We start from the raw sequence: 54,956 nt of genomic DNA, 5'->3' as shown, positions 1-54,956 counted from the left end.
TGATCGCACAGGCGGTCTGCTACTGGCTCGTGGTGCGCAAACCCCGGCTGACCCCGCTCGGCGTCCGTGCCCGCGACGCCGCGACCGCACGCAACAGGCATCTGCGGCCGGGGAATTCACCGTCCTATGCGACTTACGGCGCGGAGAGTGCCGCGCTCGCCGCGGCCGTCTTCGGCATCGGCGCGCTCACCGTGCTGGACCCGGGACTCGCCCAGGCGGTTGTGCCGCCGAGCACGTCGGGCGGTGGCGGTGACAGCGGCGGCGACGGCGGGGGTGGCGGTGGCGGATGCGGCGGGGGCTGTGGCGGTTGCGGTGGATGAGCGGTCGGGGCCGCTCCCGCCGCGTGCGCTGGGCATTGGATGGCGACCCGAAATCTGCGGAGTAATCGCGGAATTGGATGGTCTCGGGTTCTGCGAGGTTATTGCCGAGTCGTTGACCCCGGATTCCCGCCGCGCGGGGCAGGTCACCGTCCCCGAGGAACTCGCGGCGTTGCGCGCGCAGGGGATCGCCGTCGTGCCGCACGGCATTTCGCTGTCCCTCGGCGGCGCGGAACCAGTCGCGAGCCACCGCGTCGAGCACCTGGCGGCATGTGCCGCGACCCTCGCGGCGCCACTGGTGAGTGAACACGTCGCATTCGTCCGAGCGGGCGGTCTGGAGGCCGGTCATCTGCTGCCGGTACCGCGGACCCGGGAAGCGCTGGACGTGCTCACCACCAATATCGCCCGAACCCAGGCAGCTCTCGACGTTCCGCTGGCGGTGGAGAACATCGCCACTCTGTTCGACTGGCCCGACGACGAGTACACCGAAGCTGAGTTCCTTTGCGAACTCATCGAACGCACCGGTGTTCTGCTACTGCTCGATCTCGCCAATGTCTACGCGAACGCCCGCAACCGCGGATACGACCCATGGGCCGAACTGTCGCGCCTGCCCGCCGAACATGTGGCGTACTGCCATGTGGCAGGCGGTCACGAATCCGGCGGCCGCTACCACGACACCCATACCGATCCCCTCCCCGGCGAAGTGCTCGCGCTGATAGCGGAGTTCGCCGCGACGCATCCCACACCGATGATGCTGGAGCGCGACGGCAACTATCCGCCCGCGTCCGAGCTGCTCGACGAACTGGACGCCATCGCCGCCGCCGCAGCGCGGCCGGCTATCACCACCCGCGCCAGGGCGGTGCTGACGTGAGTACGCTGTCCGGACCGACGCAGCCGCCGGGCGCCGGGACTCTGGCCGAGCGGCAGGCAGCACTGGTGCGGGCACTGGTCGTGGGGGCAGCAGCGCCCGCGGGATTCGATGCCGACGCCGTCGGCGCGGCGGCGGACGCAGTGTTGTCCAAGCGGGCGGGCGAGGTCGCGCGTCGTTTTCCATCGCTCGCGCACGCCTGCGACGGCGACTTCACCGCGGCCTTCACGACCTGGGCGCGAGAGCATCCGAAGACGACGACCCCCGCCGACGCAGCCGCCTTCGCTGCGGCCAAAGGTATCGACTGGAGCACCGCACCTCGCCGAGGCAGGTGGCGACAGCGCCGCGCAGCAGCGCTCCTGGACTTCTACCAGCGGCGATTCCATCGCGGGCTATGACGCGGTCTCGATGTCTCAACGCCGACCAGCCCGCACCTACATGGTGAATTCCTGTTGCGGCCCGGACAACTCCACAACTGATATCATCCCCACGTGCCCCCGGTTGTGTCCGTGGCACCGCCGCGTCACCGCAACCTCCGTGGTCAACTATTCGGCGCCGGTCGGTGCTGCCCGCGCAACGGAACCCCGGAGTAACGCAGTATAGCCGCCGAAATATCGGCGTATTGCTCCCGCAGGGGTTCGAAACCAGGGAATACGAATGCCCGGAGTTCGACGTCCCACAAGCGTGCCTGCGGATTTTCCGGTGGCGGCGGTCCGAAGGATGATCGCACCACCATCGACAAGGACTTCGCTACGGGCGTGAACTCGATGTCGTCGATGTACTTCCACTCGATCGATATCCAATGGCTCTGTGCCACAGCGACGGTCAGGCCGGTCGCATCGATGACGAGTCGCGGGTAGCCGCGAGCGTACTTGATGAGTCTGCGCACCCCATCGTTCGGCGCCGTACATAGAAAGATGAGGATCGGAGTGAAAGGCAAGAGTCCCTTGAGTTCATTGATCGAGGGCCACCGTTTGGCGACGAAAGATATTCCGGCCAGGAAAATCAGTAACAACGCACCCACGGTGATCAACCCGACGCCGGAAGACAGTTCGATGCGGTGCGGGGAGCGGAATGCCGTCGGACCTACCGGACGCCAAGCGGCGCCGAACGCCGTCGCCGCGGCGCCTAGCCCGATCGCTGCTGTGCAGATCAACACCCAGACGAGTGCCGTGAGCATACTTTGTGAGCCGGGCTCCGGTGGTGGCGGCGACAGGACGGAGGAGGCCGTAAGGGCCTTCCAGAATTGGACGGCCTCGACGGTCCCGAGGACAGCGCCCGTGACCGCGGTGGTGATTCCGCCGATGATCCAGTTCTCTCGCTTGTCGGCGGCCGCGGCATTGGCCGGTGGCTGTTCGGCCAACCCGATGACTATGGCGCGGTCTTCCGCAGGCGCGGACGACGCGGTGGCCGGCTGGGGTGCGTCTTCGAAAAGTTCGTCCGGCCGTATTCGCCTGGTGGCAGCGGCATTTCGGCACAGAGCCAGCCGATCCGCGGTATCGGTGACTTGCCGGCCGGGCACGGGTAATCCGCTCGCCTCCAGGGTGTAGCGCAACCGGCGATAGATGGTGCTCAGGGTGAGCAGTTCCGGGCCGTCCGGAATCCCCGTGCGCAGGAGCGTGAGAAGTTCACCGGTGAACGCGGTATAGCGCGCTCCGACCGGCGCTATCGCGGCCGCATTGGCCGGGGCCGAGGTGAGCGTATAGGTACCAGCGATTTCGACCTGCCCGTAGAACATATCGTCGACACCGCTCATCAAACCTTTCGCGGCTCGTCCGCTGAAGCAGCAATCCAGGATGAGCACCCGGTTGACGGCAGGGCAGTACGCGAAGATCTCCCGGAGCAGGTCGATCGACAATGCGCTGACGCGCAGCTCATCCCGATCGGTATCAGTCAAACTCAGATACAACCCGTTGCCTGTCAGGGCGGGCACACCGTGACCCGCGAAGTAGACCAACAGCGTGTCCTGTGCCTTCTTCGCGTACTGGCGAAGGACGCGATAGACGGTTCGCACATCGGTCGGATCATGCAGCGCTACACAGTGATCGGCTGGCAGGCCGCTCAGTTCCGGATCGGTGAGGACTTCGATCAGACCGTCGAGATTGTTGCGTACCGCGGGCAGATCGAGGAACTGCCGGTCCCGATAGGTACCGGTACCGATGAGCACCGCATACGAATGTTGTGGATCCGGCAGTCGCACCGCTACCGATACCCATCATTGTGCGTGGGTTTTCTGTCCACGAATGACTCCTGCCGTGACCGAAGTGCTACGGGCGCAGAACGAATCGCAGCACCATTATCCTCTCAGGCCACCTTGTGGATCGTCTGATCACTGATATACAGATCATGGGCGATCTTCGCGATCGCGCGAGACCGCCAGCGACGAGGCTAAGGTGTGCATCAAAGTCTCCGGACATGGTGCGGGCAGCCGCACCCTTATCCGTCCAACGCCTTGTGCAGCAGCTGCGTCACCTCGCCCTCGGGCAGACCACGCGCCACGATCTTGACCGACTGGCCCTCGTCGCGGGTGATCTCGATATCCACCCGTGGTTTGCGGTGGACGATCCACACGCCCAGCGACGTCGCCAGCACCGTGCCGGCGCCTCCCGCGCCGAGCGCGACGATCAGCACATCCGATACCGCACCCATCTCACCGGGCCGTATCGGCTGCTGCTCGATCGATACCCGGCCGCGGAAGTCGTCCTCGCGCCCCAACCAGGACATCAGCTCGGTCAACTCCGTCCAAATGTCGTCGCCGACCAGCCGAATCCGGACCGTCATCGCCTCTCCCCTTTACCCTCGGGGCGCACCCCAGGGATGCGAAATGTGCTGGCCGACATCATCACACATAAACCCGCACTGCACGCTCGAATCAGAGTCCTCGAGTCCGGCGCGGATGGCGATGGCGTCGGTCGTCGATGGACGTCCGGCAGAGGTAGCGGGTGGTGTGGATGAACTCACTGCGCGGTGAGCAGATGGCCGTCACGCTCACCTGGGGTGAGCGTACGGAAGACGCGGGTCCGTCGCGATTCGCCGGAACAACCAGCCAGCGGCCGCGCCTGCGCCACAACGGTCCGGATTAGTGGCTGCGCAGTTGCTGCCCCCAAGACAGGATGATGTCGTACTCGCCGGCGGCGTACCGGGCGCGCAGAGTCTTCTTGTCGAATTTGCCGACGCTGGTCTTGGGCACCTCGGGCAGGAAGGTCCAGCGTTCGGGCACTTGCCATTTCGCGACTCGGTCGGCGAGGAAGGAACGCAGGTCCTCGGCGTCGGTGGTGGCGCCGGCGCGCAGTGCGGCCGCGACGACCGGGCGCTCGTCCCATTTCTCGTCGGGCACACCGAAAACCGCTGCCTCGGCGATGTCCGGGTGGGCCATGAGTGTGTTCTCGAGGTCCACCGACGATATCCATTCGCCGCCGGATTTGATGATGTCCTTGGCGCGGTCGACGAGGGTGAGGTAGCCGTCGGGCGTGATGATGCCGACGTCGCCGGTGCGTAGCCAGCCGTCGTCGAACGAATCCACGCCGACCGCAGTCGTATCCGGCGAATAGTAGGAGCCGGTGATCCATGGCCCCCGCACCTCGAGTTCCCCGATCGCCTTGCCGTCATGCGGCAGGGCGGCGCCGTCGTCACCGACCAGCCGAGCCTGGACGGAGGCAGGGAAGCGGCCCTGGCTGATCCGATAGGCGAAAGCCGCCTCGCCGTCGGTCCCGGATGGTGGCCAGGCGACGCAGCCCAGCGGTGACGTTTCGGTCATGCCCCAGGCCTGGATGATGCGGACATTGTGCCGATCTTCGAAGGCCCGCATCAGTTGCGCCGGCACGGCCGACCCGCCGACCACGACCGATCGAAGGTAGCCGAAGTCCCGGGTGGAACCCTCGAGTGCGGCGAGCACGCCGTTCCACACCGTCGGAACGGCGGCGGCGAATGTGGGGCGTTCGGCTTCCAGCAGTTCCAGCAGTGGTGCCGGCTGCAGGAATCGGTCCGGCATGATCAGCGACGCGCCCGCCATCAGAGCCGCGTACGGCAGCCCCCAGGCATTGGCATGGAACATGGGCACGATCGCCAGGAGCCGGTCGGCGGAGCTGATGCCCATCCCGTCGGCCGTGCAGGCGTGCATCGAATGCAGCCAGTTGGAGCGATGGGAGTAGACGACGCCTTTCGGCTGCCCGGTGGTGCCGGACGTGTAACACATTGCCGCGGCAGAGCGTTCGTCGAGCACCGGATAGTCGAAGTTGCCCGGACAATCGGCAGTAAGCGCGTCGAGGTCGTGCACCTCGACACTGTCGGGCGCGATGAACTCGGCGGCGCTGCCGTTGGCGACGATCACGTGCCGGACCGTGCTCAGTTTCGGCAGGACCTCCGCGAAGGCCGCGGCCAGCGTGCCGTCGACGATGACGACCGTGTCCTCGGCGTGATCGGCCACGTAGGCGATCTGGTCGGGGAACAGCCGGATGTTGATCGTGTGCAGCACCGCGCCCATAGCCGGGACGGCGCAGTAGGCGACCAGGTGTTCGTTGTTGTTCCACATGAAGGTGCCGACGCGGTCGCCGGGCCGCACACCGAGCGCGGTCAGGGCGTGTGCCAGGCGGGCCGCCTGGTTACCGAGCTCACGGTAGGTCATCACCCGGCAGTCGGTGCCGGTCCAGGTGCGTACGGTCGCGTCCGCGTGCACTGTGGTGGCGTATCGCAGCAGGGTGGCCAGGGACAGTGGTTCGTCCTGCATGGTGCTCGGCATCGGCAGGTCGTAGTGATCGAAACTCATCGTCGTCTTTCTCGGGGCTTGCTCGGCACGTAGCCGTGGTGGTGCGCCGGGCCGGGGTGCGCGCCCCGACCCGGCTCATCGCCGCGCGGTCAGCCGCGCAGCGCGGAAGCGAAAATTCCCGGCAAGGCGGCGGCACCGGGCTTCTTCGCGAAGGTGGTCAGCCGCCGCATCGTGGTGGCGGCGGTGCGGTTTGTGACAAACCACGGCGGCTTCGGCGAAAGGCTCAACTCACCGCGCAGCAGCGATCGCGGTGCGGGCCGGAACGGTCCGCGCAGGACCGTGCGCTCGGGTTCGTCGATCAACAGTGCGTTGTGCACTACGCCGATGCCGCTCTGAATGTCGGACAGCGTGTGACCGGGGAAGGCGCCCCAGGTGGCCCGGGCAGTCAGGTAGCCCACCGCGGTCCAGGCATTGACGGCGATGGTGCCGTAACGCAATTGTTCGATCGCCGATTCGAATTCGGCGCCGAGACTCCGGATCGTGCCCGGGTGGGCGATGATATTGATGCCCAGGGTTCCTTCGAACTCGTTGTTGGACACCTCCACCGCACGCGCGAGGAATTCGCTTGCGTCACCGGCCAGTTCCAGCACGCCGTATACCGGCGCGAAATACTCGGTGTGCAGCGCGTCTTCGGAATTCTCCGGCTGGATACCGGTGATCAGGGTGCGTTCGCCCCCAGAGCCGAGCGGCTCGGCATTGCGGTAGTGATGGCGGGCCGCCGCCACGCGATCCGCGGAACCCGGGTAATAGTCGGCGCGCGCCGGAGCCCGGTCGAACGCCGCCCGCAACTCGGCAAGGAACTGTTGCTTCTGCGGCCAGTCCGCGCTGATGACCGCGACCTGAGAGGCGATGCAGTTGTAGCCGTTGTTGTGCAGCCGCTGGGTGACCAGGTGCTCGGCCTGGAACCGCAGGTCCGCGTCCGACCACCGGCCAGGGATGACGATCGTGGGCGAGACGCCGCCGAGTTCACTGGTTATCGGCTTGCGCAGCAGCGGGTCGTTCGCGGCCTTACGCTTCGCGCCGTCGGGACCGGGACCGAACACGATGGCATCGTGGGTCACCGAGCTACCGGTCATGTGGACGGCGTCGACGTCGGGATGGTGCACCAGCGCACCGCCCATCTCGGCGCCGCCGGTCAGGATTCGCACGAATCCGCGGTCGATCGCCGGGGCAAAGATCTGCTCCAGCACCGGCTGCAGCCGATCGGTGATCGGGTTGAGCTTCAGGGCCACGACGCGGTTGTCGGCGAACAGCTGGTACAGCACGTCCAACGGTGCGATCGAGAAGATGTTCCCGGCACCGAGCACGACCCCGATGCCGCCGGTCTCGTGGGGCGTGCGCTGGCCGAGTCCGGCGCGGGCCCGCACGGTGGCCGCATCCACCCCCGGTTTCGTCCACACCTCTGCGCGAAAACCGTTGAGCAGCAGAGTCTCGAATATCCCGCCGGGAAAGACTTCGACGGCGGTTCGCCCGCCGGGCGCGGGATGGATGTCGAAGCCGTCGACCGGGCTGCGGCCTTGCTCGAGCGCCGACACCGATTCGATGAGCGCGGCGACTCCGGTGAGCAGCGAATAGGGTCCACTGGACCATTCCTCACCCAGCAGCGGAGAGTCCGCGGGCAATTGCTTGATGCTCGCCGCGACCTCGACCCATTGCTCGGCGTGCGCGGCGGTGTTCGCGTGGATCTGTTCGAGCAATTCTCGCCGTTGCGCCAATGAGGTTCTGCCCCAGGCGATCTCTCCTTCCCGTAGCGCGGCAAGCGCGCTGTCGACAGCGGTTGTGATGGTCGTGTTCACTGCCGGGGCCTTCCTTCCGAGTCGGCGGCTTCGATGATCATCGCGGCGGCCTTCTCGCCGAGCATGATCGTGGGTGCGTTGTGTTGCCGCGGACGACAAACCCGGGCCACTATGGCCCCGGTCACTCTCTCGGTGTCGATACTGAGGCGCGCGGCGCACGTCCACCATGTGCCCCGGTTTGCCGATCGTCGCCGCGGCATTGTGCTCCAGCACAGTGGGCGATGACTGCCGGCGCTACCATCGCACTCATGACAGCGCTGATCGAGCCGCCGGTGAACGGCTCAGCGGCGGTAGCCCGCACCCTGCTCGTCGACGTCGACGAGCTGTCCGACGAGCTCGTCGGACGCATCCGCACCGGCGACCACGCCTACGCGGAGTCGACGGCACTGACCGAACTGCAGTTGCGCACCGTCGTGCGCGACAATCTCGTCGCGGTACTCGGTCAACTGGCGGGCAGCTCCCGACGGCGACTCCACCCGGCCGCCGCGGTCGGGCGGCTCAAGGCCGAGGTCGGTGTCCCCCTCGCCGCTGTGCTGCACGCTTATCGTTTGGCCGGTCGGCTCCTGTGGGAACGTTCCCTGACGGCGGCCGCCACCATGAGCAGCGATGCCCTGCCACAGCTGGGCTCCGAAATGTGGCGAGTCATAGACGACTTCTCCAGCACCGCGGCCGACGCCTACGGCGACTATCTCGCCGAACGCGCCCGCCGCGACGACCTGGAACGCGAGAGCATGCTGCGCAGCCTCTTCGACGGCGGAGCCGACGATCGGACGCTCCGCGAAATCGCGCGAGCTCTGCAGCTGCCGCCGCTCGGCGCCTTCATTGTCGTCCATGCGGAGGCCGGACCGGAGGCGGCCGAACCCTTGCCGGGAATCGAGAGCCGACTACGCGCCGACTTCGTCCACTCGGTCTGGCTCACCGAACCCGCTGCCCGGGTCGGGCTGCTGAACCTGGCCACCGCACGGGCCCATGAGCGGGTACTGAGTCAGCTGCGCCAATCAGCCACCGGACGGGTGGGAGTCAGCCGCATCTTTCCGACTCCCGGCGCCGCCGGCAGCGCACTGCGGGAAGCCGAGCTCGCCGGACGTTGCTCCCGGCCGGGCACACCGGCCGTCACCACCTATGGCAGCACGCCGATCCCCCTCGTACTCGCCAACGCGCCCGGCGCCTCCCGTGAACTCGCCGACGACATCCTCGGCCCGGTCCTCCAGCTTCCGCCCGAGGACCGCGACACCCTGCTCGACACCCTCGAGCTGTGGTTCGAGTGTGGCGGCTCGAATACCGAAGTGGCCCAACGGTTGCACTACCACCGCAACACCGTCCACTATCGGCTGCGCCGAATCGAGACGCTCACCGGCCGCCGTTGCGCGGACCCGAAATCAGCAGCCGAGCTCTACCTCGCCCTCCGCGCGACCCGGCTGATCGGTCCGGATCCGGCCTGAATCGAGAAGGCGGTGGCGGTGTCATCAGTCGAGGAAGCGCTGTAGTTCCGCGGTGACGAACTGGGGATTCTCCTCGACGAGCCAGTGGCCCGCGCGCGGCACGTCCACAGCCTGCACGATGTTGGTCATGCGTGGGGACACGGTGGCACGGACGGCATCGAGTTGCCCTTGGGCGGTCATGAGCAAGGCGGGGACATGTGTCGGTGCTGCCGCCATGCTGTCTCGGACGTCTTTGTCGAGGGCGCGGTAGAGCTCGAAGCCGCCCGCCAGGGCCTCGGGCTTGCGGTAAGTGCGTGCGAACTCATCGATCTCGGCGTCGGTGAAGGGGGCACGGTCGGACGTGCCGCCGAATGCTGTTCCCTCGAAGGAGACTTGTGGGTAGAACAGGGACAGGTACTCGCGGACGTCGTCGCCGACCACCGTTTCGGGAACCCGCCGCTGGGTGTGGAAGGCGATGTGCCAGCTCAGTGAGCGGTATGTGGGCGCATCGATCGCGGGCCCGGGCAGCGGCAGGTCGAAGTAGCCGAGGCGTGCGGTATCGGCGGGGAACTGAGCGGCGTACTGGAATGCGACCGCGGCGCCGAAGTCATGGCCGATGACCCGGGCGTCGCGCACTCCGAGCTGGTCGGCGAGGAGGGTATGTACATACCGCGCCAGGGTGGCCTTGTCGTAGCCGGTCGGTGAGCCGGTGCTGTCGCCAAGTCCAGGGAGGTCGACGGCGTACACGGTGTGGTGTTCGGCGAGGGCGGGCATGATCGGCCACCAGCCGTACCAGGTCTGTGGCCAGCCGTGGATCAGGACGACCGGCGTGCCGCTACCGCCGGTCACATAGTGCATGCCGACACCGTCGACATCGGCGAACTCGTGCCGGAAAGTGTCCTCGAACGCGGGGTCGCCCTTGGTGGCGGCGGCGTAGGGGGCGGGGTCGGGCGTGGTCGTGGAGCAGCCTGCGCCGCACATCGTGATCAGGAGAGTGAGCGCGACGGTCGCCATCGCGCGAGCGGATCGGAGGAGGCCGCGCGTCGGCGGCCGGGTCGCGGTGAGCATGTGTTCCTGTTCCTGGAGAAGAAGTCAGCGGCCGGTCGTGCCGTCGATCAATTCGCGGAGGATGTCCGCATGACCCGCGTGGCGCCCGGTCTCCTCGATCATGTGGGTGAGTGCCCAGCGAACCGTGGGTGCGGGGCGGCCCGGCTGCGACCGCGGGACGGGTGCGCCGAGATCGGTGCACTTGTCGAGAACCTTGTTCGCACGCTCGACCGTGTCTCGGTAGCGGGCGACGAGATCGGCCACGCTGTCGGTCGGTGCCGCCTGGAACGTCGCCTGCCAGTCGGTGACCTTGTCACCGAGGAACATCGAGCGCTCGACGACGGTCAGATGGTTGAGCAGGCCGAGCAGATTCGTGCCCGACGGCACGGCGGATGTTCGCACCTGCGGTTCGGGAGCGCTGTCGACCTTCGCGGCGATCGAGGTTCGAAGGTAGTCGAGGAATCCACGCAGGATCTCGGTCTCGCTGCTTCCGGTCCGGGGCGGCGGGGTGTCATGGCGGTAGCGGCGGCGCGTGGTGGTGGGCACGGTGGCCTCCTCCGTCGGGTGCGGGTCAGGCGGTACGGCGGATGAGCAGGACGTGGTCGGTGACCTCGGCGGTGCGCCCGTCCGGGCCGGTCGCGTTTCGGCGGGGTGCGTCGGCGCGCTCGACCCTCCATGTCGCCCGGTCCAGCCCGATTCCCGCGGCAACCTCGTGCGGGGTGGGGTACCAGAGGTCGGGATCCTGGTTCCATGACCACGGCGCGGTCGACCCGTGGTCGACGACCAGCAGCCGCCCACCCGGACGCAGCGCGTGCGCGCCCACGCGCAGGACGGTTGCCCGATCCAAGTCGAACGGGGTGTGCAGGTAGTGGGCGCAGATCAAGTCGAACCCGCCCTGCGGGAAGGACTCGTGCAGGTCATGCCGCTCGGCGACGATGCGGTCGTCCAAGCCGTGCGAGTTGGCAAGGCTGGTGAGCCGCTCGATCGCGACGGCCGAGATGTCGACGGCGGTGACGTGCCATCCGCGCCGGGCGAGCCACAGCGCGTCGCCGCCGTCGCCGCATCCGAGATCCAGCGCGTCGCCGGGTGACAGACTCGAAACCATCTCTGGGAGAAGAGTGTTCGGCCGCGGGTCGGCGGCTGCCGGACGGTCGGCGTATACGCCGTTCCAGAACGTGACCGCATCGGTGGTGCTCATCGAAACTCCTTCTGTCGGAAGGCGTTCAGTCTCGCTCGACGCCGCACCACCTGGCACGCAATCTTGCGGTTCCGGCAAGATGAGCGCATGGACCGCGAACTGAACGACGTGCTCGACGCGGTGGGGCCGCGGCTGCGTGCGTTGCGGCGCGACCGCGGCATCACCCTCGCCGACGTCGCGACGACGACCGGCGTATCGGAGAGCACCCTGTCCCGGCTGGAGAGCGGGCAGCGGCGGCCGACCCTCGAGTTACTGCTGCCGCTGGCTCGGGCCTACGACGTTCCGCTGGACGACCTCGTCGGCGCCCCGCGCACCGGCGATCCCCGGATACACCTCAAACCGATCAGGCGGTTCGGGATGATCTTCGTGCCGCTGTCCCGGCGGCCGGGCGGGGTGCACGCGTTCAAAATGATCATCCCTGCGCCGCCGGAACCGCTGGAACCGACACCGCAGACGCACGAAGGCTTCGAATGGCTGTACGTGCTCAACGGTCACTTGCGGCTTGTGCTCGGCCAGCGCGACCTGACGTTGCCACCCGGTGAGGCGGCCGAATTCGACACCTCCGTGCCGCACTGGCTGGGCAGCGCCGACGGCGGCGCGGTCGAGCTTCTCATCCTGTTCGGTCTGCAGGGGGTGCGATCGCACGTACGCGACGACCCGCACCGGTAGCCGTCAGTGTGCCACCAAGGTATTGAGCTCCTCGGCGAACAGTAGGGCGGGGTCGAAGCCCATTCCGGTGAATTGGCCGGCGAGTTCGAGCGAGAGAACGCCGTGCAAGCGGGTCCAGAAGGACAGGGCGTGGTGGAGGGTGGTGGCCGGTACCGAGTGGCCGTCGGCCCACCGGCGATGGCTCTCGAGGTGCGCGTCGAACGGTGTCGTCGACTGGCTCACCGGCAGTGCGGAGATGGCCTCGATCAGCGTCGTCATTATTTCGTTCGAGATCTCGGTCGTGTCGTCGGGTGCGTGATAGCCGGGAACGGGTGTGCCGTAGATGAGGAAGTACCGCTGCGGGTCGGCCAAAGCCCATTCCCGTAGGGCGTAGGCCAGTCCGGCCAGGTCTGCGCCGGAGTGTCGAGCCGCACGGAGGGTATCGGCGAGGCTGCGGTAGGCGTCGCGGATGAGTGCGGTGATCAACTCGTCGCGGCTGGCGAAGTACCGGTACAGGGCGGGGCCGCTCATGCCCACCTGCTTGGCGATCGCGTTGAGCGACAGGGCGGAGGCACCCGCCGTGGCGATCTGCTGCCAGGCGCACTGCTTGATCTCCGCCTGCATTTGCGCGCGATAGCGCTCCCGCGGGCTCTTCGCGGCTGCGTGCGTCATGGACCACTCCGTTCCGGGCCATCTGGTTAGAGGTTATTACTTTACCTCTTGCTTATTACCGGGAGTGGTTATATCTTCTAACTTACGTAATAGGTACTAACCACTCCTTGGGGTGGCACGTCAACGAGGAGCAGAACCATGACCGACACTCGCCCGTCCGGCACGCCCAAGGCTCGAGCCACCTCCGGCATCACTCCCCGCTCCGTGCGGGCCGCCCTGGTCGGGATCGCGCTGACCGCCGGAATCCTGGGCGCCACCGCCACACCGTCCCTCGCTGACGGCCCCACAGCGGACCCGGCGCCGCTGACCTGCGGCGGGAAGGGCATCGATCCCGCCGCCCCGATCCATTACCGGACCGAGGCCCTGATCAAGGCGCCGCTGGACACCATCTGGAACCTGCAGACCGACGTGGAACGCTGGCCGTCCTGGCAGCAGTCCGTCACCAGCACGAAGCGCCTGGACTCGGGGCCACTGCAGCCGGGCTCGCGGTTCCGATGGACCACGCCCGCCCCCGCCACCGCCACCACCCCCGCGACCACCCTGACCATCACCTCATCCGTCCAGCAGATGCAGCCCGGCCGGTGCATCCGCTGGACCGGTCCAGCGATCGGCGACGGGATGAGCATCGACGGCGGCATTCACGTCTGGACCTTCACCCCCGTCGACGGCGGCGTCCTCGTACGCACCGAGGAGAACTGGAACGGAGCCCAGGTCGAAGCAGACGTACCGACCTCCACCTACTTCCTCGGCGCCGGACTCGAAGCCTGGCTCGCCGACCTGCGCGCAGCCGCCGAACGCTAGAAACCTCACAGGGCCGTGCAGGCTTCTCGGCGTGGCTGAGCGCGTCTACTTCAGCTGGGGAAGCGTGCACCATTCCACCAACTGGCCGGAGGACACGGCGTACACGATCCGCCCGAGGCCGACCCATCCGTGGCTCGCCGCGCACATCGGGCAGTGCTCGCCGGAGGCATAGACGGTGGCCGCGGCACGCTCGTCCGGCGACAGATGGGTCGCTGACCACCGAGAGATCTCGAACTCGGGGTGGCGCGTCGGGTCACCGGCCTTGATCCGGTTACGGTCCTCGAAGAGCACCTCTCCGTCGGCCGAGACCAGGATCGAGCCGAAAGGCTCCTCCTGCGATCCTGCTGGCAGGAAGCGAATGGGCCTTGCCGGAATCGGCAAGGCCCACCGGCCGACGCAGTCGATCAACTATTGCATCGGCGCCGATATGCATTCCTTGCCCATCAAGTCAGGGAGGTGAGCCCATCCGGATGAGCAGCTCATGACCTCGCCGCCGTTCACGATGAACGGCTGCGTGATCTCTCCGCTCTCCGGCGCACCGTTCGACGCCGTGCACTCCATAGCGGTCACCCTGCCTTCCCACACCGGCGAATGGGACGAGCAGTTGTAGCTCCACATCTCCTGCGCGGAGACAGTCGGCGGACAGAACAACAGCGCCGCCGCGGCGGCGAAGAACGGGGGAAGACCCAGACGAACGAGGCGTGTGGCTTTCATGACGATCTCCTTGTCCTGGTTCCGTGCGGTCTGAATCGGTAACCGTCCCGGACGGGCTGTCCGAGCGGTAGCGAGCAGAAACTGCGTGGTTGCTCAGGAGAGAACGTGCACACTACGGGAGGAACACTACGTGGGGTGTGGCGAGGCCGGGTGCGGAATGCCGCTTGCTGTGATCATCCAGATATGGCGGAGGCAGCGACCGCAGCGTGGCGAACCGCGACCGCAAGTAGGCAATTCGCGCGGTCCCCGAACAACGTCCAGGTGTGGCCTCGGATCGAAGCGATGGTGCGGTAGGTTGTGGCGGCCATGAGGAGCCGCGATGAGGTCACGCACCGAATCGATCAGGTGTTCGCGGGCTCGCTGCCGCTCACCGAGAACGATCTTGCACCGCCGAGCATCGACGCGCCGTACGTCATCGCGCATTTTCACGGCCGCTCACGGGCGGACATCGACCGCTCGAGCTTCCTGCCCGGCCTGCACATGGAAGACTTCACATACATGACCGCGCAGGCCGTCGAGTACTACCTCCCGGCGGTGCTGAAGCTGATGCTGATCCAACCGTACGACTTCGAACTCTGGATCCATCTCAGCAGCTTTCTCGGCAGTGCGCGACGCGACGACGAGACGACACTGCGCGGCCTCCGCCCCGCCCAGCACGCGGCGATCGCGGACTGGCTCGAGCTCCTGTCCCATGAGATCGACGAGGGAATCGGATTCGACCGCAAAGACGCCGGGAAACTGGCGCGGCTCTATCGGCAGCTCGCGAACGCCGCGACGTAGCCAGGCGTAGCGCCGTCACCACCTGCACCGCGCGCATGCGGACCCGCGGACTCCCCCGCTAGTGGCGTCCAGCATCTGCAACGCCCTGTCCGGATCCCGGTTCGCACTGCGGTGAGCTGCGGGATCGGCGTCGGCCCCGGCGCGATCACCCGATGTCACTCCGCTCGCCCGCAGCGGGACCGCCAAGTGTTGCGATCACCCCACTCTTGTCAGGCACATACTGGACAACGTTGTGGCATAACAGAACTCTGCCGCGGGTCGATCTCTGTGGCTGACGCATGACGACTCGGAGTCACTGGCGGACTGTCGTACTGCATGAACCGCGCTACCACGTTTGGGCCGATGAGGCCAGATCGTTGGAGTCGGCGCAGCCAAGATCCGCGGCCTCGGGCGGGTATTCCGCTCGAGTCTTTTCGGCTGCCGTGCGTTTCACCAGCGCAGGAGCGCCGCAGTGGCATCGATTCCGGACCGGTACTTGACGTAGATCACAATTTGAGGTTGAGTTCAGATTCAATTCGGCCGGCGAACAGCCGCACAACATGGTCGGAGCTCGAATCCGAACCAGGACATCACGATTGAGGGAACCCTCATGGCCCCACTCCTGATTGTGGACGATCTCTCGCTCCGGCTTCCGGCTGCGGGAAGGCTTCTTCGCGAGATCGGTTTCGAACTCGACGCAGGCGAGGTTGTCGGCCTGGTCGGCGAAAGCGGAAGCGGGAAGACCCTTACCGGTCTGGGTATCCTCGGCCTCTACCCGCCCGGAGCCGAGGTCGCAGGACGTATCGTCTTCGATGGCGACGACCTTCTGCGCGCATCTCCGGACAGGCTGCGGGCTGTGCGGGGCCGTGATCTCAGCATGATCTTTCAAGAACCCAGGTCCTCGCTGAATCCCGTGCTGACCATCGGCCGGCAGATCTCCCACGTGCTTCGGGCGCATCAGCGGATCACCCGGCGTCAGGCTTCAGCCCGGGCAGTCGAACTGCTCGGCAGAGTCGGCCTACCCGGACCCGATCGGTTGCTCCATGCCTTTCCGCACGAGCTGTCCGGTGGCATGTGCCAAAGGGTGATGATCGCCATGGCGCTGGCCTGTGGCCCGAAGCTTCTGATCGCCGATGAACCGACCACCGCGCTCGATGTCACCATTCAAGCGCAGATCATCGAACTGCTTCGTACGCTCGCCGATGAAGAGGGGCTGTCGATCCTGCTCATCAGCCACGACCTCGGTGTGGTCGCCGACCTGTGTGACCGCGTCGTCACCATGTTCGCGGGCGAAGTGGTCAACATCGCATCGCGAGACGACCTCCTGCACAGCCCGGCTCACCCCTACTCGCAGAATCTATTGCAGGCAACCGCGCTCGAAATGCGGATCGACAAGTCCGCGCCGGTACGCGAGCCGGCTCTCAACCGCGAGGGATGCGCCTATCAACCGCGCTGCGCCTACGCGGTCGATCGTTGTCGCACTACACATCCCGACCTGGTCTTTGCCGGCCGATCGGCGACGCGCTGCCTGCGCAGTTCCGAACTGGAGCTCGATGGGTTGGTGGCTTGATGGTCGAGAGTCTCCTCGAAGTCCGCAACTTGGTCGTGGAGTATCGCCGCGGTGCCGATCGGCTGCTCGCCGTCGACGATGTCAGCTTCTCTCTCGACAAAGGCGAGACGCTCGCCATTATCGGAGAGTCCGGATCCGGGAAGTCGTCGTTGGCTCATGCGCTGGCCGGACTCGTAAAGCCTGCTGCCGGAACGATTCGTCGTGCGTCATCGGGGCATCGGCGCGCCGGCGGATCGTCGCACGTGATCTTTCAAGATCCGCGCTCCGCCCTCAATACGCGTCTGTCGGTCTGGCAGTGCGTCGCCGAAGTCATGGCGCCCGAGCGGCTGCGCATTCCGCGATCACTGCGACCTGCGGCCGTCGAGCTCCTACGACGCGTTGGGCTCGGCGACGATCTCGCGGATCGAAGACCGGCTCAGCTCTCTGGAGGACAGCGGCAGCGCGTCACCATCGCCCGCGCCATCGCATCCCGCGCGGACCTGATCCTGTGCGACGAGCCGGTCGCGTCGTTGGACATGTCGCTGCAATCCGATGTTCTCCGGCTTCTCGCCGAATTGCGTGACGAGCATGGATTGACCTACCTGTTCATCTCCCACGACCTGAGTTCGGTAGCCAAGATCGCGGGTCGGGTCGGCGTCATGTACATGGGACAGCTGGTGGAGATCGGTTCCACGGAAACGATTCTGGAGTCTCCCGCGCATCCTTACACGCAAGCGTTGCTCGCAGCCGTACCCAGACTGACGCTCGCACGTCGTGATCGACGCCGGGTTCTCCTTCAGGGGGAGATTTCCGAGCGTGGCAAACCGCCGTCCGGTTGTCGATTTCGCACCCGATGCCCGTTGGCGTCCGAGCGCTGCTCGAGCGTCGCGCCCGTTCTGATGAGCGATGCGGATGACCACTCGACTGCATGCCACTTCCGGGACCGAGCCGCCGATGCATGGCAGGCCGGCTCGTTGTGACACCGATTAGGAAGTAGAACCAGCATGATCCGAAAATTGACCGCCAGCGCGTTCATGGCCGCCACACTCGTACTGAGCGGGTGTAGTGGTGGCTCGTCACCCGCGCCCGCAGACCCCGATGCGGCGGTTGATGTCGCCACTCCGCAAACGCCGAGCTCGCTCGATCCGTGTGCCGGAAACTCCGGCTATGACCTGACCTATCTGAAACTGATCTATGCCCCACTCATCGATATCGATCCGAAGACTCTGAAACCTAAGCCGGGGCTGGCCTCCTCGTGGGATTTCGTCGGTCCGGACAAACTGACCTTTACGGTGAAACTCCGCTCGGGCTCGACCTTTCACGACGGCACTCCCGTTGACGCGCAAGCCGTCAAGGTGAGTATGGAGCACTGCCTCGCCACCGGGCTCGTATCGGTTCCCTCCATCAAGAGCATCGATGTCGAGGCTCCGGACACCCTGTCCATCAAGCTGAGCAGCCCGACGTCCGGAATGCCCGGCTATCTGAGCAGCCGCTTGGGTTTCGTATCCTCCCCGACCGCATTACGTCAGTACGGTAACGACTTCGCGAACCATCCGGTCGGCGCCGGGCCATATCAATTCGCTCGCGCGGTACCCAACAGCGAGTACTTCTTCACCAGGTTCGCCGGTTACCGGCCGGTGAGCGGACCGGGCCCCATAGCTGCGGGTATCAACATAAAGATCATCAGCAGCGACACGGCGATGACGAACGCGCTCACATCCGGCGCCGCCGACTTCGCGTACGGGGTAAGCGAATCCGCGACTGCGGGACTCGAGCGTCTCCCCAACATCACGGTGGAACGTACTCCGCAGCTCGGCTTTACAGCGATCATGATCAACACCAAGAACAACCCCGTCAACAATCCCAAACTGCGGTTGGCGATGGAATACGCTTTGGATCGCAAGGCCATTGCTAAGGCTGTCCTCAACAGCGACACTGGAATACCCGCATGGTCGGTGTACCCGCCGGGCGCTACATTTCACGACGACGCGGCGGACAACGCCTGGCCGTACGACCCGGACAAGGCCCGGCAATTGCTCGCCGAAGCGGGGTTTCCCAACGGTGTGCCGATCCGCGGCATATCCGTGGCCGCGCCGCCCTTCTCCACCGTAGCAGTGCTGGTCGCCGAGCAATGGAAAAAGGTCGGAATCGAGGTCAATTTTACCAATATCCCTGGTCCCCAGGCAATATCGCAGTTCGTCGCGCACAACGGCGCCGAGGTATTCAGCGTCGGATGGCCCTCGCAATGGTCGGCGCCGCTGAACTACAACTCATTGCTCGGATCGACGTCGTACTTCCGGCAGAATGCGGAGCCCAACCCCGAGATCGCCAGGTTGATCGCGCAGCTGAACGACACCTACTCCGAGGCCGAGCAACTGGCGGTCGTCAAGCAGATCAACCAGATCCTTATCCAGCGAGCCGAGTTCATTCCGATCTTCCACGCGCCGGCCGTGAGCGCCTATACCGACCGGGTCCATGGCTTCGTCCCCCCACTCAACGGTACGCCGGAACTGGCACATCTGGCCGTGTCATGAAGCGATTGACGGACAGCGACCTCGTGCGACTGGTGCTCAGGAGGCTCGGTCAGATGTGCCCAACCGCGTTCCTGACAACGGTGCTGACTCTGCTGCTGATTCACCTGGTCCCCGGCGGGCCCGCGGAGGCCCTGATCGGAGTGAGTACCACCGATGTGGACCCAGCCGTCATCAACCGGCGGCTCGGCCTGGACAAGCCCCTCTACGAGCAGTACTGGCACTGGCTCAGCGGAGTGCTCCGCGGAGACCTGGGCACATCGCTGGTCAACGGCGCGCCGGTAGCCGACCAGGTGCTGCACCGGCTTCCGGTCAGCGCGCAGCTGGTCGGACTGGCATTGGTGATGTCGGCTGCGGTTGCGATACCGGTAGGGGTCTGGACCGCGTACCGGTCCGGTCACCGATCCGATGGCGTGGTCCGCGCGGTATCCGGAATAGGGCTCGCGGTGCCGGATTTCTTTCTCGCCATCGTGCTGATCGATGTGTTCGCGGTCGGTTTGGCGATGTTTCCAGCCCTTGGGTACATACCGTTCGGACAGGACCCCGTTGGGAATCTGCAGCACTTGGTGCTGCCCGCAACAGCGCTTGCGGCAGGTGCGGCCGCTGTTGTGGTACGGCAAGTCCGGGCCGCGATGATCGATGCGCTGTCGAGTGAATACGTCCGGACTGCTCGGGCCATGGGGCTGCGCGAGCGAACCGTTGTGTGGCGCTACGCGTTCCGCAATGTGCTGTCGACCCTGCTGACCGTGTACGGATTGCTCGCCATCGGCATACTGGGTGCGACGGTAGTGCTGGAGCAGATTTTCGTGCTGCCCGGAATGAGCGGAGCCCTGCTCACGGCTATCCAGACCCGCGACTACCCGATGTTGCAGGGCATCGTATTGATCTATGTCGCCATCGTTCTAGGGCTGAATCTGCTCGTGGATGTGCTGAACGGCGTGCTGACGCCGCGGTTGCGAGCGGAGGCACACTGATGACCGCGCTGCTTCTCGATGAGACGCGATCGAGCGATCGGGGTGGGCGTTGGTCACGCGTCGGGCTGTGGGTCGCCGTCGGCATCCTCGGTGTGCTGGTTCTGATGTCGATCCTGGCGCCGGTGGTGGCACCGTACAGTCCGACCGATCAGGACCTGACCAGCCGATTCGCCGGCCCCAGCACCGTTCACCTGCTCGGAACCGACAATTTCGGCCGGGATGTGCTGAGCAGACTGATCTGGGGCGGCAGGTCGTCGTTCGCGGGCGTTCTGATCGCGGTCGGTGCCGGTTTGGCGCTCGGCATCCCTTGGGGGCTCGGCGCGGGCTACGGACCACGCTGGTTCCGGACGGTATTGATGCGAATGGCCGACGCTTTTCTCGCCTTTCCCGCGCTGGTGCTGGCCATTGCCATCACCGGTGTTCTCGGCCCCGACCTCGTGACTGCGATGTGTTCGGTGGGCGTGGTGTTCGCACCTGTCATCGCGCGTCTGACCGCAGGCGGAGTGGCCGAGGTACGGCGCCGCGAGTACGTGCTCAGCGCACGGATGTCCGGATGCCCTGCTCACGTAATCCTGATCCGGCATGTCCTCCCGCACGCGATCGGTCCGGTGATAATCCAAGCTGCGGTCTTCGCCGGATTGGCTTTCATCATCGAGGCCGCGCTGTCCTTCATCGGCTTGGGCATCCAGCCTCCCGCGCCGAGTTGGGGTGGCGACTTGAACAACGCCTACCAGCACATTCTGAGCGCACCGGGCCAAGTCTTGGCGCCCGGTGTACTCATTGCCGTCGCTGTGCTGGCGACCTACCGAATCGGCGATGAGTGCCGTGATCTTCTCTCCACCCCTCCGGTATGAGTTACCTCCAGGACCGTAGGTTCCGAAGCCTGTCAGGGCTGGATCGCGTGTGGGGCGTCACTCGCTAGGCGGCTCAGCGCCTGCATGGCCTCGCGCTCGATGCGTGCAAGATCGCAGAGGATGGTGCCTGCCTGTAGGAGATACTGCGCATTGCCTGATTCACCGGCTTGCGTGATCAGTGCCGCGACTTCTGTCCATAGGGTGGCTGCCTCGCTGTACAAACCGTGGCCGGTGCGCAGGTGGCGGCTGTCGAGCGCTTGGGTGCATTCGGCGAGGAAATCGCGGTAGAAGTTACGGAACAGGGCGCCGCCGGTGCCGGCCTTCTCCATCAAGAGGGCAGCCTGTGCTAGATCGCGCTGCGGGTTGTCGGTCCGCTGGAGCCATGTGCGCACCAGCTTGCCGGCCTTCTCGATGCCCCGGTGGCCGAGGTTGGCGATGGGCGGGTTGAGGAAGGCGTCGGCGCAGGCCCTGATGGCGGGAATGATCTGACTCCGTGGGGAGGGCAGATTTCTCGGAGCGGTGAGTGTGAAGGACCGGTGCTTGGCGGTCATCGGGCCGCGCGCCGCCCTGGCCTGGGCGAGACTGGTCAAGCTGGTGGATACCGTTCCGCCTTGCTGGTCGGTGTCCACCAGGTAGGCGTCGTGGTCGTCGTAGCCGTACATAGCGACGACATGACCGCCGAAGTGCACCTTCGACCTGAAGTAGTCCAGATAGTAGCTGTCGAGCTGCAGCCCGACGGGGTGCCCGGCGTCGATGGACACAACCACGTTCTCCAAAGCCCTACGTGCGGAGGTGGTCTCCTGGACCAGGAGCTCCAGTTCGAGTCTCGTCGCCAGGTTTCTGGTGAGGTCGAAAGGCTTGACCCGGCCCCCGAGGAAGGGGAAGCCCATGGCCTTACTGTCCCAGTAGACGAAGGACAGACCGGAGCCGAGGCCGAAGAGCATCGGCTCGGACAGATCGATTCCCTGATGCCGCAGCAGCACTCCCAGAGCTGTCGTCTCACAGTGCTGTGTACTGCGGGCATCAATGTCTATCACCGTGGTCATGCATGCCTTTCTGGCGCAGATCATCAGCCGGTCATCAGCTCTTCTCGCGATGCCTCTGCCCGCCGACACAGGACTCACGTACGGGCGATCGCGGGCAGCCCGCGCTCGTGGATGGCGACGAGAACAGCATTGCGATCATGGTGGAGTCTCCCGCGGTGGGAGAGTCCAATCGAACTTCCCACCACCCGATAATCAGTGCGACCGGTCGAAACCGGGTGATGCGACAGACAGGCGCAAGGTGTCATCGCGGTGGGTCAGGGTGAGTTCGTACCAGTCGGCGGTTCGGGCATGCGCGACGATGCCCTCGGCGTCGGTGGACAGCGTCACTGTCCAGCCATACTGCTCCCAGATCCGGATGATCACTGGCGGATAGATGTCCGCGCGGTCCGGGGCCGGTGGGTCGAGGAAGTATCGGGCCTCGAGCCGGTCGACCTGGTAGATGTTGCCCGCGTCGTCGTCGAACGGCAGTATGGTCTCGCCATCGAGGCCCTCCTGCGGGTGAAGGCGCATCTGACCACCCAGTGCGTCGAGTAGCTCGGCGACGAGGTCGCGGATTCGGCCGCGTGCGGTGTCCTCGGTGAGTTCGCGGTTCCATACGACCGCCCGTGCTGCCCGCGGCACAGACATGCTCGCCTGCCGCAGTTCTTGCGGTGTCGGCGACGTCGCGGGTACGGCGGTCTCGGGCGGGCGATCACGCTCGAGCTGGAAGCCATAGCTCATCAGTTCGTCGAAGGTCTGGGCGAAGTCCAGTGGCCGCTCCATATGGCCCTCTGCTTCCCAGCCGATGGTGCCCCTGGGCAGGTCAGGTGAGACGAAGTAGCGCGTGTCGCCCAAGCCCTTGGCGATGAGCATCGCCCGGTCTCCCGGAATGTCCTCGGCGGCTTCCCAATTCCGCACGGCGTCGTTCAAGTTCAGCGTGTGATATGTCTGCATGCCGCGAGGCCGGGTGGGGCCGAAAGAAATCCCATCGAGATCGGTGAACCCCGCGTGCACCGTGCCGAGGAACACCCGTAGCGCCTCAGGCAGCGCATCCCAATACTGTGGCTGGTCGGCGCCGAAGGTCTCGGGGTCCCAACCGATACGGAACTCGTGCGGCTGAAACGGCTTTCGCAGCGCATACAGCAGGACCCAGTCGCCACGCAGCAGGCAGACCCGTACATCGTCGAGGCATTCGTCCAGCACAGCCCCGAAACGCGGCAGCAGGTCGACGAACATGTCGAGGTTCCACAGCGCGACAGCGGCGGTGCGCCGGGCATGGGAATTGCGGCCGCCGGCGATCCCGGCCCACCGCTGGGGCACATGCGCTGCGGCCGACGAGCCTGGTTCGACCAGCAGCGCGGAGCCCGGACCGAATTCCGCCACCACGCGCGCGAAGTCGGCAGTATCCACGGCACCTATCGAACAGCATCCCCACCGTTGAGACTGCGACAAACGACTGAAACGAAAAACGGGTCACAGCATCGCGGAACGGGCCATGTCGACACCCAGCGATGCGAGCATCGCGATCACCTTCTGCGCGTCGTCGGCGTCGAAACCGCCGCGCTGGAAGTCCGCCGAGTTCAGTTTCACCGCGACAGTGTCTAGTGCCGCGCCCTATAGTCGCCGACCGGGTAGGTGCTGCCGTGCGCGCGGTCCTCCCAGCATCGGGCGCACTCCCGTCGCCGGGCAGCGCGTGAATGTGGCCGGCGAGGCGAACTCAGGTGATGCACGTCACGCCGTGTCGTGTCACGTTTCGGCGTTCCGCGGTGTCTTGGGGGCATGAGCGAAGATCGCGCGGGTTAGAGCAGTTCATGACGGCGGCGGCCACCGGCGACAAAGCGGGGCTGCTCTAGCTCCTCGCTCCGGACGCCATCTGGACCGCCGACAGTGGCGGCAAGGCCGTCGCGGCGCACCGGCCGGTCCGCACTGAATGACCCGACCCGAGGAGAAGCCACATGTCGACAGCCCGAGCAACAAGCAACAAAGCGACGTTCAGCCGCCTCCACGACGCCGTCAACAGCGGCGATGCGGAGCTCATCGCGAAGACGATCGACGAGATCGTCGAACCGGACGTGCTGTTCCACGCGCCGGTGCCGATGGATGCAACGGGAGCGCAGGCACTGAAGCAAGTGTGGGCGGTGCTCCTTCGCGCGTTCCCCGACATTCACGTCGCGGTCGAGGATGCGATCGCCGAGGAGGACAAGGTCGTCTTCAGGAATACGGTTACCGGGACCCATCAGGGCGAGTTCCGGGGCTTGCCACCAACCGGCAAACGCGTCACGTACAACGAGATCTTCATCGTCCGCTTCGCCGGCGGTCGAATCGCCGAGATATGGGGAGTCGTCGATGTCTTCTCGCAGATGCAACAACTCGGCGCCATTCCGACCTAGTCTCGTCCGGGTTGATCGTTGCGGGGGTGTCGTGTCGGTGCCCGTAGAGACCTACGGTGGAGATATGACCGCCTTGGAGTATCGGCACGTGCTGGTCGCGCGGGACGGCGACACGGTACGCATCACCATGAACCGGCCGGAGCAGCGCAATGCGCTGTCGGGCGAGCATCTCGCCGAACTGCTCGCCTCGTTCCGGGCCGCTGGCGAGACCGACGCCACCGGGATAGTGCTCGCGGCGCACGGTCCGGTGTTCTCCGCGGGACATGATTTCGCCGACGTCGCCGCGCGCGACCTGCTCGGCGTGCGGGAACTGCTCACACTGTGCATCGAGGTCATGTCGACCATCGAGTCGGTGCCGCAGGTGGTGATCGCCCGGGTGCAAGGTCTGGCCACGGCCGCCGGCTGCCAGCTGGTGGCCTCATGCGATCTGGCCGTCGCCGCCGAATCGGCCGGTTTCGCGCTCCCCGGCGGCAAGGGAGGCTGGTTCTGCCACACTCCCGCGGTGCCGGTGGCTCGGACCGTCGGCCGTAAACGCCTGATGGAACTGGCCCTCACTGGCGACCCGATCGATGCGCGCACCGCCGAACAGTGGGGCCTGGTCAACCGAGCGGTGCCGGACGCCGAGCTGGACACCGCCGTGGGTGAGTTGCTGGCCCGCGCTACTCGAGGCAGCCGGGCCAACAAGGCACTGGGCAAACGCACTCTCTACGGCCAGCTCGACCGCCCCGAGGCAGATGCCTACGCCCTTGCCCTGGAAGTCATGGCCGCCGCCGCTCAACTTCCCGGCGCCCGCGAAGGTATGGCGGCCTTCCTAGCGAAGCGCCCACCCGTCTGGCGTGATTAGCGCCGCCAGGGACTGTTTTCACTGCGGCGCGCCACTCATAGGGCGCTCACGACAGGCCGGAACGAGTGGGGCCGTGCAGGCGTCAGGACGCGTCCATGATCGTCTACTTCATCGGCGGCAGCTCGGGTGCCGCTTTCGGTGCCGCCGCCGTCGGTTGGTTCGGCTGGCCCGCCACCGCCGCTCTGACAGCCGCGGCCATCGCTATCGCCATGGCGGTCATCCTGACCACTTCGCGCACTCGGCCCGACCTCCGGGCGGCTCGGGCTCCCCTGCTTCCTCCGGTGTCGGACGGACCGGTTCGGCGGCAGCACCGCGACCCCTGCCGCACCGACGGCGGTTCCGGCATCCGCCGCCGCCCGAAGAGTTGACTCTCGAACAGTTCGTGCCGTCGCGGTGTGAGCACCTTGCGGCCGACCCGCAAACGGCTGTAATTCGCGCGAATTCGGCGACAGCTCAGCCTATTTCGCGAAGACACAGCCGTGTGGCGTACCCGTGCAATGCCGAGATCCCGGATGGCCGAGCGGATATCGTGGATGGATGAACAGTCGGTGGGGTGATCTTCTCCGCGATCCGGTGCTCATCGGGGAACCGCGATCTCGGTCTTTCTGGGTGTCTTGTTCTACGTTCGCTCGGACACCAAGACAGCTCTGGGGGTGTTCGCCGGTCTGATCGGTGTCGTCATTACACTTCAGATGTCGCAGTATCGCAAGGGTCTCCTCGGGCGTGGATTCGGGAACGAATGCCGTCGCACTGATGCCACGTTCCCGGCAGGCGAGCAGCAACGCCACACCGTAATTACCGCAGGTACCGACGACCACCTCACGATATCGGGACGGCAGCGCACTGATCAGCCTGCGTGCCATCCAATACTTGTGATTGAGTGCACGATTCGCACTTTCATCCCAGATAATCGGCTGCATTACACCAATACGTGGACATCGCACGCCCGGCGGTCAATATCGGGCATAGGCATTGACAGGTAAGTGGCGCACCCGGCCCTGGCGACCTCGCGCCACTGTGGCTATGCCCGGACGTCGCAGGCGCGCATCAGCCCAGTACGGCGGCGAGTGCCGCTATCTCGATGTGGTCGTGTGGCGCCGACTGTAGAGGCCGCCGCCGAGACGAGGCCCGCGAAGGTGTCGACGGTGGCCCGCAATCAGCAGGTCACGTCCACATCGGCAGCCTTGTGGAACGACACATGCACATGGTCGTAGTGATTGGCGGTCGGGCTCCCGCGGTCTTCGAGGTATGACCAACCGCTGCCGTCGTTGTACCGCTGCCGCCAGATCACGTAGGTCACACCGAAGCGCTTCTTATTGGCCAGCACGAATTCGGCGATTGCGTCGCCCCGCGCGAAATCGGATGTCATGAGATCGAGCGCCAGCCCGGCACCGTGGTCGCCGTCGCCACGGCCGACGGCACCGCCGATGTCGGTGATGCCGAACGTCTTCTTGAGCAGGTTGCCCACCTTTGCCACATGCGGCCGTGTGCCGGCGAGTTCCGTCGAACACGGGACGGACGGAGGCGGTGGCGGCAGGTGCTGTGCCGCTTCCTTGGCCGACGGTGGTGGTAGCTCGGCTGCGGCCGCTCCCGCCACCGGCGCCGGTGGCGGCTGAGTTGTTGCGGGCACGGTGGTCGGGGCCGGGTCGTTTTCGACGGCGGACGATGGCGGCGAATCGACCGCCGCGGCCTGCTGAGCAGCTGGGCTCAGTCGGATCGCCACCCACAGCACGACGGCGATAGTGGCCGCGATGCCACCCACAGTCAGGGGCGTGAGCTTCCGGGCTGCGGTCTGTTTGCGGTGTTGACCAGGCATGATGTCGATTACCGGTTACTGTCGAGAATAGGTCACCGATACATTACGAAATGGTCGCGAAAATGTCACGCCGAGATGCGGGTTGCGCCCTTGGACAAGGTGTTATTCCTCGCGCGGCAGCATGGGCGGACCGTCGAACTGGACGTTCGAGTTCACCGTAGTTCGCCGGGAACCGACGTGGATGCGCCGACGCTCGACAGTCGGCGGCAGGCCCTGCGCGTGCTCGCATGGGTGCCGGACCGTCATTTCGGGCCGACGGTGGTGGTCAGCGACGACGTAGACGAGACATGGAGCGAGCCGACGTCGAACCGTCGGCGCTGCTCCGCTCCATCGCCGGCGGGGCGAACGTTCGATCTGGTCAGGAGCCCTGTGCCGGACGGTAGAGCTGCAGTCCTATCGGTAGCCCCGTTTGAGCAGGTACTTGGCTCCTGCCTCGAAGCCGGCGGGGCTGAGCAGCTCGAAGCCGAATGCGTCGGCGAGCCGGCCGGTCGTATTGAACGCCGCGCAGACCGCCAGCGCGTCCTCGACCTGCCGGGGCGTGACACCTGCGGACAGCACTTCCCGCATGTCCTCGACGCCGACCGTTCCTTCCCGGGTCAGCTTGCCGAGCATCCGCAGCGTTGCCCGCAACCCCTGCTCGATGGGCGCCGATTCCACGTCGGACAGCACCGCTCGCACCTTCGCGCTGTCGAGGTACGCCTGCTCCGCGGTCGCGGTGTGCGCGCCGATGCAGAACGCGCATTCGTTGACCTTCGACACGAAGGCCGCCATCAGCTCTCGGTCGGCTACCGACCAGGCGGAGGGTCCCCGCATTGCCTCGTGAGTGAACTTCTTCGCCCGCGCACCGTAGAAGTCGGGCCGGTAGAAGACCAGCTTGGCGGCGTCCGGTACCGGCTGGCCGGAGAACACTCGGACGAGCGTGAACAGCAACTTGGTCCCGGGACGGTAACCGCGGTCGAGGATGTCGAGGCGCACTATCCGGCCTCCTCGCTGCCGGTCGCTTCGGCCAAGGCCGCCAGTCCCGCGTCGTACAGCCGGGCGGACCGGCCGACCGCAGCGGATATCACGAGTTCGAAAAGCTGGTCCTCGCTGAAGCCCGATGCCGTGGCTGCGGCGAGGTCCGCGTCGGTGACCTGCGTCGGCCTGGTGGCGACCTTGTCGATCAGTGCGTGCAAAGGCGGGGGAACATCCGCGTTGCGGAAGGCGCGGGCGCGCTGGTCCGCAGATGCGGTGCCCTGTCCGTACAGGACGCGGTCCACCAGAGCCCGATGCGCTGCTCGCTTCTTGTCCTCGTATGGCACAGCGGCCTCCGCCTCTCCTCCCTGGTTCTCAGCTATTTGCCCGCACGTGCACAACGATAGGCGCGCCGCGCCACGGCGCGGTACGTTCGGCAAACGTGCGCTGTGGGCCGGGGGCGCTACCGATCCGCAGTTGCGCACCGATCCACCAGCGCCCGTCAGATGACGACCGACGATGCCAGAACTTGTACGAACGCGTGTATGCCCGCCAGTGTGTGCGCGGGCATCATGATGTCGCAGAACGGCAGCGCCGCCGCCATCGCACCGGTGGCCGGCTGGAATCGGGAGTCGCCCGCACGGGGATTGAGCCAGATGACGCGCCAGGCCCGGCGTCGGATCCGCGCCATCGCACGGGCGAGGAGATCGGGGGTGTCGCTGTCCCAGCCGTCCGACGCGATGACGACGACGGCGCCGCGCACCGCGTTACCGGACGGGGTCGCGAGCAGCGCGCCGAGGCATCGGCCGATGTGTGTGCCGCCGTATCGGTCGAGCACCTTGTCGTTCGCCCGGGCCACCGCGACATCCGGGGAGCGGTGTGCGAGCACCGAGGTAAGTCTGGTCAGCGAGGTGGAGAAGGCGAACACCTCGGGTCGATCGGGCGAACGGCGCTGCATCGCAGCCCGCATCAGGTGCAGGTAGACCGTCGAATACGGCTGCATCGAGCGGCTGACGTCGCAGATCATGACGATTCGGCGCGGGCGGCGCCGGGGACGAGTGCGGACCAGCACCGCCGGCTCCCAGCCGGTGCGACGGGAGTTGTTCATCGTCGCCCGGAAGTCGATCCGCTTGCCCTGCGCATGGTTCTCGTAGCGCCTGCTGCTGCGCTGCGGCCAGAACGCCGAGGCCTGCTCCAGCCAGGCGCCGACTGTCCGCAAATCGTCCGGATCGAAGCGGGCGAACGGTTCCTGTTCTCGTGCCGAGAACCGGCTGGGCAGCACGTCCGGCAGCGTCACACTCCGGTCGATCGACCGGTCGGCGCCGGTAGCTGGTTGCAGTGTCGCCCAAGGGACTTCACCGCCTTGTCGAGCCTGCGCCCGACCACTCACGCCGGGTGCGGTCATGCGTTCGGCCGGCTGTTCGTGCGCCCGGCTCGGCGGATCCACACCCAGCACCGCGCCGGCGAACACCGCCGCGAAGACCGCGTCGAAGGCGGCGAGATCCTGCATGCGATCGACGAGTGTGAGTCGCATAGCCCAGTAGAGCTCGGTACGTGACCGTGGCGCCATACGACGCAAGGCTTGCACGAACAGCGCGGGCCCGCTCGGCGCCACCGCGACGCCGCCACGCCGCAGCCGCGCGACCACCGCGACGGCGAATGCGGCCAGGTCGATGCCGCGCAGCAGAACCGCTCGTGTCATCGCGTCCGGCGCATCTGCCTGCGTACCAGGATGATTCCGAGCACGGCCGCGAGCACGAGCGCAATGGCGGGCGCATACTTCTTGATCATCGCGGGCCCGACCAGATCGACGAGATCCAGCGGTGCCGGCTCGGATTCCGCGATAGGTTGCGGCTGCGCCTCTCCCCTATGCGGCCCGGTTACCGGTTCCGCGGCGACCTTATCGCCCGCCGAGAGTTTCGCTTCCAAGGATGTCACGAATTGACCGAGCATTTTCTCGGACACCTGCTGCAGCATCCCGCTGCCGAATTGGGCGAGCTTGCCGACGATCTTGAGGTCGGTGTCCACGATGACCCGGGTGTCGTCGCCGTCCTGGCGCAGTTGTGTGGTGATGGTCGCCGCTGCGTTTCCGGATCCGCGGGTATCCCGGCCGCGGCCGTCGATGACCGCGCGATGGTCGTGTTCGTCGCGCTCGACGAATTTCGCCTTCCCGGTGAATTCGCTGGTCACCGGGCCGACTTTGACCTTCAGCCGGCCGAGGAAGTCGTCTCCCTCCCAACCGGCCATCTGTGCGCCGGGCATCAGCCCGACCACCTGCTCGAGGTCGGTCAGCACCTCCCATGCCTGCTCGACGGGTGCGTGGACGGTGAACTCATTGACGATCTTCATCGCGGTATCCCTCTCATCCGGTGGGCAGGCCCTGGGTGTATTCGACGAATGCCACATGCAAGGTGGCGCGGTCGTCGGGTGTCTTGGCCAATGCGCTCAGCGCGGCGACCGCGCCCGGCGCGGTGAGATCGGCGACGTCGAGGGTCGCCAACGCGGCGATCCAGTCGATGGTCTCGGCGACGCCGGGCGGTTTGTCGAGATCGAGACCGCGCGCGTGGGCGACGAATCGGGTGGCATGCTCGATCAGCGCGTCGGTGGCCCCCGGCACGGTGCGTCGCACGATCGCGACGGCGCGGACTGGTTCCGGGTAGTCGATCCAGTGGTAGAGGCAGCGCCGCCGGAGCGCGTCGTGCAGGTCGCGACTGCGGTTCGAGGTCAGTACCACCAGCGGTGGCTGCTCGGCCGCAAAGGTCCCGAGTTCGGGGACGGTCACCGTGTTCTCACCGAGGAATTCGAGCAGCAGCGCCTCGAATTCGTCGTCGGCACGGTCGATTTCGTCGACCAGCAGTACCGGCGGCGTCGGACCGCGATAGCGCACACAGCGCAGGATCGGGCGGTCGACCAGGAACGCCTCGGTGAACAGGTCGGCTTCGGTGAGGTCGGCGCCGCGCGCCTCGGCGAGCCGGATGCTGAGCAGCTGACGCTGATAATTCCAGTCGTACAGCGCTTCGTTCACGGTGAGGCCCTCGTAACACTGCAGGCGGATCAGCGGTGCGCCGAGCACGGTGGCAAGGGTCTTGGCCGCCGTCGTCTTGCCCACGCCCGGTTCGCCTTCCAGCAGCAGCGGCCGCCCCAGCGTGGTGGCGAGATAGAACGCCGCGGCGGTCCCGGTGTCGAGCAGATAGTCGTCGGCGTCGAATCGCCGCACCACGTCCTCGACATCGTCGAACGGCGACATCATGGCGGCGTCGCGGCGCGTAAGCGCTCGTAGTCGTCCCAGGTGTCCACGTCCAAGGGCACCGGCGCGTCGACGTCGAGCCGGGACACCGCGACGCGCCCCGACTCGATGATCTTCCAGACGGCCTTGTCGCCGTGCAATCGGGCCAGCTCGCCGAATAGGCTGCGGCTCAGCCAGAAGGGATGCCCGACACCGTCCCGGTACCGGCAGACCGTGATCGCGGCGGTCGTTCCCTCGGCGATCAGTCGCTCGACGGTCGACGCCGACAGACCAGGTTGATCACCGAGCATCAGCACGATTCCGGTGGCCCGGGGATGCACCGAACTCAGGGCCGAACGCAACGACGACGAACAGCCCGATCCGAAGTCGTCGGCCATGACCACCTCCACCCCGGTGAGATCGACCTGCTGCCGCACCTCTGCCGCCGCGCCGCCGAGGGTGACGATGATCTGATCGAAAGCGCAGGATCGCACCACGTCGAGGGTGGCGCCGAGGATTGTCGTATTCCGATACGGCAGAGTCTGTTTCGCAGTGCCGAGACGCCGTGAGCTTCCCGCGGCGAGGACGACTCCGGTGACGAAACCGCTCATGAGCCTTGATGCGCCTCGACGAAGGAGGTGCGGCAGCCGGAGGTGCAGAACCAGTGGTCGACACCGTCGATAGTGAGACGTGGTGTGTCCGGCCCAACCGTCACGGTCATGCCGCACACCGGATCGAGTGCCTCGAATGCGACGCTCGCCGGGCGGGCCGGGACCGCCAAACCGCCCTTGCGGATCGCCTGGATCACCTCCGCGACAATCGAGACGGCAATCTCCGCGGACGTCTTGGCGCCGATCGGCAGACCCACCGGTGTGCGCACGCGCGCTCGCTCGGCGTCGGTCAATCCGAGCTCGTCCAGAATCGATGCTCCCCGAACCTTGCTGGCGACGAGGCCGACGTACCCCACTCCGGCGTCGAGCGCAGCGCGGATCAACCCGGCTTCCGGGCCGCCATGGCTGGCGATCACCACCGCGGTCGTGTCTGCTAGCGATTCCGGCGAGTCGGCGTCGGCAGCACTGCGTTGCACCTCGAATCCAACCAGTTCGCACACATCTGCCAGTGCGTCCGCGATAGGTGTCACGCCGCTGATCCGAACCAGAGGCGCCGGGATCTGCGGCTCGAGGAATATCTCCAGCGCTCCGCCGGACAGACAGGGATTCACCACCACCGTCGCGCCGGGCGCCTCAGGAAATTGCAGATCGCCGTCGGGCAGGACCCGCAGCAGCACACTCTCGTTCGATTGCAGGGCGCCCAGCGCCGCCTTACGGACCGAGTTCTGGGCGCACTGGCCGCCGACGAATCCTTCGATCGTCCCGTCTTGCAAGAGGATCGCCTCGTCCCCGGCGTGCGCGGAGGTCGGTTGCTGCGCGCGCACGACGGTAGCGTGCACGAACGGCGTCCGGGTGCGGGCCAGTTGCTGTGCACGCTCGGTGATCTTCATCGGTGATCCCATCGCTCACGTCCGCTCAGATGGGCGGCGCGGCCCGGCCTTGCATCGCTTCCCACACCCGCGACGGCGTCAGCGGCATGTCGGCGTGCCGAACGCCGAACGGTGCCAACGCATCCACCACAGCGTTGACCACGGCCGCAGGGGATCCGACGGTGGCAGATTCGCCGATGCCTTTGGCGCCGATCGGGTGATGCGGCGAAGGAGTGACCGTGTACCCGGTCTCCAGATGCGGAACTTCCAGCGCCGTCGGGATCAGGTAGTCCATCAGGGATCCGCCGAGGCAGTTGCCGTCCTCGTCGAAGGCGATGATCTCCATCAGCGCCATGCCGATGCCGTCGGTGATGCCGCCGTGGACCTGGCCCTCGATGATCATCGGATTGATCCGGGTTCCACAGTCGTCCACGGCGAGGAAGCGCCGGACCTTGACCACGGCGGTGCCCGGGTCGATGTCGACGACGCAGAAGTACGCACCGTAGGGGTAGGTGAGATTCTCCGGGTTGTAACAGACCTGCGCGTCGAGTCCGCCCTCGATGCCCTCGGGGAGGTCACCGGCACCGTGTGCTCGCATCGCGATCTGCTGGATCGTCACGGCCGCGGACGGATCGCCCTTGACGTGGAACGAGCCCTTCTCCCACTCGAGGTCGGCGACGGAGACCTCGAGCATGCCGGAGGCGATGATCCGCGCCTTGTCGCGCACCTTCCGCGCGGCCAGTGCGGCAGCGGCGCCCGAGACCGGTGTCGACCGGCTGCCATAGGTGCCGAGGCCGAACGGGGTTTGATCGGTGTCGCCGTGCACCACGTCGATGTCGTCCGGCGGTATGCCGAGTTCCTCGGCGACGATCTGGGCGAAGGTGGTCTCGTGCCCCTGCCCTTGGGTCTGCACCGAAAGCCGCACAACGGCTTTGCCGGTCGGATGGACGCGCAGCTCGCACCCGTCGGCCATCCCGAGTCCGAGAATGTCCATGTTCTTGCGCGGCCCCGCGCCGACAGCCTCGGTGAAGAAGGACATCCCGATGCCCATCAACTCGCCTCGGGCGCGCTTGTCCTGCTGTTCTTTCCGCAAGGCGGGGTAGCCGATCATGTCCATCGCCAGGCGCATGGTCTTCTCGTAGTCGCCGGAGTCGTAGACCCAGCCGGTCTTGCTGGTGTATGGGAACTGTTCCGGGCGAAGGAGATTCCGCAGCCGCAGCTCGGCGGGATCCATCTTCAGTTCATAGGCGAGGCAATCGACCAACCGCTCGACGAAGTAGGCTGCCTCGGTGATCCGGAAGGAGCACGCATAGGCGACGCCGCCGGGGGCCTTGTTCGTGTAGACCGCGGTCATCTTGCAATATGCTGCCTCGATGTCGTAACTACCGGTGAATACGCCGAAGAAGCCGGCCGGATACTTCAACGGCGCGGCCGTGCCGTTGAACGCGCCGTGGTCGGCGAGGACGGTCGACCGGATGGCCAGGATCTTGCCGTCGGCGTCGGCGGCGATCTCGCCGACCATGATGTAGTCGCGGGCGAACCCGGTGCTGGTGAGATTCTCGCTGCGATCCTCCATCCATTTCACCGGCTTGCCCAGCAACAGCGACCCGACGATGGCGCAGACGTATCCCGGATAGATGGGGACCTTGTTGCCGAACCCGCCGCCGATATCCGGGGAGATCACTCGGATCCTGTGTTCGGGGAGCCCGGCCACCAACGCGTAGAGCGTGCGGTGGGCGTGCGGGGCCTGCGTCGTCGACCACAGCGTGAGCTTCCCCGTCACAGGATCGAGATCCGCGACGGCGCCGCAGGTCTCCATCGGTGCGGGATGCACACGCGGATAGACGATTTCTTGCTTGACGATGACGTCGGCGCGTGCGAACGCCGCGTCGGTCGCGGCGGCGTCGCCGGTTTCCCAGTCGAAGCAGTGGTTGTCCTGTTTGCCGTCGAGATCATCGCGGATCACCGGCGTCTCGGGGGCCAGTGCGGTCCGGGCGTCGATCACCGGATCGAGCATGTCGTACTCGACGTTGATGAGCTCCAACGCATCCCGCGCGGAGTAGCGATCCTCGGCGACGACGAAGGCCACCTCCTGGCCCTGGAACCGGACCTTGTCCGTCGCCAGCACCGCTTGCACATCGTTGGACAGCGTCGGCATCCAGGCCAGTCCTTTCGCCGCGAGATCCGCGCCGGTGACAACCGCTTTGACCTTCGGATGGGCCTGTGCCGCGGAGACGTCGACGCTCACGATCCGTGCGTGCGCGAACGGGGAACGCAGGATCGCCATGTGCAACATGCCGGGCAGCGACACGTCGTCGACGTAATTGCCGTGTCCGCGAATGAACCGGGGATCCTCTTTGCGGAGCATCCTGCCGTGACCGCACGGCTTGCGGTCGTTGTCGACCCGGTCTTCGGGCCGGGGTTCGACGGCGGTCATGACGCGCTCCCTACCGGCGCTTCCGTGGCCGCGGGTTCGGGCTCCGCGGCTGCGCCTCGTTGCTTCGCCGCGGCCCACTGGATCGACCGGACGATGGTGGTATATCCGGTGCAGCGGCAGATCTGGCCCGAGATGGCCTCGCGGATGGTCTGCTCGTCGGGATCCGGGTTGCGGTCCAGCAGTGCGCGGGCGGTGATCATCATTCCGGGCGTGCAGAATCCGCACTGCAATCCGTGACACTGCATGAAGCCCTCCTGCACCGGATCGAGTCGGCCGTCCACCTCGAGTCCCTCGACGGTGCGCACCGCCCGACCGTGGGCCATGACGGCCAGCATGGTGCAGGACTTCACCGGTTCGCCGTCGACCTCCACCACACAGGTGCCGCAGTTGCTGGTGTCACAGCCCCAGTGGGTTCCGGTGAGCCGCAGCTGATCTCGCAGGAAATGCACGAGCAGGGTGCGTGGCTCGACTTCCGCGGTCACCGGCTCGCCGTTGACGGTCATGGTTACCTGCATGGCTAATTCCCTTTCGGCGCAGGGTGGTTCAGTACGCGCTCGACCGCGGTGCGTAGCGCGCGCACCGTCAGTTCGGACGCGAGATGGCGCTTGTAGTCCGCGGTACCGCGCGCATCGGAGACAGGTGAGCACGCCGCGCTCGCCCGGCGGCCGGCTTCGGAGAAGGCCTCTTCGGTGGGCGGCTCACCGATGAGCACGCCCACCGAAGAGGCGAGTGCCGCCGGATCGGGGTCGACCGCCGTCAGACCGATCCGTGCGGCCGCTATCGCCCCGTCCCGCAGTGTCACCGTCGCGCCCGCCGCCGCGATCGCCCAGTCGCCGACCCGGCGCTCCACTTTCGCGTAGGCACTAGATGTCCGGTGCCGCAGGGGAATTCGGATCTCGATCAGAAGTTCGTTTCGCGACATGGCGGTCTCGTACGGACCGACCAGGAAGTCGTCCATCGCGATCTCCCGGTCGCCGGACGGTCCGCGCACCAGGCAGGTGGCGCCGAGAACCGTGCACACGGTGGTGAGATCCTCGGCGGGATCGGCCTGGCACAGCGAGCCGCCGATCGTGCCGCGGTTGCGCACGACCGGGTCGGCGATCACGCGCTCGGCGTCACGGAAGATCGGGCACACCGCGGCGAGGTCGTCGGATTCGAGCAGATGCCGATGCCGGACCATCGCGCCGATTCGCACCAGGGTCGGGTCGGTGACGATGTATCCCAGCTCGGCAGCCAGGTCGTTGATGTCGATGAGATATTCCGGATTGGCCAGCCGCAGCTTCATCATCGGCAGCAGGCTGTGCCCGCCCGCGATGATGCGCGCCTCCTCCCCCAGCCGGTCCAGGAGTCCGATGGCGTGATCCACGCCCGTCGCGCGCTCGTATTCGAATGGCCCAGGAACTTGCATGTGACTTACCTCACATCAATGGGGAGATGCCCAGCCTCTGCGCCGCTGAGACCGACGTCAAGACCGAATTAAGGAATCACTTAATTGCCGGTTTCCGGCGTGTGGTGAATCCGTCCGCCGGTTCGGGTCAGTGATCGGCCGTGCCCGCCCCAGCGACGGGCGATGATCTCGGCCGCGATGGACACCGCCGTCTCTTCCGGCGTCCGGCCGCCCAGATCCAGCCCGATCGGGCTGGCGAGCCGGGCGAGTTGCTCGTCGGTGAGACCGGCCTGTCGCAGGCGGTCCAAGCGCTGGTCGTGCGTGCGGCGCGACCCCATCGCGCCGACATAGCCGATCTCCGGTGCCCGCAGTGCCACCTCGAGCAGTGGAACGTCGAACTTGGGATCGTGGGTCAGCACGCAGACGACGGTCCGCGAATCGACCGCGCCTGCCGCGATCTGTGCGGCCAGGTAGCGGTGCGGCCAGTCGACGACGACCTCGTCGGCGGTCGGGAACCGGGCCGAGGTGGCGAAGACCGGCCGCGCGTCGCACACCGTCACCCGGTACCCGAGGAACGATCCCTGCTGGGCCACGGCGGCGGCGAAATCGATGGCCCCGAACACCAGCATCCGCGGCTGCCGGGCATGACTGGCGACGAAAACCGCCATGCCCTCGCCGCGGCGCTGCCCGTCCGGACCATAGGAAAGCACCTCGCTTCGGCCCGCCGCGAGCAGCCCGCGTGCGTCATCGATCACCGCATCGTCGGTGCGCGCCGACCCCAGCGTGCCGCGCGCACTGCTGGGCCGGATCAGCAGCCGTCGCCCTACCCGGTCCGCGTCCGGGTGCTCGATGACGGTCGCGATCGCGACCGGCCGTTGGTCGGCGATGTCCACGGCGACCTCGCCGAGTTCAGGAAACGTGTCCTGCGAGATCGCTTCGACGAAGATGTCGATGATGCCGCCGCAGGTGAGGCCGACGGCGAACGCGTCGTCGTCGGAGAAGCCGTACCGCTGCAGTGCCGGACGACCGGTGCGCATGACGTCGGTGGCGAGTTCGTAGACCGCGCCTTCGACGCAGCCACCGGAGACCGAACCGCCGACCGTCCCGTCCGGGGCGACGACCATGGCCGCGCCAGGCGGGCGCGGCGCCGAACGGAAGGTCCGCACGACCGTCGCGACCCCGGCCGTGCCCCCGGCGTTCCAGGTTGTCATCAGATCCGCGAGCACGTCCTGCATGATGCGTCCTCCGCACGCGATGCGGCGGTAGGCACCGCGTCCACCTCCAAACTAGACTCGGATCGTGACGCCCGCCCAGCTTCGGGCCTACTCGACCGTGGTGCGGCTCGGCTCCGTCCATGCGGCGGCCAGAGAGCTGGGGATGTCCGACGCCGGTGTCTCGCTGCACATCGCCCAGCTGCGCAAGGAACTCGCCGACCCGCTGTTCACCCGCGCGGCGGCGGGCCTGGCCTTCACGCCCGGCGGATTGCGCTTGGCCAGCCGGGCCATCGAGATTCTCGGACTGCAGCGCCAGACCGCCATCGAGGTGAGCGAAGCGGCGCACGGCCGGCGGCTGCTTCACATCGCGGCATCGAGCGCTTTCGCCGAACACGCCGCACCCGGCCTCATCGATCTGTTCGCGGCACGGGCGAAGGATCTGTCGGTCGAGCTGAGTGTGCACCCCACCAGCCAGTTCCGCAGTCTGATCGAAACCCGCGCGGTCGACATCGCGTTGGGGCCCGCGCCCGCCGGCACCGGTACGACCATCGCCGCCCGGCCATTTCTGAAGTATCAGATCATTTCGGTCGCGCGCCCCGACAGCCCACTCGCGGGCGCCGCACCACATCCGGCGCTGCTGCGGGAGCAACAGTGGATGCTGGGCCCCAGCGCAGGCAGTGTCGACGGGCACATCGCGACGATGCTGCGCGAGTTGGCCGTTCCCGAATCGCACCAGCGGATCTTCCAGAGCGACGCCGCCGCGCTCGAAGAGGTCCGCCGTGTCGGAGGCATCACCCTGACGATCGGCTTCGCCGTCTCCTCCGACCTCGCGGCCGGTCGGCTGATCCACATCAAGGGGCCCGGGCTGCAGGTATCCGACGAGTGGTGCGCCACCACATTGCCGCCCGATTCCCGCCAGCCCGCGGTGTCGGAACTGCTGCGGTTCATCACTACGCCGCGATGCCTCCAGGCGATGATCCGCGGGACCGGCGTCGGCGTCACCCGGTTCCGCCCGAAAGTGCACGTGACACTGTGGAGTTGAACGTGACCGGACATCCGGACGTAGCTCTGGATATCCGGTACCCGCTTCGTCAGCAGTTGGTGGGGGCGGGCTCTCCGCGGACCCGCGCATCGAGCCACCGCATCGCCGCGGGTGCACCCACTACCGCGGTGGACAGATGCGGGGGTGGCGATTCGGCCGCGGGCACCCGCAGCGTCTCCACCCGCACCCCTGCCGCGCACCAGCGGCGGATGGTGTTCTCGATGGCATCGATCGGAATCTGCTGGTCGTCCGGCGAGTGCCATTCGAAGATCGGTATTTCCGGCACCCCGGGGTAGAGCTCGAGGCTGTTCTCCTCCCCCACCGACCGGGCTTCGGGGCTGTAGAAGATCGAGGTGCTGGTGAGGTACTCGCGAGCGCTGCCGCCGACGCCCGCGGTGAGGATCTCGTTGCTGCAGCTGTTGGCCATGGCATCACGGGCCGCGAGACCGCGCTCGTTGAGATACGAGCTGAGCGGCAGCCGGTCCGGGTACTCCCGCTCCAGGCCGATCGCCGCCGCCATGGCCAGCCCGAAGGACGGGTGCGGTTCCAAACCCAGCGCCTCCGCCATCGTGACCAGGTTCATCGGGGCACCGCCGGTGGCCGCGCCCGCGAGCTCCAGCTCCGGTGCATACGTCGGCTGCAATGCGGCCGCCCATGCGGTGGCCAGGCCGCCGCCGGAGTAGCCGGCCATGACCGTCCGACTGTTCTGCACGGCCAGCGCGGGCAGCCGTTTCACCGCACGGATGCCGTCCAAGACGATCTGGCCACCCAAACGCGCGGCCCCGAGAGCGACCTGCGGTCCGAGGTGATCCGGCAGCGCGACGCTCCAGCCCTGTGCCAGCGCCACGTTCAAAATCGGCATCGTCACCGTCAGATTCAGGTCGCCGCCGTACAGCGAGTGCGATACCGCGCACTGGGTGCCGAGCGCGTTGATGAAATGCTGATACGACAGCAGCGGCCCGTTGGGCGCATGGTTGGCGGGGGTGATCACCGTGGTGGTCGCCGCGATCGGCGCACCGCGTGAGTTGGTCGACCGGAATTTGACCAGCGCGACGGTGGAGCCGGGGAAGATCGCCACCGGCGGCTGTGCCCGCACTCCGAGCACATCCCCCGGTTGGTATGCCGCCAGATCCGCCGGGGCAGCATAGAACGGGTCCGGATCCGGCCGCGGATACAGTGGTTCGCCGGTCGCCGTCGTCGCCAGGAGCAGTCCGAGTGCCACACCACCGATCGCACCGAGGGTCCGAGCCAGACCGCTGCGCCTGCTGCCGGGGAAAAGAAGAACCTGCCGGATCACGACCATGACCTCCACGGGTAGTTCGCGGCATTCGTCGACCAGCCAACCTGCATTCAAATCCGACACCGTCGGCAAACCTCTGGCGACACGCCGGAGGGCGAGCCGAAAGACCAGGAAATCGAGACTGTGAAGCGATGTGTACGTCGGCACCGGTGTCCAGGGATATGGCGGCCGCTGGCAGCACATCAGCGACCCTTCCGAGCGCCACACCGCGGTCGCCGAGGGAATGCAGCGGCTCATGACCGCTACGACCTCCTGCATGTGGTCGACGGAGACACCCTTGTCGACCTCTGGCCGGTCCAGGCTCGGGGGCGATCCCAATAGCGCACCTATTGCTCGCGTCGCGGTGTGCAATCTCATCCACGGTTGGAGGCGAGAATATCGGAATGCAGATCAGAAGTGGTGCACCTGACGATGCGGAACGGGTCGCGGAATTGCACACTGCGAGTTGGCGTTCGGCCTACGCGGGAATGATGCCGGAAGAGTTCTTGACCGGTCCCCTGCTGGAGGACCGTCTGACTGTATGGTGCAAACGACTTACCGAGGACCCGACTGCCACAGGGCTTTTCGTCGCCGAGGAGGAGGGCGAATTGGCCGGATTCGTTTATCTGACGCCGACTGCGGACGGCCGCGTGCTGTTGGACAACCTGCACGCCGCACCCAGCCGTACTCGTGCGGGCATCGGCACCCGCCTGCTGCGCCACGCTCTGGAGTGGGCAGCCACGAAGCATCCCGGCCGCATCGTCTACCTCGAGGTGCTACAAGCAAACACCGCGGCAATCGCCTTCTACGAACGATATGGCGGCCACCGCACAGACGCGCGGACCGCGCACTTCGAGCAAGGGTTCGACCTTCCGGAATTCGAGTACAGCTGGCCGCCGGGATTCGTGCTTCACTGACCGCATCACCGGTCAGTCCCGCGCCGACCGCCGCTCCGCCCAGCGCGGCGGCGCCGACCGTGCGCCGGTTGACCCCCGTCGTTCCGGGTTCGGAGTCGCTTGACATACGGCTCCATTCCAAGGCGGACTGGTGGGCAGCTACCCAGCAGCATATGACCTACTCCTTTGCCGGAGCCTTCCTGGTCATGCGTATCCCCCAGATTTCCAGAGTTCCCGCCAAGGCCATGTACTGCAGGTAAGCCGCGACGACAAGGACGCCGCCGTAGTCGTGCCACCAGGCACGCAACGGCACCAGCGCGACCAGGCCGATGCAGAGCAGCGCCGCACCGAGCACCAATGCGGGTTTCCGCAGCGGCGCAAGCTGTCGGTCGAGGCCGAGTGCCGGCGGTGCCGATCGATCCGCGGCGCTGCGCGGACCACCTGGCACTCGCGGAACAGCCGAGCGATTTCTGGTGGCGACAGAGTTGTTTGTGGAGTCGGTGGTAACCATGGCCTCTCGGGGGCCGACGCTTCGGTCGGCTGAGGTTGCGATTCGAGTATTCCGAGCTATCGACGCAGGAACCGCCGAGGTAGGCGACCGATCCGGTGCCCGGTACGGCGATCTGCGCACCCCGTGCATGATCCAAGCTAACAATCAGCTAGCAATAGCGTGACGGTTATCGCGGTTGAAGTGAACACCGACTGCGTCACACCACGGAGCCGCACCGCTCGATACCGGATCGTGACCTTGTCTCCGCCGGGCGCCTCCAACTGGAAGAACCCGGCTGCCAGGCCGATCGGCCGAGCGTGGCGACGGAAGCAAATCACATGCTTGCTGTTATCGAACCGATACGTTGCCGCCGGTCCCGCTGGCGCGCCAAACCACGAGCGGCGACGCGGATAGCACCTGTTCACCGAGATGCGACGCCGCCGGCGGTCAGAAAAACAACCACTTTGCTCCACCGTGATCAGTGACCCATTCGACAACATAATCTGGAATGATTCCAATAAATGGATGAGTTGTTCTCCATGAAGGATCTCGAAAGGAGTACCACCATGACCGCAGCGCATCAGACCCTGCAGCGGACCAATCGCCGTCTCGCCGACGATGTCCGGAGCTTCACCGGTTCCCCCCGCCTGGCCGCCGACCTGCAGCGCGTACTCGTCGATCTCATCGAACTGCACCTGCAAGGCAAGCAGGCCCACTGGAACGTCGTCGGGACCAACTTCCGTGACCTGCACCTGCAGCTCGACGAGCTCGTCGATGCGGCACGCGAGAGCAGCGACACCATCGCCGAACGGATGCGAGCCTTCGACGCCGTTCCCGACGGGCGGTCCGACACCATCGCCGCGACCACCAGCCTGCCGGCTTTCCCCGCCCAGGAAGTGAACTCCGCCGACCTGGTCGACTTGATCACGACCCGGACTTACGCGGCGATCGAAACCATCCGTGACGTGCACGACGCCGTGGACGCGGAGGACCCGAGCACCGCCGATCTGCTGCACCAGATCATCGACTCGCTGGAGAAACTGGCGTGGATGATCAAGTCGGAGAATCGCAAGGTCTAGCCGCCCGAACCTCGACCCGCCGTCGGCGCTGCTCGCTCGCGGCGGGTTTCCCATATCGACAGCGGCCGATTCGGAGTGGCCAGGAGCCTATGAGGTCCGGCGCGCTCGCTCGGCCTAACTGAGACGGTCGGCTGAGCGATCGGTGACTATCCCGATCGGGCCGCGAATCTGGCGCGCCACCGCACGGAACCAGCCGGAATCGCACCGGCCGCCCTCGGCGTCGAAGGCCGGCCGGAGTTCATACCAGCGCAGCCCCGGGCGCCGATGGTGCATGCCGTGCAGATTGAAACTCAGTGCCAGGACTTCCAATCGCGCGGGCAATTCCAGATTCAGAGCTTCGAGCGGCTCATCGAGATCGGTGCCGTAGTGGTACGCGTTGTCCGACAGCGAGACGATCACGCCGCGCCCGGCCAGCGCCGCGAGCAACATCCACCAGTGACTGCCGTAGGCGACGAACGCCGCGCCGTGGAGCACCGCGATCGCGGCCGCGTCGATGCGGAACTGCCAGAACACCTCGGTCCGCGCGACGCGTTCGAGCAGTGGTCCCGCCACCGTGTCCGGCTCGTCCACCGCATGGGCGAGCCGACGCACGGCCGCGGCGGGCAGCGCTGCGAGCACGACTGCCGCGACCTCGAGCAGATACAGCCCGCCGAAGAGCCGCAGGTAATACCCGGGTGCGGCCTTCGCCCAGCTGGACCTCGCCGGGTCGTAGACCTCGCCCCGGTCACGGGTCCGGCTGTAGCGGTGGTGCAGCAGGTGACCGGCTTTGAGCAACGCGAACGGTGCGCCGTACAACACGGCGAGCATGCGTCCGTACCGATCGTTGCGGGAGCGTCGGGGGTGCAGATTGCCGTGGACGGCCTCGTGGATCACCGCCCAGAATGTCGTCGTCAGCAATGCCAGCGGCAACAGTGCCCAACCCCACGCTGGGTCGCGGGGCAACAGCAGAAGCGGTACGGCGAAGAGCTGGAGAAGATTGAGCACGACCATTACGCCGGTCAACCACGATCCGATCCGTCGCCCGTCGTCGCGGCGCTGCGCGCGGAAAGCGTTGCCGGTGCGCCTGTCGGTCATCTCGCCCTCGGTCACCTCTCCCGACGTTCTCGGAAGCCGAGCGTGCACGAGCTGTCCCACGAACACCCTTACGCGGGCTGTCGCCCCCCTTACGTCCATGCAACGAAACGGTGTTGTGTCAGAACATGGCGCACACGAGGTCGGTTCCGGACGACTCGAGCCGATCACCGCACCGGGCCGGAGACGCCGCAGCTGGCATCGCCGCAGTCCGAGCGGAGCCCACCGAACGGTGGCGGTCGTGTCGCATGGCCCGTGCGTTTCGCGGCCGACACTCCGCTGGACAACTGCCCATGGCTGCCACGGTTTCGGCTGAGTCTCTTTTCGGGTGAGCCGGTCCCGGATACGGTGTGCTGATCTTGACGACTGCTTCGTTTGCGTCGATGATTATTTGCCGGTCTTTTCCAGCCGGTGGGTTTCTCCGATGAAGCGACGTGTCCATATGCTCGGCGATTTATTGTCGAGGCCCTACGGCGCCGAGTCGATCTGCGCTTCGAAACGCGCCCATCGACTGCCGCCGGAGCACGATGCGGGATGAAATGCCGGCAAAGAAAATAGCAGTCTGTTCTCGGCCACAATGCCGACCGAAGGTCGGATCTACAACCTGGTGAGCCAGCGGATTCGATTACGCCGCAGCCGGATTCGACGGCGCAACGACCCGGGAAAGGCTCGCCCGAGGAGGCTTACAACATGGATTCGTTCTGGGATTACGTGTGGTACACGATCCTCGTGTTCGCCTTCGTGGCGTACCTGATCGTTATGTTCCAGATTCTGGTGGATCTGTTCCGCGACCACTCCGTATCCGGCATCGCCAAAGCCGTGTGGGTGATCGCCTTGGTGTTGTTGCCGTACCTGACGGCGCTGGTGTACCTGATCGTCCGGGGACGGGGCATGGCGCTGCGCGCCCAACGGGCGCAGGCGGAGGCACAGCAAGCCACCGATCAGTACATCCGGCAGGTCGCGGGCAAGTCCCCCGCCGAGAGCATCGCCGACGCGAAGGCCCTGCATGACGCGGGTGTCATCACCGACGTGGAATTCGAACAACTCAAGGCTCAGGCCTTGGGGCAACGGGCGTCAGCGCCCAACGCGTCGACCGGGCCGTGACGCCACGGCCCAAATTGATGCCGACCGCGAATCCGCGATCACACCGAATTGCTACCGGCGGCCATGGTGCGCTCAGATTCCGGTGCGTGCGGTGACGCGGCCTTCCCGGATCGCACGCTGCAGTTCGGCATGGTCCCGCATGTTCTGGTCGGCGTAGGTCTCGGCGTAATCCGCGACGGCATGGTCGAACGCGTCTGTCGCGCCGAGGTAGGAGGCGATCGCGATACGGTCGCCGGCACGGGCGTGTGCGAAGGCCAGCACCCGGCCGCACAGTCGGCCGTACCGGCGCAGCGCCTTGGGCTCCATCGTCTCGATTACCGCTGAGCCCTTACCGTCGCGTAGTTGCCGGACATAGAAGTCTCGGCTTTCGCCATCGATGCCGGGCCCTTGCTGCCAGCCAAGCAGGATGTCGCTTGCCGCTTGCATCAGCCGCTGGCCCTGCACTACTCGCTCACCCTGGTTCGGGAACGAGGGGCCCGCCAGATAGCTGGACAGTACCGACGGTTGTGCCTCTTTCACTTGCAGAATCAAGGGATCGTCGTCGACTCCCAGCATCAGGACGATCCATGCGCGGGTGCCGACGCTGCCCACGCCGACCACCTTGCGCGCAGCTTGCACGAATTCGAACTGGTCCAGCAGTACGCGGCGATTGTCCTGCAGGGTCGCGCGATAGTCGCTGAGACGTCGGCGCAGTTCGCGATACAAATTCTCGGCGTCCACGTCCGCGAAGATCTCCTCGATCGGGATGATCAGGGGAGGGTCGCTGATGATTCTCGGTCGGCCGTCGACCCGAGTGGTCAGCTTGGCGAGTGCCTGCTGGCTGTCGTGAGTCCGCGACTTCGCGAGCGTCTTGCGCACTCGCTCACGGGTGGACGTGTCCAGATCATCGCGCAGTTCGGTCAGTTCGGCCGTGGGATCGACGCGGGAATACCACACTGCGGTGGTACTTTGTTCGGCTTGGTACCCCATGGTCGTCCGGTATTCGGCGGCGCACGCGAGCGTGGCCCGGAGTCGCTGCTTGTCGGAAAATCCGTTCTCGCGGGCGGCGACCGCGAGGCTGGTGACGAGCCGCTTGACATCCCATTCGAACGGACCCGGGTAGGTCTCATCGAAATCGTTGATGTCGAACGCCAGGCGGCGTTCGGGCGTGGCGAAGATTCCGAAATTGCTCAGGTGGGCATCACCGCACAGATGCGTATGGAGTCCGGTCGCTGGCGTGCGGGACAGATCGTCGTTCATGATCACGGCGGCCCCGCGATAGAAGGCGAACGGTGAGCTCGCCATGCGCCCGTACCGCACCGGAACCAATTCCGGAATACGAGATTGCGCCTGCCGCTCGAGCAGGCCGAGCGGGTCGCGCCCAGTGGCGTCGTGTTCGGCGAGGGCGGTGACAGGAGTGGTCCGCCGAGCGGCTTCACCCTGCTCGACGCGCGCGGCGCGGGTAGCGATGCGCTGGCTCGCACTGACCATGTGGCGGGTCAGGGTGACGCGACGATCGTCTGCACCGGGGGCGCATCTGAATAAGCCATCCACCTGCACATATATCGATTGAAACAAAAGCAGGCCGGTTCGGCCACAAGCGTCGGAACCGTCAGTGGGTCAGGATGACTTTGACCACCACAACGGTGGTCGCCGCGACCGCCAGAAGCAGCGCCTCGAACAGTGTCGAACGCCGAGGCCGCACACCATTGAGCCGCTCGATGACGAACACGATTCCGCCGATCCGGATCAACACGAGCACCTCCGCGAGCAGCTGGGCCGTGCGTGGTTCGATCCACCCGAGACCGGCGATGGCCAGAATCGCGCACGGCAGCACCGCCGAGCTGAGGATCGGCACGGAATCCCGCAAGTCAGTCCAGCGCTCCCGAGAGGCGATCGGACGGTTCTGCCGAACGCTTTGCCCGACACCTTCGGCGAAAGAGTGTGCAATGAATGTCGAGGCGGCCGTCCCGAGGACGATCAAGATGCCGACTTGTTCGTCGGATGTCGTCACCGGTATGAGCGCGGCGAGGATCAGGACGTTTCCGTAAACGTATGCGCTGATCCGGCTGGCCGCGTTGCGGCGGTCCAGCGGAATGCTCCGAGAGAACAGTGGTCCGTGTAGGAGTGCTTGTTTGCTGGCTTGCATCGACCCCTCGCAGAGTTCGTCGCCGCGCCATCGTCTGTGGAGAACCGTACCGAATCCGCAGTAGTACCTCACCAACCCAGGTGAAACGATGACAACACGCGATCGGTGCGGTTGAGTCGATGACATGCGGTCGACGAAAAAGTTCGGCGCACTGGCCAAGGCTCTCGCGGCGCGCACCGAGTCGGCCGACGGCTGGTCACGAACGGCCCGACTGGTCGCCAATGAGTTCGTCGAGATCGAGATCGTGGACCGATCGATGACCCTCGCGGCCAAAATCTTCACGTGTGTATTGCCCGTGATCATCGCGGGCTCGATCTTCACCTACTGGGATCTGGCCGCCCGAGCGATAAACGACCAGCTCGGTTTCGACACGAAGACGCTCTTGTCCAATGTCGGCGTCTTCACAACCACCGATCCGACCTTCGCGGCTTTCGGTGTCGTCGGATTGCTGATGGTCGCGATCAGCGGCACTTCGTTCGCAAAAGCGCTGGCTCGGATCTATGGGAAGATCTGGAATGTCCCATCAATCGGCTTGCGCGACGCCTGGCGATGGCTGATCGTCCTGCTCGCCGTCACCCTCTCTGCCGTATTCATCGGCGCGATCCGGGAACTGACCGGAGTGCGCTACATCGGCGTGCCCCTCGCTCTGGTCGGCGAACTGGTGATCTGGACGATCGTCTGGACTCTCAGCCCGTACTTGCTCACCATGGGGAAACTGTCCGCTCGTGTTCTCTGGGTGACCGGCCTGCTCACGGCATCCGGTCTCACGATCGTCCGAGCCGTGGGACGACTCGTTCTGCCGAGGATCACGGCAACCGCGTACACGCGATTCGGCATCCTCGGGCCGGTCTTCACCTCGATCAGCTGGCTGTTCGTGCTTTCCATCGTGGTCGTCGGCGCCGCGACGATCACCAGGGCCCTCGCCATCGAGGACACACACCTCGGTCGGTATCTGCGCGGCCCGGTCACCGGCGATTCAGAGTATGGCCACATCTGACGGCTGAGCCGCTGCGCGAGCCTGTGGCGCCGGGCAACTCGCGGGTGATTCGATCGGGCAGTGGGTCAGAGTTCGCTGGGGATATGCTGGCCAGACGAGGCGGGCGCCGGCACCGGCGATTGCAGTGTGGGCGTCGCCGTACCGATCAAACCAGGGTGTGGCATGCGACCTGCGGTTTCGATGAGTCTCCCCGCGAAGCGGGCAAGACCCGTCGCATCGATGAACCCCATCCGTGTATCGCTGATGAGAGAGGTGACCGGCAAATGTCAGCAACCCAGGACAATTCCGTCAAGCAGGCGGTCGCCGCCGGGACGTCGATCGGCGCCGCGGTTCTCTTGCTGGCCGCGGGCGTCCTGTCGATCTTCCAGGGAATCGCCGCCATCGCCAAGGACGAGATCTTCGTGTCCGGGCCCAATTACACCTACCAGTTCAGTACCACCAGTTGGGGCTGGATCCATCTCGTTCTCGGGATCCTGGTGGTGATCGCCGCGGTCGGGCTGATAGCCGGAGCCATGTGGGCGAGGGTGGTAGCGGTATTCCTCGCCGCGTTGTCGATCCTGGCCAACTTCCTGTGGCTGCCGTACTACCCATGGTGGTCGACCATCGTGATCGCGTTGGACGTCGTAGTGATCTGGGCGGTGACGACTTGGCAGCCGAGCCGAATGTGACCCGCGGATCGGCGCGGTGGCGGTCGATTTCGCCGGTTTGCGGCCTTTGGTAGCGGCGATACGGGGCCCAAGCTCCGTAGGTCATGCGTTGGCCTGCGCCGGGGTCCCGGCATCGCCCTTCGTCGGGGGCTCGGCTGGTTGCTGCCATGCGCGGGCGGGACGGATCAGAATTTCCAGGGCAAGCAGCGCTAGTAGCGCGCCGAGCACGATCCAGACGACTACCAGCCCGGTGGGGTAGCGCCAGAACACCAGCAGTAGTGCGGCGGCGCCGATGATCGCCCACCGCAACACTGCGCGTCCGCGGTATGCCCAGGTCTCCACCCTGTTGGGCGGGCGGGAGCGCCGGAGTTGCTGGATGGCGTCCATGCCGGTGCCGAATCCGCGGCGGATCGCAGCGGCCGAGGCCGCATCCCCGGTCAAGTAGGCGGCGAGCGCGATCGCCACGCCGAGCACGGCCACTCCCCGCAGTGCGGTCCGCAGCGGCAAAAAGACAGTGTCGATGATCGCGGTAGCGGCCCCCGGTGTCAGCACATCGGGCGGCATCCGGTCCAGATATACCGCTCGGGCGATGAGTAGCGCGATCGCGAGGATGAGCATGCCCACAACCAAGGCGAGTCCGACGAAGACCAGGGCACGGCGGCGACGACCGGCTGGTGCCGCGGCGATCGCGGCCACCGCGGCCGCGATCGTCACCCACGGCAGCACTGTCGCGGCTTTGTCGAGCGTGTAGACCGCCCGCTGCGCCCGCACCAGCTCCGGGGAGCGGAACAACACGAATTGTTTGTCGACCGCGGGGATCTTCTCGGCGAAGGTGAAGCCCCGATCGAGCAGGCGGGCTTTGATGTTCTCGATCACCGTACGGAGAGAGAGTGTCACCGTGCCGTTTTCGTCGACGGTCACCGACTCGGGGCCGACATGACCGGTCACCACCGCCACCAAGGCAGTGTGGGCGGCTCGGTTGGCTTGCAGCCACAGGTCCTCGAACTGGTCGCTGCGCACGAACGACAGCACGGTGTCGTTGACGAAGCCGCGGGCTTGCTGGGTGATCACCGGCGCCAGCCCCTCGACCGCGCGATCCACCCGCGGCCGGTTCGCGGTCGCCGGGACCGCGTCGGTCAGGGCGGCAAGCGCGTCCGCGGTCAGACCCTCGATGTCGACGCGGGCGAAGATCTCGTCGGTGATCGTGTTGGCGATCTCGGTCTGCAGCGCCGGATCCGAACCCAGCGGTGCTACCGTGCTGAGGTAGCGGTTGGTGTCCAGGATCTCGCCGCGCACGAACCGTGACACCACCGTGGTGATCGCCAGGACGGCGACCAGGACCGTCAAGATCGCCACCGCGGTCCACCGCCACGCATGCCGCGGCGGCCGGGATACCCGTGCGGGTACCGCACCGCGCGCCTCCGTGCGCAGCGCGGCCACCTCCGCGCGAAGCCTCTCCAGCTCGGCCCGTTCGTCCGTGCTCAGCTGACCAGGGGGTGGATTGTCAGTCGCGTTGGAATCCATGGTTCCCTACTCCAGGAATGGATTACGTGGCAACCACTAGCCTGCTGCGGGGCGGGGTGGCGCCGCCCCGGTCTCGGGAGAGGGCGGCGCCACCCCTGTCTCGGCGGAGCGGTCCGCCGAGGGTGCAGGGGGCTCGGGGTTCCAGGTCGAAATCGCCCAAATGGCCACGATGTCCAGGGCAATGATCAGGATGGACCACAGCGGGTAGTACGGCATCCACAAAAAGTTCGCGATGATCGACAGGGCCGCGAAAACGATCGCCGCCACGCGGGCCCACAACGCGCCGGTCAGCAATGCGATGCCCGTGGCAACCATGATCACACCAACGGCGATGTGTATCCATCCCCATGCGGTGAAGTCGAACTCGAAGGTGTACTGCTGGCCCTGCACGAACACCTCATCCGCCGCAACCGCCGAAATCCCTTGAAGTAACTGGAGGAATCCGACAGTTATCAAGATGATGGCGGCCGCAATCGAAGTCCCGGCGGCAATCCCCTGCTCGACCCTGCCACTTCCTCGGTCGACGCGCACGTTCTCCGACATTGCGGTCCCCTTTCGAGGCCTGATTTGCGTGAAGGCCTTTACTGCTCACCCCACATCGAATGGGGTCTGGGCCCCTGCGGGGTCCGGCCCGGTGATTCTCATGACCGACTGGCGATCAGACGCGTACGCTATGAAGAGACTAGCACCAGGGACACCGGTGGATCCGAAGTTGTTACCGAATCCGGTGCCATAAGCAAATATCCGGCCGCACTGTGACAAGCCCCTGGGCAGTCGGTCTGATAAGAGTCCCTTTCTCGTAACGAGTGGCGGAAAGAGGGTCCCGGTGACAAATTCAGATATCAGTCCTGACGAGCTGGGCCCCATCGACTATCTCGTCATCGAATTCCCCGCCGACCGGACACCGGATGGTTCGGCCCTCCCACTGTTGCGCGATCTCGTCGACCGCGGCATCGTCCGCGTGCTGGATCTGGCGTTCGTCCGCAAGGATGCCGACGGCTCGCTTGTCGGCGTCGACATCACCGACGTGGGACTGCGGGGCGATTTCGATATCACGCTGTTCGCCGAGGCCCGCTCTGGATTGATCGACGACACCGACTGCAGGGAGGCCGGCGTGGCGCTGGAACCGGGACACTCGGCGGCCATCTTGATCTACGAGAACACGTGGGCCGCGCCCTTCGCGGCCGCGCTGCGACACAACGGCGCCCAACTCGTGGCCTCCGGGCGCATCCCGGTGCAAAGCATCCTGTCGACTTTGGACTCTCTCGACGCCCAGAGCGGTTGATGCAAAAGGGCCGAACCAGCATTCCGATCAAGAGAGGCGGGAATGAAATGCCCGGACTGCTTCGCGGGGTCGCCCGCACCGCTGTGATTTCCGGAACCGCAACCGCTGTCTCCAACCGTGTCTCGCGGCGCCAAGGGGAACGCTGGGCAGCGCAGGAATCCGCGCAGTACGAAGGTTACCCACAGTACGCGCCGGAGCCTGCCGCTGCACCCGCGCCGCCCGCACCACCGTCGGGCGGCACCGTGGGCATGGACCGGATCACCGCCTTGAAAGAACTCGGCCAACTCAGAGCGCAGGGCGTGCTCACCGAAGCCGAATTCGAAGCCGAGAAGGCACGAATCCTCGCGTCCTGACTGCTGCCGATTGTTCCGGCGCCGCACGCAGTTCAGCAAATCCGAGACGGACAGGAATCGGCTGCGATCTGCTGCCGCCCCAGCGTTTCGAGCGTCGGTAACGCGCCCGACCTCGAATCGTGTTCGTCCGTTCAGGACTCCGGCGGGAGTATCGGCGAGGTGAACACTTCCTCCAACGGAGTGGGGCCGGTGTAACGGCGACAGTTGCAGCCGATCCACTCCCGCAGGCCATGGGTGCCTTTGCGGGAGATCTCGGCGTGACAGGTACCTGTGGAACGGTCGTGCAGCGCCAAGTCGTGGCCGCAACCGCAACGCGCGAGAAGCTTCTCCCCCGACTGAGCTCGCCGCCGGTGCCCGAATCGACCGCATACCCAGCCGATACCGACCAGGCCGGCACCGACTGCAAGGCTGAGGGGATCCAACATAGTCGCAGTATACGTATACGCATAGACGTCGTCATTCGAATCGCGGCTTCCGGTAGACCTGCAGTTCGCTACCGTCTGCGCGCCGTGCGGGTTCGCCCCGAACGCCGCGACGCCTCACTCCCCATGACCTGTTCGATCCTCTGCCGCCACAAGTCATCCGAACTGAGTCCGGCGGCGGTCTCCTCGGCGCCGGAACCCGCGGGCCTCGTATGACCAGCGACTTCCGAGCCAGGTTGACATCTTCTGCCTGTTCAGTATTTACTGAACACATCGCACCTGCAGAACCGAATGTGGGTAGCACCGAAGGAGTGACAATGACCGCCCCCGCCATTCGCATCGAAGGCCTGACCAAGCATTACGGCAAGCACGTTGCCCTCACCGACCTGAATCTCGAGGTCGCCCAGGGCGAGGTGTTCGGTTTTCTCGGACCCAACGGCGCGGGGAAGTCGACCACCATCCGCATCCTCTTGGACCTCCTTCGCCCTACCGCCGGTCGCGTCGAGGTCTTCGGCATCGATCCCCGCATCGGCGGTGCGGAACTGCGCCGGCGGATCGGCTACCTGCCCGGTGAGCTCGCCCTCGAAGGCCGCAATACCGCACGAGAGCTGTTGGCGTTCTTCGCCGATCAGCGCGGCACCGTCCCGCCCGGACGCATCGAGGAACTGGCGCGGCTGCTGGATCTGGACCTGTCCAAGAAGGTCGGGACGATGAGCAAGGGCAACAAGCAGAAGGTCGGGATAACCGCCGCCTTCATGCACTCCCCCGACCTGCTCATTCTCGACGAGCCGACCTCCGGGCTGGATCCGCTGCTGCAGCAACGGTTCCTGGATCTGGTCACCGAGGCCAAGGACAACGGGCAGACCGTCTTCATGTCCTCGCACATCCTCACCGAAGTGCAGCAGACCGCCGACCGCGCCGTCATCATGCGCGCCGGACAGCTGCTCGCCACCGAGAATGTGGACGAGCTACGCCGCCGTGCCCCACGTACCGTAGACATGATCTTCGGCGCCGATGTCTTCGCCGACGACTTCGATCGCCTGCCCGGTGTGCGCGACCTGCGCGTCGAGGGCCGCACCCTGCACTGCACCACCGAGGGCGAGGTCGATGCGCTGTTCAAGGCCGCCGCGAAGTACCCACTGGTGAGCGTGCTTTCCACCGAACCCGATCTCGAGCAGATGTTCTTCAGCCTCTACGGCCGCTGAACCCGCTTCTGTTGCTACTCAAAGAACTTTTCGCACAAAGGATCTCGTCATGACTCGCTCGGTGTACACCCAGACGCTGAAGGAACAGAAGCGCGCCCTGATCGGCTGGTCGGTCGGCATGGCCATCGTGCCACTGATGTACCTGCCCTCCTACCAGTCACTCAAAGAGCAAGGCTCGCTGAACATCAAGCAGAGCAGCGTCTACGACGCCATGGGCATGGGTGACTTCGCCACCGCCGCCGGCTACCTGCACTCCACGATCTTCGCCATGATGGGCCTGCTGCTCATCGTGATCTTCGCGGTCACCATGGGCGCTCGCTCTGCCGCCCAGGAGGAGAGCGGGACACTGGACCTGCTGCTCGCACAACCCATCAGCCGCACGAGCCTGATCCGGCAGCGGTTCGCCGCCCTCGCCACCCAGATCGGCGTGGTCACCGGCGTGCTGGGACTGAGCGTGCTCGCCGGCGCCAAGGCGGGACAATTGGACGTGCCTGCGGGCAATATCCTCGCCGCCATCGCTGGGCTCGGCCTGCTCGGCCTGGCTGTGGCCGCTCTGACCCAGCTGGTCGGCGCGGTCACCGGGCGCCGGGCGCAGACGCTCGGGCTGGCCGCGCTGCTGGTGCTCGGCGGATACCTGGCCAACAGCCTCGGCGGAATCGTCGACGGGGCGTCGTGGCTGAAGAACTTCTCGCCCTTCTACTACGCAGTCGGTGACTCGCCGCTGGCGAACGGCTGGAATGCCGGACACCTCGCGGTGCTGGCGGCGCTCGCCGCCATCGCGGCAGGACTGTCGCTCACCGTCTTCGACCGCCGAGACCTCGCCGTCTGACACCCCCGCGGGGCGGGTTCTCCGGAACCCGCCCCGCGCACCCGTTTCCAGCAGGAAGAATACTGATCCCATGACCAGCGCATCCGAACCGACCACCGCACCCTCCGATGCCCAGCTGGCATTCGTGGAGGATTTCGCGCTTGTCCTCGAACGCATGGGCCTGGTACGCATGGCCGGCCGCACAGTCGGCTGGCTGTTGATCTGCGACCCGCCGGAGCAGACGTTCAATCAGATCGCCGAGGCGCTTCAGGCCTCCAAGGGCTCCATCTCCAGCGCGCTCAAAACGCTGACCACCATGCGGTGGGTCGACAAGACGAGCAAGCCCGGCGACCGCCGCGACTACTACTCCGTGCTGCCGGGCATCCTGCCCGAACTCACCAGACAGCAGTCCGGCATGTACGACCAGCTGACCGGTATGACTTCCCGCGGGCTGGCGCTGTTCGACGACGCGAACAGCGAAGGCGCGGCGCGAGTGCGGGATATGCACGAGTTCTTCGTGTGGATGGGCAAGGAACTGCCCGCGCTGCTGGATCGGTGGGATGCCGAACACGGCAGTGGCACATAGTAAACGAGGCACGGATCATGCTCGCCTGGACGCGCAAGGATTGATCCCTCCCCGAGAGCTCACACCGTCTGCGGTGAGAAGCTCTCGGGACTCGACCACGATCGCGGCTCGCCCCACCGCATCGATCCGCACCGCGGCTGACACCAGGGGCATTGAGCGCCAGCTACCGGTAGCAGTAGGAGTCGGAGGAGGCGTCGCCGCCCTGGAGGCGCACCTGGTGCACCCGCAGACCTCGAAAGTCCTCGTCGTGCGGGAAGAAGGAATCGTCGATGGTCATTCCGCCGTCGGGATCGGTGCGCATCACGGCCATCCAGGCGCCGACGCCGTCCGGGTAGAACTGGTCGTCCCACGCG

General features: G+C 66.1%; 60 protein-coding genes and 1 pseudogene (2 of these 61 cut by a window edge). 27 read left to right on the top strand and 34 right to left on the bottom strand.

Annotated elements, in window-relative coordinates; all coding sequences use genetic code 11:
* The 3 genes in view from IU459_RS38730 to IU459_RS26280 are tightly spaced (each overlapping or abutting the next) and all read left to right on the top strand, a layout consistent with a single transcriptional unit that may run on beyond the window.
* Positions 1-320: the end of a TIGR04222 domain-containing membrane protein gene (locus IU459_RS38730; RefSeq protein WP_228838527.1), read on the top strand. 592 nt of this gene lie to the left of the window's left edge; the window shows 320 of its 912 coding nt (coding positions 593-912); its start codon lies off the left edge, out of view; it ends in the stop codon at positions 318-320.
* Positions 313-1,188: a DUF692 domain-containing protein gene (locus IU459_RS26285; RefSeq protein WP_324199030.1), complete on the top strand. Its 876-nt coding sequence runs from the start codon at positions 313-315 to the stop codon at positions 1,186-1,188. The genes IU459_RS38730 and IU459_RS26285 overlap by 8 nt, the downstream gene beginning before the upstream one ends.
* Positions 1,185-1,583: a hypothetical protein gene (locus tag IU459_RS26280; protein ID WP_195132242.1), complete on the top strand. Its 399-nt coding sequence runs from the start codon at positions 1,185-1,187 to the stop codon at positions 1,581-1,583. The genes IU459_RS26285 and IU459_RS26280 overlap by 4 nt, the downstream gene beginning before the upstream one ends.
* Positions 1,584-1,726: 143 nt before the next feature.
* On the opposite strand, the gene IU459_RS26275 is transcribed toward IU459_RS26280, so the two are convergent.
* Positions 1,727-3,352: a caspase family protein gene (locus tag IU459_RS26275; protein ID WP_195132241.1), complete on the bottom strand. Its 1,626-nt coding sequence runs from the start codon at positions 3,350-3,352 to the stop codon at positions 1,727-1,729.
* A gap of 269 nt (positions 3,353-3,621) precedes the next feature.
* The gene (locus IU459_RS26270) at positions 3,622-3,966 is read right to left on the bottom strand and encodes an effector-associated constant component EACC1 (RefSeq protein WP_195132240.1); all 345 of its coding nucleotides are present in this window, start codon (positions 3,964-3,966) and stop codon (positions 3,622-3,624) included.
* A 170-nt stretch (positions 3,967-4,136) separates the two neighbouring features.
* Here IU459_RS26270 and IU459_RS39410 point away from each other — a divergent pair, with 170 nt between their 5' ends.
* Positions 4,137-4,268 carry a hypothetical protein gene (locus tag IU459_RS39410; RefSeq protein WP_267469877.1) on the top strand — a complete coding sequence of 44 codons (132 nt, stop codon included), beginning with the start codon at positions 4,137-4,139 and terminating at the stop codon, positions 4,266-4,268.
* Here the strand turns inward: IU459_RS39410 and IU459_RS26265 are convergent.
* Positions 4,265-5,923: a long-chain fatty acid--CoA ligase gene (locus IU459_RS26265; protein ID WP_195132268.1), complete on the bottom strand. Its 1,659-nt coding sequence runs from the start codon at positions 5,921-5,923 to the stop codon at positions 4,265-4,267. The genes IU459_RS39410 and IU459_RS26265 overlap by 4 nt on opposite strands.
* A 116-nt stretch (positions 5,924-6,039) precedes the next feature.
* The gene (locus tag IU459_RS26260) at positions 6,040-7,746 is read right to left on the bottom strand and encodes an aldehyde dehydrogenase family protein (protein WP_324199029.1); all 1,707 of its coding nucleotides are present in this window, start codon (positions 7,744-7,746) and stop codon (positions 6,040-6,042) included.
* 248 nt (positions 7,747-7,994) lie between these two features.
* On the opposite strand from IU459_RS26260, the gene IU459_RS26255 reads away from it, so the two are divergent.
* Positions 7,995-9,188, top strand: coding sequence for a PucR family transcriptional regulator (locus IU459_RS26255; RefSeq protein WP_195132239.1), 1,194 nt, complete (start codon positions 7,995-7,997; stop codon positions 9,186-9,188).
* A gap of 24 nt (positions 9,189-9,212) precedes the next feature.
* Here IU459_RS26255 and IU459_RS26250 read toward each other — a convergent pair whose 3' ends face one another.
* The 3 genes from IU459_RS26250 to IU459_RS26240 form a co-directional block, all read right to left on the bottom strand.
* Entirely contained in the window at positions 9,213-10,181 is a 969-nt protein-coding gene (locus IU459_RS26250; protein ID WP_228838526.1) for an alpha/beta fold hydrolase, read from the bottom strand.
* A 78-nt stretch (positions 10,182-10,259) separates the two neighbouring features.
* Positions 10,260-10,760, bottom strand: coding sequence for a DinB family protein (locus tag IU459_RS26245; RefSeq protein WP_195132237.1), 501 nt, complete (start codon positions 10,758-10,760; stop codon positions 10,260-10,262).
* Positions 10,761-10,785: 25 nt separating this feature from the next.
* On the bottom strand, positions 10,786-11,412 hold the full coding sequence (locus IU459_RS26240) for a class I SAM-dependent methyltransferase (protein ID WP_195132236.1): 627 nt from the start codon (positions 11,410-11,412) through the stop codon (positions 10,786-10,788).
* Positions 11,413-11,499: 87 nt separating this feature from the next.
* Here IU459_RS26240 and IU459_RS26235 point away from each other — a divergent pair, with 87 nt between their 5' ends.
* A complete protein-coding gene (locus tag IU459_RS26235; protein ID WP_195132235.1) occupies positions 11,500-12,081 on the top strand; it encodes a helix-turn-helix domain-containing protein in 582 nt (193 codons plus the stop codon).
* Between the two features lie 3 nt (positions 12,082-12,084).
* Here the strand turns inward: IU459_RS26235 and IU459_RS26230 are convergent, their stop codons facing one another.
* Entirely contained in the window at positions 12,085-12,732 is a 648-nt protein-coding gene (locus IU459_RS26230) for a TetR/AcrR family transcriptional regulator (protein WP_195132234.1), read from the bottom strand.
* A 138-nt stretch (positions 12,733-12,870) separates the two neighbouring features.
* On the opposite strand from IU459_RS26230, the gene IU459_RS26225 reads away from it, so the two are divergent.
* The gene (locus IU459_RS26225) at positions 12,871-13,533 is read left to right on the top strand and encodes an SRPBCC family protein (RefSeq protein WP_195132233.1); all 663 of its coding nucleotides are present in this window, start codon (positions 12,871-12,873) and stop codon (positions 13,531-13,533) included.
* A 69-nt stretch (positions 13,534-13,602) separates the two neighbouring features.
* On the opposite strand, the pseudogene IU459_RS26220 reads toward IU459_RS26225, so the two are convergent.
* Together IU459_RS26220 and IU459_RS26215 are read right to left on the bottom strand one after the other, a co-directional pair.
* Positions 13,603-13,914: pseudogene (locus IU459_RS26220) on the bottom strand (hypothetical protein); the annotation flags it as partial.
* Between the two features lie 27 nt (positions 13,915-13,941).
* Positions 13,942-14,247 (bottom strand): hypothetical protein, encoded by a 306-nt coding sequence (locus tag IU459_RS26215; protein WP_195132232.1) that lies wholly within the window; start codon positions 14,245-14,247, stop codon positions 13,942-13,944.
* 306 nt (positions 14,248-14,553) lie between these two features.
* On the opposite strand from IU459_RS26215, the gene IU459_RS26210 reads away from it, so the two are divergent.
* The 6 genes from IU459_RS26210 to IU459_RS26185 all read left to right on the top strand — a co-directional run bounded on the left by IU459_RS26210 (position 14,554) and on the right by IU459_RS26185 (position 20,914).
* On the top strand, positions 14,554-15,027 hold the full coding sequence (locus tag IU459_RS26210) for a hypothetical protein (protein WP_195132231.1): 474 nt from the start codon (positions 14,554-14,556) through the stop codon (positions 15,025-15,027).
* Between the two features lie 589 nt (positions 15,028-15,616).
* On the top strand, positions 15,617-16,576 hold the full coding sequence (locus IU459_RS26205; protein WP_195132230.1) for an ABC transporter ATP-binding protein: 960 nt from the start codon (positions 15,617-15,619) through the stop codon (positions 16,574-16,576).
* Positions 16,576-17,535 carry an oligopeptide/dipeptide ABC transporter ATP-binding protein gene (locus IU459_RS26200; protein WP_228838525.1) on the top strand — a complete coding sequence of 320 codons (960 nt, stop codon included), beginning with the start codon at positions 16,576-16,578 and terminating at the stop codon, positions 17,533-17,535. Before IU459_RS26205 ends, IU459_RS26200 begins: the two co-directional genes overlap by 1 nt.
* A 24-nt stretch (positions 17,536-17,559) precedes the next feature.
* Positions 17,560-19,089 (top strand): ABC transporter substrate-binding protein, encoded by a 1,530-nt coding sequence (locus IU459_RS26195; RefSeq protein WP_195132228.1) that lies wholly within the window; start codon positions 17,560-17,562, stop codon positions 19,087-19,089.
* A complete protein-coding gene (locus IU459_RS26190) occupies positions 19,086-20,060 on the top strand; it encodes an ABC transporter permease (RefSeq protein ID WP_267469876.1) in 975 nt (324 codons plus the stop codon). Before IU459_RS26195 ends, IU459_RS26190 begins: the two co-directional genes overlap by 4 nt.
* Positions 20,060-20,914, top strand: a complete 855-nt coding sequence (locus IU459_RS26185; protein ID WP_195132226.1) for an ABC transporter permease — start codon at positions 20,060-20,062, stop codon at positions 20,912-20,914. Before IU459_RS26190 ends, IU459_RS26185 begins: the two co-directional genes overlap by 1 nt.
* 32 nt (positions 20,915-20,946) lie before the next feature.
* Here the strand turns inward: IU459_RS26185 and IU459_RS26180 are convergent, their stop codons facing one another.
* Together IU459_RS26180 and IU459_RS26175 are read right to left on the bottom strand one after the other, a co-directional pair.
* The gene (locus tag IU459_RS26180; protein WP_195132225.1) at positions 20,947-21,960 is read right to left on the bottom strand and encodes a BtrH N-terminal domain-containing protein; all 1,014 of its coding nucleotides are present in this window, start codon (positions 21,958-21,960) and stop codon (positions 20,947-20,949) included.
* 192 nt (positions 21,961-22,152) lie between these two features.
* On the bottom strand, positions 22,153-23,349 hold the full coding sequence (locus IU459_RS26175) for a hypothetical protein (RefSeq protein WP_195132224.1): 1,197 nt from the start codon (positions 23,347-23,349) through the stop codon (positions 22,153-22,155).
* Positions 23,350-23,894: 545 nt separating this feature from the next.
* Here IU459_RS26175 and IU459_RS26170 point away from each other — a divergent pair.
* The 3 genes from IU459_RS26170 (at position 23,895) to IU459_RS26160 (ending at position 25,541) form a co-directional block, all read left to right on the top strand.
* Entirely contained in the window at positions 23,895-24,329 is a 435-nt protein-coding gene (locus IU459_RS26170) for an ester cyclase (protein ID WP_195132223.1), read from the top strand.
* A gap of 64 nt (positions 24,330-24,393) precedes the next feature.
* Positions 24,394-25,173, top strand: a complete 780-nt coding sequence (locus IU459_RS26165; protein WP_195132222.1) for an enoyl-CoA hydratase-related protein — start codon at positions 24,394-24,396, stop codon at positions 25,171-25,173.
* A 95-nt stretch (positions 25,174-25,268) separates the two neighbouring features.
* The gene (locus IU459_RS26160) at positions 25,269-25,541 is read left to right on the top strand and encodes a hypothetical protein (RefSeq protein WP_195132274.1); all 273 of its coding nucleotides are present in this window, start codon (positions 25,269-25,271) and stop codon (positions 25,539-25,541) included.
* Positions 25,542-25,631: 90 nt separating this feature from the next.
* Here the strand turns inward: IU459_RS26160 and IU459_RS40150 are convergent, their stop codons facing one another.
* The 13 genes from IU459_RS40150 to IU459_RS26095 all read right to left on the bottom strand — a co-directional run bounded on the left by IU459_RS40150 (position 25,632) and on the right by IU459_RS26095 (position 37,708).
* On the bottom strand, positions 25,632-26,093 hold the full coding sequence (locus IU459_RS40150) for a pyridoxal-phosphate dependent enzyme (RefSeq protein ID WP_195132221.1): 462 nt from the start codon (positions 26,091-26,093) through the stop codon (positions 25,632-25,634).
* 236 nt (positions 26,094-26,329) lie between these two features.
* Complete coding sequence (locus IU459_RS39795) at positions 26,330-26,989, bottom strand: hypothetical protein (protein ID WP_195132220.1); 660 nt, start codon at positions 26,987-26,989, stop codon at positions 26,330-26,332.
* A 393-nt stretch (positions 26,990-27,382) separates the two neighbouring features.
* Entirely contained in the window at positions 27,383-27,964 is a 582-nt protein-coding gene (locus IU459_RS26145) for a carboxymuconolactone decarboxylase family protein (protein WP_195132219.1), read from the bottom strand.
* Positions 27,964-28,290: a hypothetical protein gene (locus tag IU459_RS26140; protein ID WP_195132218.1), complete on the bottom strand. Its 327-nt coding sequence runs from the start codon at positions 28,288-28,290 to the stop codon at positions 27,964-27,966. Before IU459_RS26140 ends, IU459_RS26145 begins: the two co-directional genes overlap by 1 nt.
* Before the next feature lie 155 nt (positions 28,291-28,445).
* Positions 28,446-29,645, bottom strand: a complete 1,200-nt coding sequence (locus IU459_RS26135) for a vWA domain-containing protein (protein ID WP_195132217.1) — start codon at positions 29,643-29,645, stop codon at positions 28,446-28,448.
* Positions 29,642-30,292 (bottom strand): SRPBCC family protein, encoded by a 651-nt coding sequence (locus IU459_RS26130; protein ID WP_195132216.1) that lies wholly within the window; start codon positions 30,290-30,292, stop codon positions 29,642-29,644. The genes IU459_RS26135 and IU459_RS26130 overlap by 4 nt, the downstream gene beginning before the upstream one ends.
* Positions 30,293-30,305: 13 nt before the next feature.
* The gene (locus tag IU459_RS26125; RefSeq protein ID WP_195132215.1) at positions 30,306-31,193 is read right to left on the bottom strand and encodes an AAA family ATPase; all 888 of its coding nucleotides are present in this window, start codon (positions 31,191-31,193) and stop codon (positions 30,306-30,308) included.
* Complete coding sequence (locus tag IU459_RS26120) at positions 31,190-31,780, bottom strand: nucleotidyltransferase family protein (protein ID WP_195132214.1); 591 nt, start codon at positions 31,778-31,780, stop codon at positions 31,190-31,192. Before IU459_RS26120 ends, IU459_RS26125 begins: the two co-directional genes overlap by 4 nt.
* Complete coding sequence (locus IU459_RS26115) at positions 31,777-32,670, bottom strand: XdhC family protein (RefSeq protein ID WP_195132213.1); 894 nt, start codon at positions 32,668-32,670, stop codon at positions 31,777-31,779. The genes IU459_RS26120 and IU459_RS26115 overlap by 4 nt, the downstream gene beginning before the upstream one ends.
* A gap of 25 nt (positions 32,671-32,695) precedes the next feature.
* On the bottom strand, positions 32,696-35,086 hold the full coding sequence (locus tag IU459_RS26110; RefSeq protein ID WP_195132212.1) for an aerobic carbon-monoxide dehydrogenase large subunit: 2,391 nt from the start codon (positions 35,084-35,086) through the stop codon (positions 32,696-32,698).
* Entirely contained in the window at positions 35,083-35,601 is a 519-nt protein-coding gene (locus IU459_RS26105) for a (2Fe-2S)-binding protein (protein ID WP_195132211.1), read from the bottom strand. The genes IU459_RS26110 and IU459_RS26105 overlap by 4 nt, the downstream gene beginning before the upstream one ends.
* A 2-nt stretch (positions 35,602-35,603) precedes the next feature.
* Positions 35,604-36,494, bottom strand: coding sequence for an FAD binding domain-containing protein (locus tag IU459_RS26100; protein ID WP_195132210.1), 891 nt, complete (start codon positions 36,492-36,494; stop codon positions 35,604-35,606).
* A gap of 80 nt (positions 36,495-36,574) precedes the next feature.
* Complete coding sequence (locus IU459_RS26095; RefSeq protein ID WP_195132209.1) at positions 36,575-37,708, bottom strand: XdhC family protein; 1,134 nt, start codon at positions 37,706-37,708, stop codon at positions 36,575-36,577.
* 64 nt (positions 37,709-37,772) lie between these two features.
* Between IU459_RS26095 and IU459_RS26090 the strand changes: the two genes are divergently transcribed.
* Entirely contained in the window at positions 37,773-38,729 is a 957-nt protein-coding gene (locus IU459_RS26090) for a LysR family transcriptional regulator (protein ID WP_195132208.1), read from the top strand.
* Positions 38,730-38,778: 49 nt separating this feature from the next.
* On the opposite strand, the gene IU459_RS26085 is transcribed toward IU459_RS26090, so the two are convergent.
* The gene (locus IU459_RS26085) at positions 38,779-40,032 is read right to left on the bottom strand and encodes a lipase family protein (RefSeq protein WP_195132266.1); all 1,254 of its coding nucleotides are present in this window, start codon (positions 40,030-40,032) and stop codon (positions 38,779-38,781) included.
* Between the two features lie 380 nt (positions 40,033-40,412).
* Between IU459_RS26085 and IU459_RS26080 the strand changes: the two genes are divergently transcribed.
* Complete coding sequence (locus IU459_RS26080; RefSeq protein WP_195132207.1) at positions 40,413-40,925, top strand: GNAT family N-acetyltransferase; 513 nt, start codon at positions 40,413-40,415, stop codon at positions 40,923-40,925.
* 157 nt (positions 40,926-41,082) lie between these two features.
* On the opposite strand, the gene IU459_RS26075 is transcribed toward IU459_RS26080, so the two are convergent.
* Entirely contained in the window at positions 41,083-41,262 is a 180-nt protein-coding gene (locus tag IU459_RS26075; RefSeq protein ID WP_195132206.1) for a hypothetical protein, read from the bottom strand.
* 698 nt (positions 41,263-41,960) lie between these two features.
* Between IU459_RS26075 and IU459_RS26070 the strand changes: the two genes are divergently transcribed.
* On the top strand, positions 41,961-42,473 hold the full coding sequence (locus IU459_RS26070; RefSeq protein WP_228838524.1) for a Dps family protein: 513 nt from the start codon (positions 41,961-41,963) through the stop codon (positions 42,471-42,473).
* A 114-nt stretch (positions 42,474-42,587) separates the two neighbouring features.
* Here the strand turns inward: IU459_RS26070 and IU459_RS26065 are convergent, their stop codons facing one another.
* Positions 42,588-43,547 carry a fatty acid desaturase gene (locus tag IU459_RS26065; RefSeq protein ID WP_195132205.1) on the bottom strand — a complete coding sequence of 320 codons (960 nt, stop codon included), beginning with the start codon at positions 43,545-43,547 and terminating at the stop codon, positions 42,588-42,590.
* 687 nt (positions 43,548-44,234) lie between these two features.
* Here IU459_RS26065 and IU459_RS26060 point away from each other — a divergent pair.
* Positions 44,235-44,648 (top strand): SHOCT domain-containing protein, encoded by a 414-nt coding sequence (locus tag IU459_RS26060; protein ID WP_195132204.1) that lies wholly within the window; start codon positions 44,235-44,237, stop codon positions 44,646-44,648.
* Positions 44,649-44,720: 72 nt separating this feature from the next.
* Here IU459_RS26060 and IU459_RS26055 read toward each other — a convergent pair whose 3' ends face one another.
* Both IU459_RS26055 and IU459_RS26050 read right to left on the bottom strand, forming a co-directional pair.
* Positions 44,721-46,118, bottom strand: coding sequence for a DUF2252 domain-containing protein (locus IU459_RS26055; RefSeq protein ID WP_195132203.1), 1,398 nt, complete (start codon positions 46,116-46,118; stop codon positions 44,721-44,723).
* Between the two features lie 121 nt (positions 46,119-46,239).
* Positions 46,240-46,776, bottom strand: a complete 537-nt coding sequence (locus IU459_RS26050; RefSeq protein ID WP_195132202.1) for a hypothetical protein — start codon at positions 46,774-46,776, stop codon at positions 46,240-46,242.
* A 124-nt stretch (positions 46,777-46,900) separates the two neighbouring features.
* Between IU459_RS26050 and IU459_RS26045 the strand changes: the two genes are divergently transcribed.
* Positions 46,901-47,773, top strand: coding sequence for a hypothetical protein (locus IU459_RS26045; protein WP_195132201.1), 873 nt, complete (start codon positions 46,901-46,903; stop codon positions 47,771-47,773).
* Positions 47,774-48,036: 263 nt separating this feature from the next.
* Positions 48,037-48,441 (top strand): DUF7144 family membrane protein, encoded by a 405-nt coding sequence (locus tag IU459_RS26040; protein WP_195132200.1) that lies wholly within the window; start codon positions 48,037-48,039, stop codon positions 48,439-48,441.
* Positions 48,442-48,522: 81 nt separating this feature from the next.
* Here the strand turns inward: IU459_RS26040 and IU459_RS26035 are convergent, their stop codons facing one another.
* Together IU459_RS26035 and IU459_RS26030 are read right to left on the bottom strand one after the other, a co-directional pair.
* Positions 48,523-49,944 carry a hypothetical protein gene (locus tag IU459_RS26035; RefSeq protein WP_195132199.1) on the bottom strand — a complete coding sequence of 474 codons (1,422 nt, stop codon included), beginning with the start codon at positions 49,942-49,944 and terminating at the stop codon, positions 48,523-48,525.
* A 36-nt stretch (positions 49,945-49,980) separates the two neighbouring features.
* Positions 49,981-50,487 carry a DUF7144 family membrane protein gene (locus IU459_RS26030; RefSeq protein ID WP_228838523.1) on the bottom strand — a complete coding sequence of 169 codons (507 nt, stop codon included), beginning with the start codon at positions 50,485-50,487 and terminating at the stop codon, positions 49,981-49,983.
* A gap of 283 nt (positions 50,488-50,770) precedes the next feature.
* Here IU459_RS26030 and IU459_RS26025 point away from each other — a divergent pair, with 283 nt between their 5' ends.
* Both IU459_RS26025 and IU459_RS26020 read left to right on the top strand, forming a co-directional pair.
* The gene (locus tag IU459_RS26025) at positions 50,771-51,229 is read left to right on the top strand and encodes a DUF6325 family protein (protein ID WP_195132198.1); all 459 of its coding nucleotides are present in this window, start codon (positions 50,771-50,773) and stop codon (positions 51,227-51,229) included.
* Between the two features lie 47 nt (positions 51,230-51,276).
* Entirely contained in the window at positions 51,277-51,582 is a 306-nt protein-coding gene (locus tag IU459_RS26020) for an SHOCT domain-containing protein (protein WP_195132197.1), read from the top strand.
* A gap of 131 nt (positions 51,583-51,713) precedes the next feature.
* Here IU459_RS26020 and IU459_RS26015 read toward each other — a convergent pair whose 3' ends face one another.
* Positions 51,714-52,007, bottom strand: coding sequence for a hypothetical protein (locus tag IU459_RS26015; RefSeq protein WP_228838522.1), 294 nt, complete (start codon positions 52,005-52,007; stop codon positions 51,714-51,716).
* 314 nt (positions 52,008-52,321) lie between these two features.
* Between IU459_RS26015 and IU459_RS26010 the strand changes: the two genes are divergently transcribed.
* From IU459_RS26010 to IU459_RS26000, 3 genes are all read left to right on the top strand, one after another.
* Complete coding sequence (locus IU459_RS26010) at positions 52,322-53,209, top strand: ABC transporter ATP-binding protein (protein WP_195132196.1); 888 nt, start codon at positions 52,322-52,324, stop codon at positions 53,207-53,209.
* Between the two features lie 49 nt (positions 53,210-53,258).
* Positions 53,259-54,038: an ABC transporter permease gene (locus tag IU459_RS26005; protein ID WP_195132195.1), complete on the top strand. Its 780-nt coding sequence runs from the start codon at positions 53,259-53,261 to the stop codon at positions 54,036-54,038.
* A gap of 70 nt (positions 54,039-54,108) precedes the next feature.
* Positions 54,109-54,603: a GbsR/MarR family transcriptional regulator gene (locus tag IU459_RS26000; protein ID WP_195132194.1), complete on the top strand. Its 495-nt coding sequence runs from the start codon at positions 54,109-54,111 to the stop codon at positions 54,601-54,603.
* Between the two features lie 163 nt (positions 54,604-54,766).
* Here the strand turns inward: IU459_RS26000 and IU459_RS25995 are convergent, their stop codons facing one another.
* On the bottom strand, positions 54,767-54,956 hold the final stretch of the coding sequence (locus tag IU459_RS25995; protein ID WP_195132193.1) for a selenium-binding protein SBP56-related protein. Its footprint extends 1,217 nt past the window's final position; the window shows 190 of its 1,407 coding nt (coding positions 1,218-1,407); its start codon lies beyond the right edge, outside the window; it ends in the stop codon at positions 54,767-54,769.

Origin of the sequence: Nocardia amamiensis, assembly GCF_015477605.1 — a bacterium.
In the GTDB taxonomy this organism is placed as follows: domain Bacteria; phylum Actinomycetota; class Actinomycetes; order Mycobacteriales; family Mycobacteriaceae; genus Nocardia; species Nocardia amamiensis_A.
The sequence above is the reverse complement of the archived record's forward strand: the minus strand, read 5'-3'. Positions and strand labels throughout refer to the sequence as shown.

Excerpts from the sequence above, each read along its gene's own strand:
- IU459_RS26205 (WP_195132230.1), top strand. The coding sequence starts at position 15,617 with ATGGCCCCACTCCTGATTGTGGACGATCTCTCGCTCCGGCTTCCGGCT.
- IU459_RS26185 (WP_195132226.1), top strand. The coding sequence starts at position 20,060 with ATGACCGCGCTGCTTCTCGATGAGACGCGATCGAGCGATCGGGGTGGG.
- IU459_RS26170 (WP_195132223.1), top strand. The coding sequence starts at position 23,895 with ATGTCGACAGCCCGAGCAACAAGCAACAAAGCGACGTTCAGCCGCCTC.
- IU459_RS26070 (WP_228838524.1), top strand. The coding sequence starts at position 41,961 with ATGACCGCAGCGCATCAGACCCTGCAGCGGACCAATCGCCGTCTCGCC.
- IU459_RS26055 (WP_195132203.1), bottom strand. The coding sequence starts at position 46,118 with ATGGTCAGTGCGAGCCAGCGCATCGCTACCCGCGCCGCGCGCGTCGAG.
- IU459_RS26015 (WP_228838522.1), bottom strand. The coding sequence starts at position 52,007 with ATGTTGGATCCCCTCAGCCTTGCAGTCGGTGCCGGCCTGGTCGGTATC.
- IU459_RS26095 (WP_195132209.1), bottom strand. The coding sequence starts at position 37,708 with ATGCAGGACGTGCTCGCGGATCTGATGACAACCTGGAACGCCGGGGGC.
- IU459_RS26215 (WP_195132232.1), bottom strand. The coding sequence starts at position 14,247 with ATGAAAGCCACACGCCTCGTTCGTCTGGGTCTTCCCCCGTTCTTCGCC.
- IU459_RS26225 (WP_195132233.1), top strand. The coding sequence starts at position 12,871 with ATGACCGACACTCGCCCGTCCGGCACGCCCAAGGCTCGAGCCACCTCC.
- IU459_RS26045 (WP_195132201.1), top strand. The coding sequence starts at position 46,901 with ATGCGGTCGACGAAAAAGTTCGGCGCACTGGCCAAGGCTCTCGCGGCG.
- IU459_RS26105 (WP_195132211.1), bottom strand. The coding sequence starts at position 35,601 with ATGCAGGTAACCATGACCGTCAACGGCGAGCCGGTGACCGCGGAAGTC.
- IU459_RS26020 (WP_195132197.1), top strand. The coding sequence starts at position 51,277 with ATGCCCGGACTGCTTCGCGGGGTCGCCCGCACCGCTGTGATTTCCGGA.
- IU459_RS26135 (WP_195132217.1), bottom strand. The coding sequence starts at position 29,645 with ATGACACGAGCGGTTCTGCTGCGCGGCATCGACCTGGCCGCATTCGCC.
- IU459_RS26250 (WP_228838526.1), bottom strand. The coding sequence starts at position 10,181 with ATGGCGACCGTCGCGCTCACTCTCCTGATCACGATGTGCGGCGCAGGC.
- IU459_RS26120 (WP_195132214.1), bottom strand. The coding sequence starts at position 31,780 with ATGAGCGGTTTCGTCACCGGAGTCGTCCTCGCCGCGGGAAGCTCACGG.
- IU459_RS26270 (WP_195132240.1), bottom strand. The coding sequence starts at position 3,966 with ATGACGGTCCGGATTCGGCTGGTCGGCGACGACATTTGGACGGAGTTG.
- IU459_RS26065 (WP_195132205.1), bottom strand. The coding sequence starts at position 43,547 with ATGACCGACAGGCGCACCGGCAACGCTTTCCGCGCGCAGCGCCGCGAC.
- IU459_RS26085 (WP_195132266.1), bottom strand. The coding sequence starts at position 40,032 with ATGGTCGTGATCCGGCAGGTTCTTCTTTTCCCCGGCAGCAGGCGCAGC.
- IU459_RS26040 (WP_195132200.1), top strand. The coding sequence starts at position 48,037 with ATGTCAGCAACCCAGGACAATTCCGTCAAGCAGGCGGTCGCCGCCGGG.
- IU459_RS26210 (WP_195132231.1), top strand. The coding sequence starts at position 14,554 with ATGAGGAGCCGCGATGAGGTCACGCACCGAATCGATCAGGTGTTCGCG.
- IU459_RS26230 (WP_195132234.1), bottom strand. The coding sequence starts at position 12,732 with ATGACGCACGCAGCCGCGAAGAGCCCGCGGGAGCGCTATCGCGCGCAA.
- IU459_RS39795 (WP_195132220.1), bottom strand. The coding sequence starts at position 26,989 with ATGCCTGGTCAACACCGCAAACAGACCGCAGCCCGGAAGCTCACGCCC.
- IU459_RS26190 (WP_267469876.1), top strand. The coding sequence starts at position 19,086 with ATGAAGCGATTGACGGACAGCGACCTCGTGCGACTGGTGCTCAGGAGG.
- IU459_RS26100 (WP_195132210.1), bottom strand. The coding sequence starts at position 36,494 with ATGCAAGTTCCTGGGCCATTCGAATACGAGCGCGCGACGGGCGTGGAT.
- IU459_RS26030 (WP_228838523.1), bottom strand. The coding sequence starts at position 50,487 with ATGTCGGAGAACGTGCGCGTCGACCGAGGAAGTGGCAGGGTCGAGCAG.
- IU459_RS26265 (WP_195132268.1), bottom strand. The coding sequence starts at position 5,923 with ATGCCGAGCACCATGCAGGACGAACCACTGTCCCTGGCCACCCTGCTG.
- IU459_RS26160 (WP_195132274.1), top strand. The coding sequence starts at position 25,269 with ATGATCGTCTACTTCATCGGCGGCAGCTCGGGTGCCGCTTTCGGTGCC.
- IU459_RS26235 (WP_195132235.1), top strand. The coding sequence starts at position 11,500 with ATGGACCGCGAACTGAACGACGTGCTCGACGCGGTGGGGCCGCGGCTG.
- IU459_RS26125 (WP_195132215.1), bottom strand. The coding sequence starts at position 31,193 with ATGATGTCGCCGTTCGACGATGTCGAGGACGTGGTGCGGCGATTCGAC.
- IU459_RS26130 (WP_195132216.1), bottom strand. The coding sequence starts at position 30,292 with ATGAAGATCGTCAATGAGTTCACCGTCCACGCACCCGTCGAGCAGGCA.
- IU459_RS40150 (WP_195132221.1), bottom strand. The coding sequence starts at position 26,093 with ATGCAGCCGATTATCTGGGATGAAAGTGCGAATCGTGCACTCAATCAC.
- IU459_RS26080 (WP_195132207.1), top strand. The coding sequence starts at position 40,413 with ATGCAGATCAGAAGTGGTGCACCTGACGATGCGGAACGGGTCGCGGAA.
- IU459_RS26050 (WP_195132202.1), bottom strand. The coding sequence starts at position 46,776 with ATGCAAGCCAGCAAACAAGCACTCCTACACGGACCACTGTTCTCTCGG.
- IU459_RS26115 (WP_195132213.1), bottom strand. The coding sequence starts at position 32,670 with ATGAAGATCACCGAGCGTGCACAGCAACTGGCCCGCACCCGGACGCCG.
- IU459_RS26255 (WP_195132239.1), top strand. The coding sequence starts at position 7,995 with ATGACAGCGCTGATCGAGCCGCCGGTGAACGGCTCAGCGGCGGTAGCC.
- IU459_RS26180 (WP_195132225.1), bottom strand. The coding sequence starts at position 21,960 with ATGACCACGGTGATAGACATTGATGCCCGCAGTACACAGCACTGTGAG.
- IU459_RS26240 (WP_195132236.1), bottom strand. The coding sequence starts at position 11,412 with ATGAGCACCACCGATGCGGTCACGTTCTGGAACGGCGTATACGCCGAC.
- IU459_RS26110 (WP_195132212.1), bottom strand. The coding sequence starts at position 35,086 with ATGACCGCCGTCGAACCCCGGCCCGAAGACCGGGTCGACAACGACCGC.
- IU459_RS26000 (WP_195132194.1), top strand. The coding sequence starts at position 54,109 with ATGACCAGCGCATCCGAACCGACCACCGCACCCTCCGATGCCCAGCTG.
- IU459_RS26165 (WP_195132222.1), top strand. The coding sequence starts at position 24,394 with ATGACCGCCTTGGAGTATCGGCACGTGCTGGTCGCGCGGGACGGCGAC.
- IU459_RS26010 (WP_195132196.1), top strand. The coding sequence starts at position 52,322 with ATGACCGCCCCCGCCATTCGCATCGAAGGCCTGACCAAGCATTACGGC.
- IU459_RS26195 (WP_195132228.1), top strand. The coding sequence starts at position 17,560 with ATGATCCGAAAATTGACCGCCAGCGCGTTCATGGCCGCCACACTCGTA.
- IU459_RS39410 (WP_267469877.1), top strand. The coding sequence starts at position 4,137 with ATGAACTCACTGCGCGGTGAGCAGATGGCCGTCACGCTCACCTGGGGT.
- IU459_RS26200 (WP_228838525.1), top strand. The coding sequence starts at position 16,576 with ATGGTCGAGAGTCTCCTCGAAGTCCGCAACTTGGTCGTGGAGTATCGC.
- IU459_RS26035 (WP_195132199.1), bottom strand. The coding sequence starts at position 49,944 with ATGGATTCCAACGCGACTGACAATCCACCCCCTGGTCAGCTGAGCACG.
- IU459_RS26060 (WP_195132204.1), top strand. The coding sequence starts at position 44,235 with ATGGATTCGTTCTGGGATTACGTGTGGTACACGATCCTCGTGTTCGCC.
- IU459_RS26005 (WP_195132195.1), top strand. The coding sequence starts at position 53,259 with ATGACTCGCTCGGTGTACACCCAGACGCTGAAGGAACAGAAGCGCGCC.